The organism is Sinanaerobacter chloroacetimidivorans, from assembly GCF_018128545.1.
Taxonomy (GTDB): domain Bacteria; phylum Bacillota; class Clostridia; order Peptostreptococcales; family Anaerovoracaceae; genus Sinanaerobacter; species Sinanaerobacter chloroacetimidivorans.
In genome coordinates this window covers 57,672-99,435 of record NZ_JAGSND010000005.1, presented here as the reverse complement: position 1 = coordinate 99,435, position 41,764 = coordinate 57,672, and the positions used below count along the sequence as shown (strand labels likewise).

Below are 41,764 nucleotides of genomic sequence, written 5' to 3'. Positions count from 1 at the left end.
CCTCGTACGGCCCAACACTTTATATTGATTGTAATCTATCACATCAACGATATTGGTATGCCCGCCTGAAACTACAAGAGCAAGAAAAGGAGGCTCCAGCCCCTTATGCTCGATATAGTTTGCACTGATATGACCTTGTATGTGGTGGACTCCGACCAGCGGCTTTTTCAAGGCATAGGCTATGGCTTTGGCAGTTGCCAGCCCGATCAGCAGGGCGCCCACCAGCCCCGGTCCATGGGTAACGCCAATAAGGTCCACTTCCTTCAGTGTGACCTTGGCTTCTTCCAGTGCCTGTGAGAGCACCGTATTGACATTATCCAGATGGTGCCGGGAAGCAATTTCCGGAACTACCCCGCCGAAAACCTGATGTACTTTAATCTGAGAAGCGATAATGTTAGATCTGAGGTCTCTTCCCTCAGAAAGAATTGCTGCTGATGTTTCATCACAACTAGATTCTATTCCTAATGTGATAAATTTGCCATTTTTCATTTTAACTCCGTTACTGCTTTCATTTTATAACTTTTATTCTATATTAAAAATAAATTTATTCCATATTTGTAAATCTATTTTGCATTTTGGCTACGCATTGATTATCTGCTGTCAGGTGCCTGCAATTTTCACAGGACTGGTAGTCCATCATATTGAAAGCATTGACATCATGCCTTCTGGAAAATCTGCTGCAATGGGCTGCGACGGAAAGCATTTCATCATTCTGATCATTATAATTATCATCATAATAAGTGTTTCTCATTCTCATTTTAATTTCTCCTCTCAGTAATACGAAATGTGTTACATTTAGTATTGCTTTCAAGAAGTAAATTATTCAGTCCGCCACATTATTATAGCATCTTCTCCGTTATCCTCATAATAATTTTTTCTGTATCCGACATTTACAAAGCCAAGTTTTGTATAAAGAGAAATAGCCGCAAAATTGGAAGCCCTGACTTCAAGGGTATGGCTTCTGATTCCTTCCCTCTGTGTATGATCCAGCAGCACCGAAACTAGCGCTTCTCCGATTCCCTTCTGTCGAAAATCAGGATGAACCGCCACATTGGTAATATGACCTTCATCTATAATACGCCAAAGTCCGGCATATCCGACGATGCAATGATCAATCTCAGCTACGATGTAAAATGCCAGTTGATTTTCTTTAATTTCTTTTTCAAAGGAACTCTCACTCCATGGTGCGGAAAAACAAATTTTGTCTAACTCTGCGATGGTTTTCACATCACCGGCTTCCGCCTGCCTCACCATAAGATTCATCAGGACTTTTCCTCCAGCTTTCTTTCCGCTTCGGCCTTTCTCATATAAACAGGCTTCAGCTGAATATACGGTTTTATATCACCCAATTTATATTTTTCCAGAGCAAGTTTTGCAACTGAGGATGCTTTTTGCAGCTTCCTGTCATCCGGTGCAAATAAAATACGTATATTGTCTTTTAACGATGAATGCTGCCATTCCAGGATTTTTTCTTTGTAAGGGTCGATGCCGTCACCGAAAAAGGTGATCTCATGTCCCCAGCGATCACTTTCATTAAGCTCTTCCAGATAAAATTTCAGCTGCTCCAGGAGTGCACTCAAATCATATGCATCTCCGGCTGCCACTTCCACACAGTTCCCCTCTGTCCATCGAAAGGCTCCTCCGTATACCTGGCTTCGTCTTGCATCAAAGATGGGGCAGATAACCCCTTGATAATCGGGCACATGATAAGCAAAAGTCTGCAAGGTGGGGACACCTATAGTCCCAATCCCCAATGCCTGCGCAAGCGCTCTGGCAGTGGACACCCCGATTCGTATGCCGGTAAATGACCCAGGTCCTTCGGATACTGCAACAACCGACATATCGCCTATTGTCAATCGACATTTTTCCAGCAAAAGATCCAGCATAGGCATCAGATTTTGGAGGTGGCTCAGCTTCTGTGTCGAAGTTTCTTCCCTGACTTCTCCCTGTTCATTGATGATGGCTATGGAGGCCTCCGCCCCAGTGGTTTCGATTGCTAGAATGTACATTTCTTTTCCTTTCAACTATTATTTATTAGTTTGTGAAACTAAGTCACAATTTTTGTCTGATCAGCAAAAGGTCTAATTTTATATGTCAAACCTGCTCAAGGCTTTGCTTATATCCCATAAAGATTATGACCACTTCGGATAAGACCAAAGCAAAATCATTCTAACGTATTGTACCAGCCCATCTGCTAATCAGACAAATTATTTAACATAGTTCACAAACAATGGCACCCAGCCCGAACCAGCGGTTAGCAAATTTTTTTAGTTAGTGAAAATTTGCTTCTGAGTCGAACTCAATTCGTCAAAAAAGATTTGTAATATTAAACGATTAAACTGTCAGCTTTAGTTTTTGCAAGTTTTTTATCAAGCTGCAATGGCTGAGCTTTGGATTTAAGAAAATATCCGAACAGGTTTCGTCAATGATGTAGGATGAAGATGATGTTATTTTTAATGATGGCTTTCAAGTTTTGCCATAACCCAAAAACACCGATTAGGGAAACCGTTTGTTTTTGGGGTTAAAAATAACGAATCGAGACCATATCATTAGAAACCTGTGAGTATTTTCGTAATACAAAGTCAGACATTGGCTTTATGAAAACTGCGACCATTTTCGTTATGACGGTATAATGATTCAACTTAAGTATATAAATTGGATTTGACTAACTAATAAATACTAACTTAACACCTGGGTAAATTTTCAATATAATACACCCGTTCATCCTCCGAACTGCCATATTCGATACGAATGATGATGCTCTCTTTTGGAATCAGCTCCATGATCAAATCTGCCCACTCTATGACGCAGACGCCTTTGCCGTAAAAGTATTCCTCATAACCCAGTTCATACATTTCCTCCAGGTCGCAAATCCGATAAACGTCAAAATGATAGAGCGGCAGACGTCCGTCATGATATTCTTGTACGATGGTAAAGGTAGGACTTGTAATCATATCCTTGATTCCAAGTCCTTCCGCAATGGATTTTGTTAATGTGGTTTTTCCCGTTCCAAGGTTTCCGATAAGAGCTATTATGTCACCCGGTTTTAATTTGGAAGCCAATTCCCGGCCAAAATCCCATGTATCCGATTCCTTTTGGATAATTTTATTCATGTAGACTCCAGGTTATTTATGCAAAAATTTTGCAATGGATTTGTAGGTTATAAAGGTCACGATTGAGTTTACTCCTGCTTTTAGAAGATTAAAAGGCAGGATTACCGTAGCCAGAATCGCCATCACGGCTTCCCTTGGGACTCCCAAAAAGATAGGAGTGATCAGCAGATTCCATAACAGCATGGTTACCGTCATGATTATTGTACCACAAATCAATGCGATGACTGCATTTTTTCTTGTTTTATTTCTCTTATAAATGTTGCCGGCTACCAGTACAAAAGCTCCGGTTGCTACAAAATGCATGAAAAATCCGATTAGGCCATCTCCGCCCAAAATGAAGGCCTGAATAAAACTTACCACAGCGGTCAGGACCAGTCCTGCCAATGGCCCGAAGGCAAATGCGCCAATAAAAATGGGAATATCCGCCGGATCATAAACAAGGTAAGGTGCTGCAGGATATGGAATCCTGATTAATACAACAAGCACCAAAGAGATAGCGGCGAGCATCGCCATTTTTGTTAATTTTGTTGTTCTTTCTGATCGATTCATTTTCAAATTCCTCCTCATTTCTTGCAGGATTATAACGCAACCGCAGAAAATTTTTCGACTTTAGAAAAAGTTTCTTACCTGTGCGTTTCAACGAGGCAGGAAACATTTTCCGCCTAGTTATTAGTCTGCCTTGCAAGATAAAAAAATATTAGGAATCTGCCAGGTCATAAAAAAAACCTTGAAATTTCTTTCAAGGCTAATCACATCATAGAAAATAAATTCCAATCCGTGTTTCTTTCATCCGGACTATACCGTCGGTATCGGAATGTAACCGAACTCAGCCAAATTGGCTCGCGGACTCGTAGCAAATTGCTCTTTACCGCCGGTGAGGACTTGCACCTCGCCCTGAAACAGATTTTTACCTGAATATTATATAACCATATAATATATCTGTCAAACAATATCTTTTTAACTTTTCAAAATCAATTTTAGCGATACTCAATCGTTAACGATTCCGCTAAAGTTAACGGTTCTTTAATAGCTTAATATCTTTATAATGGAAATACAAGTCTACCGCTACAAGGGTTATGGCGGCAGCAGGTATCAAGAGGCATAGGACCTGTGTACCAAAAGTGTGGGCATTGTTTTTCAGATAATACCAAATAATAAAGGAAATAGAGATCACCCATATCCCCATAAAAATCCTAAGGCCATAAGCGACATACGGAAAAATCCGGTTTTTCTTCTTCATTGTTCATCCCCCCTGATTCCAATTCTAAAGAATTGTCCGAATTTAGTTTTCTTCGATTACTCGATCTGTCTCAACTTTTTTATATTGTCCCTCTGCCAGTTCAAAGATGGCGTCCGCAAATATTTTTGCGCATTTCACCAGGTTTTCAACAGAAATATATTCATTTTTCTGATGGGCAAGCTCCGGATCCCCCGGGAAGGAAGCCCCAAATGCCACCGTATTTTTAACAGCCCTGGCGTAAGTGCCTCCGCCAATAACCATGGGCTTGCAGTCAATATCTCCGGAATGCTTCCGATACACATCCATCAAGGAGCAGACCATCTTGTCATCTTCCGGCAGATAAATCGGCTCTTGATGCTTGAGCTTGATAATTCCGAGATTATATTCATTCACGATAGGCAGCATAGCCTCATAGACCTGTGCGTCATTCATTGTAACGGGATATCTGATATTGATCGTCAGTCTGGCGGCCTCGTCATCAACATTGATCATGCCCACATTCAGAATGAGTTTCCCGGAAGGTTCGTCCGAAAGTCCACATCCTAACAAATCTCCGCAAAGATCAAATCCGATGTGTTTATTATAGAAATCAATGAAATCCTGCATATCCTCATTTTCAATCTTGATTTGTGATAAAAATTTTATCAGCACGGATATGGCATTCAATCCGAATTCCGGCCTTGCTCCATGGGAGGAAACGCCCTGGGTGGTAATTTCCAGGCTCTTTCCAATTCCTTTGGCATTAATTTTATATCCTGTTTCCTGCTTAAACTCAGACAGTTTCGCTTTGATTTCCTCATAAGAATCTGATCGGATCACCGCCCTGGCATGATCAGCCACCATATTTGCAGCATTACCTCCGGTTATCGTTCTTATTACAACACCTTTGGCATTGGCCGGAGACTTGGCGAGTTTCTTTGCAAGCTCAAAAATCAGTATCCCCATTTCTCCATGAATCGCAGGAAATTCACCGTCAGGTGTAAAACCGAAGTCCGGCGACTTTACCTTCTTCAGGTAGTAGTCCATGCCCTTCCAGCCTGTCTCTTCATCCAGGCCCATGATCAGTCTTACCTTCTTCTCAGGAATCACCCCTGCGTCCTTCAACGCCTTCATCGCATAAAAGGCAGCAACGACGGGACCTTTGTCATCAATGGCGCCGCGCCCGTAAATCCGGCCTTCCTCCAGTTCTCCGCCGTAAGGATCACGATCCCAGTCCTTTCCTTCCGGCACCACATCCAGGTGCCCAAGAATACCCATGATTTCTTCGCTGGTTCCAATCATTTCTCCGTTTTCATCCAGCAAATATCCTCCAAAGTCAATATGCCCGCCGTAATTGTCAACGTTCTCTACTTCGAAGCCTTCCTCTTTCCCCTTTTTCAACATATATTCAAAGGCTTTCTGAACACCCATGCCGAAAGGCGCATCTCCTTCCGCCGGGCCTGCCACGCTTCGGATAGAAATCAGTTCCTGCAGCGTGTGAATCATTTCCTCTTTATATTGGTCGATTAAATCCAAATAGTTCATAACTTCACTCCTCAAGCATTCAGATTCTCCTTATTCTCCTGAATTAAGCACGATCATCAAATTCTTTGAATCATAAGGTTATGCCTATTATAACCCTTTTTTTAATTTCTTACAACAAATCCCATTTATACCCCACTTTAGATGCTGAAAAGGGCCGAGGGAAATTGTTGAAAGCTCCTTTTCAACATTTCCGCCAGCCCCTTTATGATGCGTTATTCATTTACCCTTATAAATTCATTTCCCAGCAGTGAGACCACATCCGCCAAAGCCTGCTTTGCCCTTGAAAGATGGCCGGAAGCTTTCAGGTCAGGATTCTCTTCCAGACTCTGATCCAAAGGAATTACAGCATAAACATCTTTCCCTCGGGACTTATACTTATCAACCCAGGTTGGTACAGCGCCCATCTGAACGGTCAAAATTTGTCCGGTACTTTTCATGTATTCCAGATCGACTTCGGCAATCATGCCCTGCTCCGTATAGCGATTATCCAGGGTCTCCGTTCTCTGGTTGGAGAGCAGATTTCCCATAGAATAAAAGACGGGAACTTTTTTCCCTGAGGTTTCATCCGTCAGCAATTCCAGCCCCTGAAGCACGTGGGGATGAGAGGCAAAGATGAGATCAGCTCCAAACTTGACGGACTGTCTGGCTATGTATAGCTGATAGTCATTCGGTGAACGCTGGTATTCCTCTCCCCAGTGATAATAGCAGATGATCAGCTCCGCACCTTGATCCCTTGCAGCCTGAATGGATGCCTGAATTTTTCCCAGATCCTCATCCAAAGTATTATAATTGAATGTATTGAATAGGTCTAAAGCGTCCTCCGGAACATAATTGCTGTTGATCGTGGTTCTGCCATTGGCGCTGGGCGTTTCATAAGTATAAGCAACGATACCGATTTTCACATTCTTTACATCCACAATGGTGTAATTCTTCTCCCCTTCCAGCTGGGTTCCCGCCGTTTGCAAGCCTGCGCTCCGGCATATTTCCAGTGTCCTTTTCATTCCCGACAGACCCATATCCATGATATGGTTGTTTGATGTTAGTGCCACATCAAAGCCTGCGTTTTTCAAGGCATTCGCCAGACTTTCCGGCGCGTTGAATACCGGATATCCTGAATAGGTACCGCCGGCAAAGGTGGTCTCCAGATTGCACAATGCTAAATCTGCGCTTTCAATATACTTTTTAATATATTGGAAATTATTATCAAAGGAATAAGAGTTGGTTTCGCTTTGGTATTGTGCCGGAATCTGAGGCTTGTGCACCATAACATCTCCAACAGCCGATATTTTTAAGGAGATCGGCTGCTCAACGACGATGGTATCGGGAGACTGGGGTTTTGTATTTACATTATTATCGCCATGTAAAAGAAGTGGGAATAAAAAATATAATCCCACTACAATTACGGCAAGCGCTCCCGCTGCTGCGGAAAGCTTTATGATCTTGTTCTTTCCATTCTGTTTCTGATCCATTTTTACCTTTATTCATGTACGCCGGGATATCCGGCAAAGCGCTCTGCAGCGTTTCTTACGTTAAACGGATTCTACTCCGGCAATATCCGGATACTGTTCTTTTAAGATTCTCTCGATAACGCCTTTCAGTGTCATCTGCGCTCCAGGGCATCCATGACAAGCACCCTGCAATCTTACCTTTACAATTTTGTCATCTGTGTATTCCACAAACTCAACATCTCCACCATCTCTCTGTAAAAAAGGTCTGATGTTGTCGATGGCTTCTTTTAAATTTTGTTCCATTATTAGTTCCTCCTTATTGCCATGTCGGCTCTACTGTATATGTGTGAACAAATTTACCATTTGTAATGGTTTTTATAACGACGGATTTAATCGGATCGCCGTTTTCATCGAAGGTGATTTTACCGGCAGCTCCGGGAAACTCTCTGGTGGACTTTAATTTTGTTTGGATCGCTTCCCCATCCTGAGAAGTACCCGCATTGGTAATGGCATTGATTGCAAGTAAATAGGCATCAAACCCCAAAGCCACGTTACTTTCCGGTGTCGCATCTTTACCGTATTTTTCCCGGTATGCCTTTAAAAATACGTCTGTAATTTCCGTAAGATTGGACTCGGAATCAAAGAACGTTGCAAATACCGCGCCCTCTACATTTTCACCGCCCTTTTCCAGGAACTTGTCCGTTTCCCAGTCATTGGTTCCCAGGAAAACAGCTGTAGTCCCGGCTTCCTTTGCCTGTTTCATAATCTCTATGGCATCGGTGGTTTTCCCGGCCATCAGAATGACTTCCGCACCGGAGGCTTTCACCTCATTCAATTGTTTGCTGAAGTCTTTTGTTTTGGTTTGATACTCAATAATCTTCGCAATGGAATTTTCATCTTGTGTCAGTGCAGCAAATTTATCGGAAAAGGTTTGAGAAACTGCTGCTGCATAATCATCATCCACATCCTTAAAGATCGCGGCTTTGCTGACTCCCATTTCCTCTACGGCATATTTGGCCAGCGCTATCCCCTGAAAGGATTCTACAAAGCAGGCACGGAAATAATATTCATTACTGCCGGTAACCAATGGATTGGTAGAAGTTACAGCGATAGCCGGAATTTTGGCCTTTGCAAAATATTCACCGCCCGCTAAAGAAAGGGTGCTTCCATAGCTTCCCAGAACCACAGAGACTTTTTTGTCCACGAGCTCCCGGGCAACAGTGGCTGCAACGTCAACGTCTGATTGATTATCCGCAAATACAAGCTCCACCTTTTTTCCTAAGACTTCGGGATAGAGTTCATGGGCCAATTCTATGCCTCTTTTTTCAAGTTCTCCATATTCTTTGTCTTTTCCCGACAGCGGCTCAAAGACACCGATTTTTACAACATCAGATTCTTCATCTTCCACCGTCAGGAATGTTTCTTTAAAATTTGTATATGTGGTGCATCCTGATAATGCTGCACTTATTGCAACGAGGAGTGCAACGACTAAAATACAATATCTGTTACGTTTCATTTTTATTCTCCAAGATATGCTTTTTTCACCCTGTCGTTAACCAGCAGGTCTTTGCCCGTCCCGGACAGTGTGACGACACCGGTTTCCATAACATATCCATAATCGGAAATCTCAAGAGCTGCTTTTGCGTTCTGCTCAATCAGAAGTACATTTACACCTGCTTGATTGATTTCTTTAATAATACCAAAAATATTTTTCACAATAAGGGGTGCCAGTCCAAGGGACGGTTCATCCATCATTAATAATTTCGGACGTCCCATTAAAGAACGTGCCACGGCAAGCATCTGCTGTTCTCCCCCGGACAGCGTACCCGCAGCCTGCCATTTTCTTTCTTCCAGCCGCGGAAACAATTCAAAGACCCATTTCCTGTCCTTGGCAATTCCATCCTTATCCTTTCGCACGTATGCACCCAGGGTAATATTTTCATCTACCGTAAGATCCGGGAATACTCGTCTTCCTTCCGGAGTGAGAATCAGGCCGTCTTTTACAATGTCCTTCGTTTTGCTTTCCGTAATATCCTTTTTATCATACAGAATGGTGCCTGAAGTTTTGGGCACCAACCCCATAATCGCTTTCAGGGTAGTGCTTTTGCCTGCTCCGTTGGCTCCGATGAGAGATATGATTTTTCCATCAGGCACTTCCAGACTGATGCCTCTTAGAGCATGAATTCCACCATAGTGGACTTGCAGATCTTTGATTTGTAACATTACTCATCCACCCCCAAATAAGCCTCTATTACCCTTGGATTATTCTGAATTTCATATGGGTTCCCTTCTGCAATGGTAATTCCGTAATCCAATACATAAATTCGTTCACAGATTCCCATAACAACCTGCATGTGATGTTCGATCATCAAAATTGACAGGTCGAATTCATCCCGGATTCTGGCTATAAAGTGCATCAAATCATCAGATTCCTGCGGATTCATACCGGCAGCCGGTTCATCCAGCAGCAGGATCCCAGGATCGGTAGCCAAAGCTCTTGCAATCTCAAGACGTCTTTGCTTTCCATAGGGCAGTGAATAGGACTTCTCATCCTTTAAGTCTGCCAGACCTACCTTTTCAAGGAGAGCCATGGATTTATCATACATGGACTTCTCTTTCCTGGAATAGTCCGGTGTTCTCACTACGGAAGAAATCCAGTTGGACTGCAGCCTTAAATGGTTTGCAATCACTACATTTTCTAATACGGACAGTTCCTTGAACAACCGTATGTTCTGAAACGTTCTTGCTACGCCAAGCTTGGTTATGGCACTTGGCTTCATGCCCGTGATATCTTTATCACCAAACAGTACTTTGCCGCTGGTTGGTTTATAAACTCCGGAAATCATATTAAAGGCTGTTGTTTTGCCGGCACCGTTGGGGCCGATAAGACCTATGATTTCATTCTTCTCAAGCCGGACGTTCAGATTTGACACCGCTACGACACCGCCGAATTTCATGGTTATATTTTCTGTTCTAAGCAGGGACATTATTGATCACACCCTTTCTTAGCCTTACTTTTTCGGATTGCTCTATCGGCATAGTAATTCTTCGTATTATTGGGCAAATCGATCAGCCATTGCCATGAAAACTCCCTGACACCCATAATTCCTCTTGGTTTAAAAATGATGATAAACATCAAAAGCAGGGAGAAAACTACCATACGGACACCCGGTATTCCAGGAATCTCCAAAGGTCCCAGATCGAAGCTGCTGTCCAGGAATCTCAGCATTTCCATAGCGGCTGTGATAACAATGGCTGCCAGCACGCCTCCGGTTAAGCTTCCAATTCCTCCGAATACCACGATCAGAACGATGTTGTAGGTCAGCAGGAACCTGAACATAAGCGGGTCAACGGTTCCCATAATATTTCCCAAAAAGGCTCCGCCGATTCCGGCAAAGAAGCTTGCAATTACAAAAGCCAGAAGCTTATGCTTAAATACATTAATTCCCATAGCTTCAGCCGCAATTTCATCTTCTCTGATGGCCAGGAAAGCCTTTCCATAGCTTCCTTTTACAAGTCTCACCATAAATAGGACGGTAATAACAGCAGCGATCCAAATACAGGCACTCATATTTAAAGCCAGGCCGGTAAAAGGAATTCCTATCTCTATTTTGGGCAGGCCCTTTAAGCCTAAGGATCCATTTGTCACACTCTGCAAGTTTGTGAATATGATTCGAATGATTTCAGCAAATCCCAAAGTAGCGATTGCCAGATAGTCATCCTTTAATCTTAATACAGGTGCCCCGATCAGCAGACCGGCTATTGCAGCAAAGACACCGCCAAGCAGGATGGCCGGCAGGAAAGACCACTCCGTATTTGCAAGCCATGGGACTATGGGCTCCAGATAATAGTTCAGCTGTTTTTCCATCGGAGGCAAGGTCAGCAATGCCACCGTATAGGCGCCGATGGCCATAAAGCCTGCATGACCCAGTGAGAACAAGCCAAGAAATCCATTGATCAAAATCATGGATAAGGATAATATGATATAAATACCGCAAAGATTCAAAATTCTAAGCTGGTAGTTGCTCATAAACTGATTTGCCAAATACAGCAAGATAAAAATTACGACAATGGTTATCAGGGTAAGGATGCTGTCGCGTATTCTTCTTTCTTTACTCTTCATTTGACTCACCTACACTTTCTCTACGGATGCTTTACCCATAATCCCTGCCGGTTTTACGAGTAAAACAAATATGAGCACTACGAAGGCAAAAGCATCACGATATCCGGAAAGTTCCGGGAAGAAGGCTACAATCATGATTTCGCCAAACCCAAGGATAAAGCCGCCGATTACCGCGCCTCTCACATCACCGATACCGCCGATAACAGCAGCAATGAAGCACTTCAATCCTGGCATAAGACCCATAAGCGGAATGAGCTGCGGGTATTTCATGCCCCACATGATCGCCCCTACTGCAGCCAGCCCGGATCCCATGGCAAAGGTTACGGTTATGATGGTATTTACATCGATCCCCATAAGTCTTGCTGCTTCATAGTCCTTCGAAACCGCACGCATAGCCATGCCTGTCTTCGTTTTGTTGATGATGTAAAACAATATTAAAAGAACCACCAATGTCACTACCGGAATCACCAGAGAAACACCGGAGACACTGACGCTTCCAATATTAAAAATCTGATTGAACAGATCAATATTCGGAAAAGCTTTGGGTCTGCCGCCAAAAATCATAACACCTAAATTCTCAATCAGGTACGAAGCGCCTATGGCAGAAATCATAATGGCAATTCTTGGTGAATTTCTAAGAGGCCGATATGCTCCTCTTTCCAGGAGGACACCTACTAATATGGTAAGTAAAATTGCAAGGGGAAAAGCCAGGAACCAGGGCATGGTAAATGCCGAAATTGCATAAAATGCAAAGTAAGCTCCCAACATAAAAATGTCTCCATGGGCGAAATTTATTAATCTAAGAATACCATAAACCAATGTATATCCTATGGCCAGCAATGCGTACAAACTTCCCAGCGATATTGAGTTTGCCACTTGCTGCATAAATGTCCCGAAGTCCATTGTTGTCATCAGGGATTACTCCTCTCTATATTAAATAAATCTTGAAAATGGTTAAGTTTGAAATCTCAATTCTCATGAAAAAAGTGGCTTGGCCACTTCCGTAGGGAGCCTAACCTAAGAACTGAAATTTCAAACCTAACAAGTCAATTGATGTGGTCTCCCCGTGGAGACCACATCAATAAAATCAAAACTTATTCAAAAATTGATCTGTTTTAAAATGGTTCTACGAATGATTTGTAAGTAAACTTTCCGTCTTTTATCGTCTTGATTACCGCAGGCTTAATAGCATCCCCGTTTTCATCAAGAGTAACGACACCGGTTGCTCCTTCAAAGCCATCTGTTGCGGCAAGTGTATCTCTTAAAGTAGGTCCATCGACTGTACCGGCTTTTTCAATTGTCTGGATTGCCAGTAAATAAGCATCGAAACCTAATGCAGTTACGCCTGCAGCCAGTTCATCCGCACCATACTTGGCGGCAAAAGCATCCAGGAAGGTGGCAGTCATGTCGGTGAGAGGAGCAGCAGGATCATAGAAGCTTGAATAAACAGCTCCTTCTGCGGCTGCACCCGCAATATCTATAACTTCAGGAGTTTCCCAAGTATCTCCGCCTAAGAATGGAAGATTGATTCCAAGTTCTCTGGCTTGCTTCATGATAAGAGCAGATTCGGTAAAGTTCCCTGGGAAGAAAATAGCCTGTGCATCGGAGTTTTTGATGGAAGTCAGCTGTGCACTGAAATCGTTGTCACCTGTGTTGTAATTTCCTACACTTGTGATGCATTTTTCATCTCCGGTAAGTTCTTTCATAGAGTTTGTAAATATCTGAGATAAAGCTACGGAATAGTCATTGGATACTTCCTGAATGATGGCAACCTTTTTGTATCCGCCTTCATTTACGGCATAGTTTGCCATTACCGCACCCTGGAATGGGTCGATGAAGCACACTCTGAAATAATATTCATTTCCGAGTGTAACAAGGGGATTGGTACAAGAGGTTCCGATAGCCGGAATCTGAGCTTCTTCGAATACAGGACCTGCAGCAATGGAATTAGAACTTCCCCAGCTACCAATGATGATGTGAGCTCCGAAATCGTCAACTAGATTTCTAGCAGCATTGGCTGACTCGATTTTGTCGGACTTATTGTCCACATACTTTAATTCCACAGGAATTTCTTTACCGTCGATGGTCACTGTAGGATATAGTTCGTGGGCAAGATCAATGCCTTGTTTTTCAAGTTCTCCGCCGGCAGCATTTGCTCCTGTTAACGGTTCAAAAACGCCGATCTTAATAACCTCGGGCAGTTCGCCTGTATCAGCTTTTTCGCCTCCGCCGCAACCTGCCATAAATGCCATCAGTAACATGGTAACTGTCAGCAATAGTGAGATTTTTTTCATTACCTGTCCTCCTTAAAATTGTTGCTGAATCCAGCAATTCAGATTAAATAATTAGACTAGCCTGAAAGATAAGGATAGTCCCTATATATTATATCAATTCTATAGAAAAAGTAAATAGGGCGGAAATTTTTCTATCAAACTATCCTTTTTCAGGAAAATTTTATGTTATAGATGGAAATGAATTTCTGCTGTTTATACTCCGGGTTCAGTGGTATAAATTGTAATAGATCAATTAATAACTAGCAAGGAGGAATTCGTATATGAGTAAATGGATATGTTCAGTATGTGGTTATACACACGAGGGTGATCAGGCTCCCAGCCAATGTCCCCAATGTAAGGTTCCGGCCGAAAAGTTCAAAGCCGCCGGTCAGGAGGAATTGGGATGGGCCGACCAGCACGTGGTAGGCGTGGCAAAAGGAGTGGACGCTGAAATCATCCAGGGACTGAAGGATAATTTTATGGGAGAATGCACAGAGGTCGGGATGTATCTTGCAATGGCTCGTGTAGCCGAAAGAGAAGGATATCCTGAGATCGGTGCTTTTTATAAATTAGCTGCTTTCGAAGAAGCGGAACACGCTGCAAAATTTGCAGAGCTATTGGGTGAAGTTGTCACTGATTCAACCAGGAAAAATCTTCAATTAAGAGTGGATGCGGAAAGAGGCGCTTGTGCCGGCAAAAAAGAGCTGGCAAAAAGAGCAAAAGAATTGAATCTTGATGCCATCCACGATACCGTTCATGAAATGGCAAAAGATGAAGCAAGACACGGATGTGGATTCGAAGGCCTTTTAAAAAGATATTTTGGTTAACAGGAAGGGGAAATGAAAATGTTGTGGAAATGTTCAGTATGTCGTTTTACCCATGAAGGAGATCAGGCTCCTGAAAAATGTCCTAAGTGCGGCGCTCCCGCCGAAAAATTCAATGCATTATCAGAAGAAGATGCGCAAAAAATATATGCATCGGACCGCACCAATGATATCCATATGGAAATCGCCAATCTTGCCATGAGAATCGCTGAGCTTGCCGAGGAAGGAATCAAGATTGATCTGGATCCGCCTTGTGTCGCAGTTTTTACCAATGCAAAAAAAGAAGCTTGGATCATCAAGCAAAGAAGCAAAGCGGAACTTTCCGGACATATGGAAAAAGGAAAATGGTAGCATAACCCTTTTTAAGAGCTTCGAATCAGGGTTTCCTGAATCATTCGAGATTCAGAAAGCCCGAATTATAGATTCGGAGCTCTTTTTTCATGCATAATATCACCTATTCCAATCAAACTAAAATCGGAGGTGATTTTCATGAAAATTCAATTAAGTAAAAAAGAGCGTATGTTATTGGAAGATGAGAAAACTCAGGAAGAACTTTGCATAGCAAAATACAACAGCTATGCGCAGCAGGCGCAGGATCCTCAATTAAAGCAATTGTTCACCAAGCTTGCTAATGAAGAGCGGAAGCATTACGATACAGTGAATCAACTTCTTCAAGGATTCATGCCTTCTTCCGGCCAAGGTCAGGGCGGAAGTCAAATGGCAAAACAGGCAATGCAGAGCGGACAAACCTCTCAGCAGGCCATGGAAGTTGGACAGATGGGCGGTCAGATGGGACAAAAGGGCATGCAGTCCGGTCAATCAGGACAATCAGCACAACCAGGTCAATCGGGAAGCCAAACAGGTCAGCAGCTTATGCAGTCCAAGGTTCAGCTGAATGCCAATGCAGGACAAGGCTCCCAGAGTCAGTCGAACAGTTCAAGCGGTAACAGCGCAGATAAAATACTCTGCATTGACATGCTGTCTACGGAAAAATATGTTTCAAGCAGCTATGATACCGCTATCTTTGAATCTGCAAGCACCCCGGTAAGACAAGCTCTGCAGCACATTCAAAAGGATGAGCAAAGTCACGGAGAACAAATTTTCCAATATATGAGCAGTAACGGCATGTATCAGGTACAGTAAATCTAATAAGGGGCTGCAAACCGCAGCCCTTTCTATCATATTTATTTGCATACGATCCTGACATTGGGGGAATTGGTTGCAAATACAATGGTTGCATAGCATAAATCAAATTCCACAACGTCTCCGACTTTTATGTCTCTCTCACATTCTTCAATGTCAATAATCAGGTGGTCGCTGCTGGCACCCAGCACCTCAACACCTTTTTCTCTGGGATAAATCATATCCGGGAACGCGACATCCACTTTCCCCAGACCCAACAATGCCCTTTTTCTAATACCGCGGTCAACATAGGTTCCGGTTCCTCCAAAGGCATCGAAGGTAATCTCACCTACCGGATAGCTGGGTTTATTCTTGACCTCAATGACTTCAGCTCTTAATGTAAAGGCATCCTGGTTCATAAAACTCATATCAAGACCCCACAGATCCCGAAGATCCTTGGCAAGAATAATTCCCTCCCCCATTCTCAGGTTATTGATTCGTTTCGGCATGGTTCCGTTTAAAACCAATGGGAAAGAAGTGGTGGCCCCTCCGGAGATAATATCCAATTTTCTGCCGATGGCCTTCTCTATCATTTCCGCATCCCTTATCAGTTCTTCCATTTTTTCCGGAGTAGCGGCAACAGATCCATAACAGCCGAGGTTTGTTCCAACCCCTGCCAGTTCCAGATGTGACAATTCATTTTCTACAAGCAGCGCTGCATCCAGGAGCTCTTTTTTATCCCAGAATCCTTCTCTCAGATCACCTAAATCGATCATCAGGATAACCCGATGTTTTTTCTGCTGACGAATGCACTCTTCATTCAAGGCTTTTAAAACCTCGGCTTCACTATTTAGGCTAATTTGCGTCAGGCGAATCACATCTTTGATTTCGCTGAGCATTGGAACACGAATCAGCATGAAAGGCGTCTTGATTCCAAATTTAATTGCTCCTTCAATCTGCTCCAGTCTGGAGGAAGCAATAAAGTCACATCCCGCCTCCGCAAACTGGTTCGCTCCTTCGGGGATTCCGGTAAAGCCCTTGATTACCCCTGCAATTCCAATTCCTTGTTTACCGCAGATCTGAACGACCTGATCGATATTATGTCTAAATTTCTTTAAATCCAATTCTACCATAGGGTATCTGATTTCCGAATTGCTCATCTCAGTTTTCTCCGTTTCTTCTCTCAAATTAATATTATATGAAATTCCAAAGAAATGATCGAGTTACTGGATCCCCTTATTGGCATCCACAAATCGTTTAATTTTCTTTCCGGTGGTTTTCTCAAATTCTTCTTTTCTCACATCAATCTTCTTGATTCTCTTAAAGAAGGGCAGATCTGTATTCAACTTATCAATTTCTTTCCAAATCAGCGCTTCCACCTGCTCATCGGTATAATTTTCTCCCAGAACTTCCTTTACTTCATCATAATCAGCCCTGATACTGGCAAAGATAAGAGTTTCTCCGGTTTCCTCACTATCCTTTCCCCAAATAAGGGATTCGCTGACATAGGGGATTCTGCCGATATAATTCTCAATTTCTTCAGGATATACATTTTTGCCGTTCTTTGTGATGATAACATTTTTGATCCTGCCGGTAATATGAACAAAATTGTCTTCATCCAGATATCCAAGATCGCCGGTATGAAACCATCCGTCCTTTAAGACCTCTGCGGAAGCCTCCGGGTTGTTATAGTATCCAAGCATCACGTTCCCGCCCCGAGCGCAAATCTCTCCGATTCCGGTTTCCGGATCCGGTTCGTGAATCTTGATGCCGAAGCCCGGCGGAATATAGCCTGCTGCATCATTTTTCGGATATTTGTCAGGATTCAACGCACAGATAGGGGCGCATTCCGTCAGACCGTAACCCTGTACTGCATTGACTCCGAAATCTCTGATTCCCTGAAGAATATTGGGGTCGATAGCAGCACCTCCGCAAATAATTACCTTCATTCTCCCTCCGAAAAGCGCAATGATTTGTTTAAAGAAAATGGGTGCCAGATCAAGGCCGATCTTCTTTGTTATTTTATTAATAGCAATGACTTTTTTCAACGTATCCGCTTTTCCGGACTTTTTCGCATTCTGCCAAATCTTCTTATGCAGGCTTTCTACGATAAGGGGTACACCCAAAAAGATGGTAGGCCTTGCTTCCGAAAGATTCTTCACGATATATTTGAGTCCCTCACAATAGGCTATGGAAGCGCCGCGGTACAGCGGCATCAAAAATCCGCAGGTACATTCGTAGGTATGATGAATGGGCAGTACGGAAAAGAAAACATCTTCAGGACGCACTTCCAGCAAGGTAGGCGAAGCCATCAGATCTTCTACGATATTCCCGTGGGATAGCATCACTCCCTTTGCGATTCCGGTGGTTCCCGACGTGAAAAGGATGATGCTCATGACGTCGCGCTCAATCTGGGCATCCAGAAATTCCCGATTCCCATTTTCCATAAGAACCTTTCCCGCTTCCGTGATTTCTCTTAATGACAGTCGAGTCTCATCGCTGACCTCGGCATCCATGTTAATGAGAAACTTTAAGTTTGTTTCTCCGCGGTTCTTCATGTCCTGAAAGATTTTCTCATATTTATTGGTATAAATGATACATTCTACGCCGGCTTCCTTGATCAACTGTTCGAGTTCGGAGGCATTCAGTTCTTTGTCAAGAGGCACAACGATGCCGGTACCGCAAACCACTGCCAGATAAGAAATAGCCCACTCGTAACGGTTATCACCGATAATGGATATGCATTTTCCTTTCAGTCCCAGGGAGTTTAATGCGGTGCCTAAAGCATCTACGTCTGCCTTGGCCTCCTTATAGGTAATGCCACGGTAAGGTCCTCCCACCTTATCCTTCACATGAAAGGCAATATTGTCACCGTAAAGTTCTACGCTGGATTCCATCATCTGCTTCAAATCGATAATTGGTCTGATATCCCGGTACATGACATATTTGTCTTTGCTGTTCTTGATGTCTTTAACCCTTTGGACCGCATACTCCATTTCCTTTTCTTTGATAGCCTTATATTGACTTGCATCCATTTTTACTTACCTCCTTATTTGTGGTTAGCAGCGTATCTTTTTATTTTTTTCGTAGTGGTTTTTTCAAATTCCTTTTCACGGATCTCAAATCTTTTTACCCTCTTGTAAAGAGGCATTTTTTCGTTTGCTTCGTCTATTTCCGCTTTTAATAATTTACGTAACGCTTCCTCTGAAAGCTTTCCCTTCTTTTCTTCGATGACAGGGAAATCCGGGAAAATCTCCGCACAGACGATGGTGTCTCCGGATTTTTCATCCTCCATTCCCCATACCAGTACCTCACTGATATAATCGCTTTTATTTAAATAGAATTCTACCTCTTCAGGAAAAATATTCTTACCATTCTTCGTAACGATGACATTCTTCTTTCTGCCGGAAATATAGAGAAAACCGTCTTTGTCAAAATAGCCGTAGTCTCCGGTATGAAGCCATCCGTCAACCAGCACTTTCGCTGTCTCCTCCGGGTTGTCATAATACCCCAGCATGACGGAATCTCCTTTGCAGATGATTTCTCCGACTCCGTTATCATCCTGATCGATTATCCGGATCTCCGTTCCGGGCATGGGCAGCCCTACGGAGGCCGGTTTATGATACCGATCCTTGTTGACTGCAATAATAGGCGAATTCTCCGTCATCCCGTAGCCCTGTATCATGGTAAAGCCCATGGCGTTAAAATCTTCAATGACCATCGGATCAATGGCTGCCGCACCGGAGATGAGAAGCTGCATATTCCCCCCCATGGCCTGATGTACTGATTTAAATAATTTTTTTGTAGATTTTATGTTAAACTTCCCAAGTTTTTTGGAAAGCTGTACTGCCGCACGCATTTTATCCGCTTTTCCTGTATCTTCTGCTTTTTTCCACACTTTTTTATGCATGGATTCAAAGATTAATGGCACGCCAAGCATGACGGTAGCCTGTGCTTCCGCCATGTTTTTTACAATATATTTCAATCCCTCACAAATAGCAACACAGCACCCCTGATACATGGAGGTGAAAACATGACAGGTCAGTTCATAAGTGTGATGCATGGGTAAAACAGATAAGCCTGTAAAGTTTTTCGATACGTCTACATACTTGGACATATTGTAAACGTTAGCAGTCAGATTTTTATGAGAAAGCATAACGCCTTTTGCCATTCCAGTTGTTCCGGAGGTAAACAAAAGGGAACACATAGCTTCCGGGTCGATAACCGCGTCCACGAAGAATCTTTTTTCTTCCATCAACAGTCTGTTTCCCGTTCGGACGAGCTTTTTCAAAGATAGCCTGTTATCCGTACTTTCCAATGTGTCCATGCTGATAATATATTCAATGCTGTCAATTTCCCGAATGGCTTCTTCTACCACAGAACCTACTTTGCTGGAGTAAACAACAGCGCTGACTCCTGCCCGCACCAAAAGGTTATGAATTTCCTGAGCCGGCAATTCCCGGTCAAGGGGAACAATAACGCCTGTTCCATTCACCACTGCGAGATAAGTAACCACCCATTCGTACCGGTTTTCCCCAATTACCGCAATTTTTTTGCCCGTAAGCCCCAGATCCATAAAGGCAGTGCCCAGTCCGTCAATATCGCTTTTAAACTCAGAAAACTTAATTGGGATATACTTCCCGCCTGGCGCATTTTTAACCAAAAATGCATTTTTATCTGCATAAAGTACGGCGCTGGTATCTATCATATCCTTTAAATCTCTGATGGGTCTATGAATATAGATTTCGTCCTTATACTTGGCACTATTCATTCCAGGATACCCCTTTCCATAGTGTGATAAATTATTTTACCATTTTATAGGGGTTTAATCAACATGAAATAGCCGCCCAGCCCGAAGTACAAGGACAGATCATCTAAAAATCTACACATAAATCAAGGGGTTTTTCTCCAATACCTTTTGGTCAGAAATCCGGGCTATTTCTTTATCAAAGTGTGTCAGTAATCTTTTCCGGATCAAATTTTAGTATTTATCAGCTCCGTTTAATGCAATCCTTGAAACGGGTTCCTGCCTGCGGTACTCCCTTTCCGCTCTTCCGGGTTCCTGACCACGGTCTTCTCCTTCCGTTCTCCCTGCACCTCCAAGGAGTTTTATTTCTCCGATGCTTCTGCTTTTTATTTTGAATCTGCTGACCATCTGCTTCAGGATATCAGCCTGTCCGGATAATTCTTCACTGGCTGCGGCGCTTTCCTCGGCCGTAGCCGCATTGTTTTGAACCACCTGGGAAACCTGCTCTATTCCTTTATTGATTTGAGCAATACCTGAGGCTTGTTCATTGGAAGCATTCGCAATACCTCCTACCAAATCCGCTGCTTTCTCAATACCGCCGACGATTTCATTTAAAGCGGATGCCGTATCATTCGCGATCCTGGTTCCGGCCTGCACTTTATTTATGGAGCCTTCGATGAGTTCGGTGGTTTCTCTGGCTGCCTCCGCACTTCGGGCCGCCAGGCTTCGTACTTCTTCTGCTACCACCGCAAACCCCTTACCATGCTGCCCTGCACGTGCCGCCTCCACGGCTGCGTTCAAAGCCAGAATGTTGGTCTGGAATGCAATATCATCAATCACTTTAATAATTTTAGAAATATTTGCAGATGATTCATTAATTTCAACCATAGACGCCAGCATCTCCTTCATCTGGCTATTTCCCTTCACCGCATTGTCTCTGGCCTCCACCGCCAGTTCATTGGCTTGGTTTGCGCTATTTGCATTCTGCTTGGTCTGAGTTGCAATTTCAACGATGGATGCCGACAGTTCTTCGATAGAGCTGGCCTGCTCCGTAGAGCCCTGAGACAGGGACTGACTGCCTTCCGATACCTGCGATGATCCGGAGGCCACTTGCTCTGCAGCGTCATTGATGTCTCCCATTACTTCATTTAAAGAATGAATAATATCATTCAGCGAGTTTTTAATGGCAATAAAGTCCCCTTTATAATCTGCCGTAATTTCCAGATTCAGATTTCCTTCCGTAATCGCCGAGAGCACGTTGGATATTTCACTGATATAATGGAGTAAATTGTCTATAGTTTCATTCAAGGCATATTTTAACTCCGCATGATCTCCCTGGTATTGCCCTTCCATTTTGACATGAAGATTGCCTTTTGCCATTTCCTTAAGAACGGCGGAGGCTTCTTCAATGGGAGCAATCACCGAATCCAGCGTTTCATTGATTCCTGTGATGACCTTTTGATACTCTCCCTGGAATCTGCCGGCATCCCCTCGCGTAGAGAGTCTGCCTTCTACTGCTGCCGAAGAGAGCAGTTCCGTTTCTTCCACCAGAGATTTTATCGTTTCAATCATCACAATAATGGAAGGCATCAGAGAATCGTTCTCACTCCTTCTTCCTATAGCCTTCAAAGCTTCTAGATCTCTGAGGTCTCCCTGAGAAATGTTCTGAATGATTTCAATGGTATGCCGTACTCTGTCAGCCACAAGGTTAACAGATTGACCGATCTCTGCATAGATACCGGAATGAATTCCTTCTATTTTTTTTGAATAGTCGTTTCTGCTCATGGCTTCAAGAATCGTTTTTCCTTCTGCCAGCCCGCCGAAGCCCCTGGTGGAAGCATTAATATTCTCCTTAATGTTATGAAAATCACCATAATAAACATCCGTAATTTCGTCAGGTATGATTCCCTTGCCCATTTTGTCCATATATTCAGACATGACATGAATGGGCTGTACAAAGGCTTCTATTAATCCGTTCATCCCTTGGATCAAGGTTCTCCAGTCGCCTTCAAAGGCTTCTTCAGCGCCTCTCTTATCCAAGTTGCCTTCTTGTACTGCAGTAATCAGAAGATTAGATTCTGTAAGCAAACCATTCATAACGTCGATGCAGTTATTTAAATTATTTATTATTTCGTTAAAATCCCCAAGATAGGTATCGATAATTTTAGGAGGCACATTTCCTTTGCTGATGCTTTCCACGTAGGCTGCCGTCAGGTTTATAGGATCAATAAAAGCATCTATTAAACCGTTGATTCCCTCAATTAATTTCTTCCAAACCCCTGAATAAGACTCTGCGTTTCCTCTTTCACCCAGCTTACCCTTTGTCACTGCATCAATCAGGCTATCGATTTCGCCATTGAGCTCATTGATGGTATCTACCGTTTTCTTCAGTGATGGAGATATTTCATCTTTATCGTCGGTGATCTCAATGGTTGTGCTGATCTCACCTTCCGAAATATTGCCGATGGTCCGAATCACATTTTTCTGAAGATTCTCGGCGAATGCATCCAGGGTCGTTGACATGTGACCAATTTCATCTTTCGTATTGAAGTTTAAACGTTCGTTTAAATGCCCCCTGCTCATTTCTTCAATCATAGACACCGCTCGTTTCAGCGGTTTTGTAATAGACCCTGAAAGGGTGATTCCTATCAGCATGGAAATCACAATAACGATAAAAGCAGCGATCAGAACGATGGTTACGGTTCCGGCTGCTGTTTCATTGTTCTCATTTGCTTTTGCTTCGGCATCACTGATCTTCATCGCAACTAAATTATCAATAGCCTCCTGCTCCGCCTTGGAAGCAATTCCGGTTTTTCCCTTTTCCCCAAGCATGGCAAGAGCTTCTGCATCTTTGTTTTCTTTTGCAAGTGTGATTACCTGATCGAGAGCTTCTACATAATTGCCGTTGATAACGACAAAGGAATCGTACTCCTCTCGCATACGGTCAGAGAGTATGGAAGCTTCAAAATCAGATAATAACTGATTTATCGTTTCTCTTCTATCTTGAATATTTTTAATTTTGGATTGGATTTCTTCCGGAGTCTGTGCAATAATCATATCTCTGGCATCTACTCTGTTTCTTTGAAATTCGTTGGAAATTTCAGAAACCAGTGATAACGGAACAGTCATATGCTCATACAGATCCCGATCAGATTTTTGAATTGTTATTAATTGATAACATGAAAATACGCCTAGAATACCGCAAATAAGAGATATGAACGCAAAGCCGATAATCAGCTTCTTTCTTATGCTCATATTGATAAACCATTTCATCCTACTATTTCCTCCATTAAACTTCGACTGTTGCGTAATCTGTCTTATGGCTGTTAAGTGATTGCTCCATTGAGCCCTCCTAAGCTTCGCCTGATAGCTCTGGTATTAGACCTTTTGTTAAAAGATATTTTTTGCTGCGTCTGCATACCAAGAATGAAGAAATATAGCTGTTCGATGATTTCTACATCCTGTACCGATCTGATTTTTGTTTTTAAGTTTTCTTTTTCACGTGACAACATATTCACCTCCTTGTGTTGCTTTGAAACAATAATATATTGCTTTGAGCAATATGTCAATGCTTGGGATGAGAATATCTGTCAAATTTTGAAATATTGTGTCGTTTCGCAAGATGTCACAAAATATTGCAAAAGGTTGGCTATGACTGATAATTTCAATTTTCAGAACAGTTATAAGGCCATACATACAATAAAAAATGTTGACATAGGCAACATTATTTTGTAATATAGTAATACTTTAAAGAAAGGAATTTTCCAGGATGTTACACGAAAGATTGGTGGTATTACTCAAAAAGTTGGGTTTATCTCAGCGGCAGTTTGCGAATCGAATAAATTTAGATCCGGGATACTTTTCACGTATTATTCAAGGGAAAACCATGCCATCAAAACGGATCCTTCTGCTTATCGAAAACATATATAACGTCAATATGAAATGGTTGGAGACAGGAGAAGGTGAAATATTTAAAAATAAGAACATGACTCATAAAAAAGCGGAAATCTTAAAGATCATCGATACGTTGGAGAAAGATCAAGTTAACGCAGTGTCATCCTTTTTAAAGTATCTTCAAGAAGAAAAGAATAAAAACGAATAAAAGCGAAAGAAATGGGCTGTCTGTTATGACAGCCCATTTGTTCGTTCTAATATGCGAAGCAGATCACTAAGGATCCCATATCCCGTCTGTTCAATTTCAGGATCATGCTCGACGATGGAGACGGTTCCCATCAAATCCGTAGTTATGGAAACCACCGACGAGGTTCCGGAAATACCGGCAAGAAGCTCACCCTTGCTGATTTCCACCGGTTCTACACTGCCTTTTACACAGTTCTCCAGGATTTGCCCCCGGCATAGAAGTTTGATTACCTTGCCTTTTCGGGAAGCCTCCTGGATTTGTTCCGCAGTAATATCCTCAATGCCTTTCCTGTCGATATCGGCAGGAGTGATGTCGGCATCCATTAAAACGTTCAACAATGCCGCCGTTTTAGCCGCTGCATCCCAGCCTTGAACATCCATGGAGGGATCTGCTTCCACAAAGCCTCTCTCTTTTCCTTCTCGAAGCACACTATCATAATCACGGCCCTTGGCCATTTCTTCCAGGATAAAGTTTGTGGTGGAATTAAGGATCCCCTTTATCTCAGTAACTTTGCAAAGCTGCAAGGTTTCCTTGACCAGATTAAAAACCGGGGTTCCGTCCATGACTGTGGTTTCATAAAGAAACAGGACTCCCTGCTGCTCTGCCAGCCGGCAAAGAGATTTATAGGACCAGGCAATAGGACCTTTATTGGCGGTAATCACATGTTTTTTCCGTTTCAAAGCTCCGGTAATGTGACTGATAGCGGGCTCTCCTGTAAAGATATTCAATGGGGTCAGCTCTGCAAGGACATCATAGTCTACGGAAGTGACGATATCCATAGCATCAAGTCTGGAAAGCCCCCGGGTTCCTTCATCAAATCGACCCAGTGTTTCCATATCCTTTCGGGCTTTAGAGAGATCGATGCCCTTTGAATCAACTAAAGTCCCCCTGCTTCCCGTTGCAATAGCCACAACCTTCACGCCGCAGCCGAAACGTGCGTTTATTTCTTCTTCTTTTTCCAGCAGCAGCTTGGCAAAGGCCTGACCTGCATTTCCAAAGCCCAGCAGGGCAAGTTTACATTCCTTCATTTAATACCTATCCTTTTTATCTTAGACTGCAAAATCCTTTCGCATTTCCTTTTATACCAGGCTGCAAAATTCTTTCGCATTTTCTTTTATTCCAGGCTGCAAAATTCTTTCACTGCCTGAATGGTTTTTTCGATTTCCTCCATAGTATTATATGGTGCCAGACCGATTCTTACAAGTCCTCCCTGATCGCCCAGCTTAAAAACTTCATTCACAATATGTATGGCGTAAAAGTCCCCATCCCAGACAAAGATCCCTTTTTCTCCAAGGAATTTAGCTACATCATGGGCATTGGACCCTTTCACGGTGAAGGAAACGGTGGAAGTCCTCGGAGTACCCTCAAGAGGCCCATATACTTTTACTCCGTCAATAGCGGCCAATTCGGACCGCAGCTTTTTCGCCATAGGTTCTTCATAGGCTTCTATAGCCAGAATACCTGCCACTACGAACCTTCTTCTGCCCGATAGACCTTTCAGCTCCTCTTCAAAATAAGGCTCATGCACCCTGCCAAGATCGGCGATAAAATCAACAGCAGCGGCGGCGCCGGAGGCAAGCTCCATTGCCAGGGTTCCTGTCTCAAATTTATCTGGGATCTCCAGATTGTCGTTGGCCATGACTCTGACGGGGTTCATTTTTTCTCCGACTTCTGCCTTGGCATAGAGCACGCCGATATGGGGGCCGAAGAACTTATAAGCGGAACAAACGAGAAAATCCGTATCGATGTCCTTTACATCGATACATTTATGGGGAGCATAATGGACGGCATCGACGATGGTAACCGCTCCGACCTCATGGGCCAGTTTTACAAAGGTCTTTACCTCCGATACGGTTCCGGTGGCATTGGAAGCCCAGTTTATGGCAACAATTTTCGTTTTCGGAGTCAGCTTTGTTTTGTAGTCTTCAAGGTCAAGAGTACAGGTCTCAGGATTCACCTTTACGCATTTCAGCACCATCCCGTGTTCTTCCAGGATTCTCCAGGGAGACCGGTTTCCTTCATGATCCAGTTCGGTAATGATGACCTCATCTCCGGGTTTCAGATCCCGCAGCAGCCCGTAAGCCAGTTTAAAATTGTTGGATGAGGAGTTTGCACCAAAAGCAATCTCTCTGGGTTCACAGTTCAAAAAGTCTGCGAATGCCTCCCTCGCCTCCCAAAAAAGCCTGTCGCTTTCCTGAGACGTTACAAAGCACCCATGGGCATTAGCGTTATGATAATACAGATAGTCATTTATTTTTTCCACAACGGATCTTGGCACCTGTGAGCCTCCGGGCCCATCTAAAAATGCGGCCGGATGCCCATTGACGGTCTTGCTGAGACAGGGAAACTGTTCCCTTACATAGTCAATATGAAATTTAAAATTCTTCATAACGATTTCCTCCTTACTTACCTGTAAAAGGCTTGCATTTCTATCTTTTTTTTAGTTTACCATTGGGAAATCAACCGTTCAATTGGACCAAATGAAAATATTGAACCCGTTTTTTGTAATTGCTCCAAAGGACAAGCTGACAGCTATAGAAATCTGAATCTTACTTTATAGAGATCTGATAGCTATAGACAAGTATATGCCCGTCTACTATAATGTATTTACCTTTTAATGAAAAGGCGAAGCCTGTTTGTCAAGGCTTTCGGAGCGGTGCTCCAGGAAGGGAGGTTCCTATGCTTACCGTCATTTCCCTGCTTTCCCATCCCCTATTTGAAAAATTTCAGCTGGTAGCCGGCCGCAGCGGCTTATATAACAAAGTCAGCGGCACGGGCATTTTCGAATGGGAATCATCCGTTGAGATCGACAAGAATTTTGAACCGGGCGAATTTGTGGTCACCACCCTGTCCCAGGCAAAGAACGACCCTGCCTTGGCCGAGCATTGCATCAAATTGCTGATACGGAAAAAAGTGAGCGCCATAGCGATTAAAACCGTTTATTATCAAGAGATTTCCGATGATGTAAAAGCATATTCCGATACTCACAGGGTACCGGTCTTCCTTTTCTCGGATACTTTTTTTGACGACATTATTTTTACCATAAAAAATATTCTGTTAACCCCGAAGCTGCAGCAGACAACCTATGATAAGGAAATTGAATTTCTGATGAATTCCGGTCACCGCCCGGATGAAATGGAGCAAGCGGCTAAGGCAATCAACCCTTTTTTCTTCAGGAATTTTATTTGTGCCTTTACGATCTCCAGACAGGAGGAAAGTGAAAAGGTCTGTACTGAGGGAATGAGGGAGGAGGAAATGAGAAGTTGGGGTAACCGGCCTTCCCGTTTGGATTCTGATGAGATTGACGCCAGCTCTTTCATTTATTCTGTTATTCCGTATCATAAGGGGCATTTGATTCTATTTACAGGAAAGAACTCCTCCAATGGGCTGGAGGATAAGCTTCTTGCACTTCTGGAAAGGTTAGGTCTTACGAAAGAACTCTTCTACATTGGACTCAGTACCGCAGGAACCGGTCTTGAGCATTTAGGCCGCGGCATTCAGGAAAGCCTGTCTGCCAGTGAGAGCTGCCGTATGGATCGGGAAGGACTGCGGAAATTTCCGGAGATTGGTTTGGATCAGCTGCTGATACCATTAAAAAGGAATTACTGGACAGAACGGTATTATCAAGAGCAAATAGAGAAAATACGATCCCACGATAGAGAACATAATGCCAAGCTGCTGGAAACCCTGGTCACCTTTGTGAAAAGCGACGGTGATATTCAGCTCACAGCCAGGAAGATGTTTCAGCACAGTAATACCATCCGTTACCGCATGGATAAAGCAAGAAAGCTGCTGGGGCTTGCAGACTCGCCGGATTCTTTTCTACAGATTCATCTCATCATCCGACTACATGAGATCTATTCATTAGAAATCTAATAAGGGCCTGACGCCACTTCAACCCAGGACCGCGTACTTATTCAAGAAAAAAAGGCTCTATGTTTGATACATAGAGCCTTACTTTTTTCTAAATCTGGACGTCGTCAGAAGCTTTGCCCCCGTACAGATATCCTCCAATAATGGAAATCAGGCAAATGGCTACGAAAATGATAAACTGTGGATTTGCCAAACCTCCGATCAGTACGAAGAGGGAGCCCAAAACAGCAAATAAGGGGTAGACAACACCGTACTTGACACTTTTGATGACACCCTTTCTCCAAAGCTTGAATACCTGATAATACAGGAATATATACAGCAGATAGCTTACAGCTATGGCGATCTCTGCGATATCTCCGTTAATCAACAGGTTGTACTTATTCTGAAGGTAATGAATCACCCACCAGACACCGCTGACTGCCATGGCAAAGACAGCTGAATTCACAGGCATATTGAGTTTCTTATTCAGAGTACGTACAGAGTTTGACCCGGGGATTGCATTCCTTAGAGCCAGGGAATAAGGCAAACGAATATAGCCCAGAATGATTCCATTTGCTGTTCCCATAACAGAAATTGTAACAAATACAAAAATAACACTTGCAAATGCCGGGCTGATTAGGTTCGCCGCTACTTCGGCAACAGCAGAGTCTCCCAGTGCCATAACCTGATCTGCTCCTAAATACCCGCAGATTCCGAGAAAATACATGAGGTACGCGGCCAGAACAAACAGCGGCGCGGCAACCAGTGCTCTCGGCATATTGTGCTTTGCATCCTTTACTTCATGAGCAACGGCGGTGGATATCACCCAGCCGTCAAAGGAGAAAGCGATCGGTCCGATTGCAGCTGCCCAGCCAAGTGTTTTCGTTGCTTCGATTGCTTCAGGCGACGGATTTTGTATGGCGGCAATTGGATCTCCGAAAATCAGTCCTGCCAATGCAATGGCGAACAATGGAATTAACTTGATAACAACGGTAGCTTCCTGAAAAATCCCGCCGATCTTTGCAGAAAAAATATTGTACAGAAAACATAAAAAGAACCAAATCAGTCCAATTCCTACCATACCTGCAAAGCTGAGATCCCAGCCCATGGTAAGTCCTACGTAAATACCTACCACCCAGCACAGCAAGACGGTTAGTGTCGGATAGTATACGAATACCTGGAACCAGCCAAAAAGGCAAGCCCACCTTTTTCCCATGAATTCATTGGCATAGGTGATAACGCCTCCCGGCTTATCTGTTAATGCGGCAAGCTGGCTGAAAGTCAGACAGCCAAAGACGATGGTAAATGCAGCGATGCAGAAAACCAGTACAGCCAGTCCTACATTTCCACCGGTGTAACCAAGCATGTCATCTGATTTGAAAAAGATACCAGAGCCGATTACGATGCCGACAATCATTGCAATAGCTGTGAATAATCCATATTCACGCTTCTGCTGTTCCATAAAAACACACTCCTTTAAATTAAATAAATAAATCTGAAGATAAGTACCGTTCTCCGGAATCAGGCAGCAGAATCACAATATTTCTCCCTGCATTTTCTGGGCGTTTTGCCAGGAGAGTTCCTGCGAACAGCGCCGCACCCGAAGACACTCCCACAAGAAGTCCCTCTGTCTGAGACAGAATTCTCGCGGTTTGAAAGGCATCCTCAGCCTTTACCTTGATAATTTCGTCCAGAATATTGACATTCAGCACAGCAGGTACAAACCCTGCACCAATACCCTGAAGCTTGTGAGGACCTGCTTCTCCTCCGGAAAGGACCGGAGAATCAAAAGGCTCTACTGCAACGATTTTGATATATTTACTCTTATTTTTCAAACCTTCTCCTACTCCGGTAATGGTCCCGCCTGTACCCACACCGGCAACAAAGATATCTACTTGACCATCCGTATCCTTCCAGATTTCTTCCGCAGTGATTTCCCTATGAACTCTCGGATTCGCGGGATTTGTAAACTGTCCTGGAATAAAGGAATGAGGAGTTTCCTCAGCCAGCCTCTCTGCCTCTGCAATGGCACCTTTCATGCCATCCCTTCCAGGCGTGAGGACAAGCTCGGCGCCAAGTGCCATCAGCAGATTTCTTCTTTCAAGACTCATGCTGTCAGGCATGGTTAAAATAATGCGGTATCCTCTTGCCGCAGCAACAAAAGCAAGCCCTATACCAGTATTCCCACTGGTAGGCTCGATAATTACACTATTTGGTTGAAGCTGCCCGTTCTTCTCTGCCTCCAGAATCATGGCAAGAGCAGGCCGATCCTTTACACTGCCCAGAGGATTGAAATATTCCAGCTTTGCAATCAGATTCGCCTGCTCTGCACCTACTTTTTTACTGTAAGCATGAAGATACATAAGTGGGGTATTCCCAATTAACTCTGTCAGGTCATTCATTATTTTCATAACAATTACCTCCTATTTTTCATATTTACACTTTCATATTTACAATTAAATATTCGCAATTATATCCGTAATTTATATTTATAGTCCAATAATGACCCATTCTATATGAGATTAAGATATGCATTCCGGCTTTTTTTTATCCGGCAATTGAGAAATGACGATAGCACTGAACATGAGAATACAACCCACAATTTCTCTGGATGTCATCAACTCGTTCAGGATCAGGAACCCAAAGACGGCTCCAAACACGGCTTCCATACTCAAAAGCAAGGAAGCAACCGTTGGGCTGGTGTGCTTCTGGCCAACTATCTGGAGAGTAAAGCCAACACCGCCGGACAATGCGCCTGCATAAAAAATAGGAATTGCCGCATCGATGATTTCGGACAGATAAATATCTTCGAACAGAAATGCACCGATCATGCTGAGCAGTGCACACACAGAGAACTGAATAAAAGACAATTGAACCGGATCCTTTATCTTCTTCAGGAAATGGTCAATTACCAACAAATGCGCGGTCCAGAATCCAGCACCGATCAATACGATTAGATCTCCCGGAGCAATGGTGAAAGACTCTGTTATGCAAAGCAGATACAGGCCTACCGCACCAAAGGCAACGCCCACCCAGCATTTTAATGACGGTTTATGACGTAAAACCATGCTGAAAATAGGAACCAGAACTATGTATAGGGCCGTAATAAAACCGGCCTTTCCGGCAGTGGTGAACACTAGTCCGAACTGCTGCAGCGTGGAGCCGCAGAACAAAATGGCACCGCATATCAATCCGGCAGTCAGCAGTGTTTTTCTTTCCTGTTTCTTTTCTTCCCGGCTCAGATCCTCATCAGGCCATTTTTGAGCCGACACCTTTTTCTCATTGCTTCTCTTCATGAAGTGCATTACCGGAATCAGCACCAGTGCCGCTAATATAAAACGTACGAATCCAAAGGTCAAAGGACCTACATAATCCATACCGACTCTTTGTGCAACAAAAGCAGAACCCCAAATAATTGAGGTTAGTAAAAGAAGTAAATTAGCTATTATTTTTTCCTTATTCAAAATTTCACGCTCCAGTCTTTCTCTCTATCACCCATAGTATAGTTGAAATTTCTGCCAAAAGCAAGAAAATAGCGTAAAATAACAGTCGGCGGTCCGGCTTCCTTTCTCCCTGGGAATGGAGTTCCGGCTGGAATCGAACCAGCGACCAGCAATTGTAGTTGATGCCTTAAATGGGGGATAGAATTGTCATTTAATATCGATAAAAACCCATTGTAAATGATTTGTAATGACCCGGGGCAGAATAGATAAAAATTGTACTTACCATCCTTCGGAATTTCAAACTCAATTTGCTTTTCATCGTATCAGTATCACGATATTCAGAAAATCTTAAGATTTTAATAAGTAAAAAGTGATAAATTAGCTTATTACTTTGCGGTATAATAATTAATGTTTGCTGAATAAATTGCATTTGCGATTTAAGAATAATTCCCTCAAACCAGATTGAGGACAAGCAGCTGAAATGCCGCATTTGCACCCTAATTATGGGGATATATCGAGAACGTAGTTAGCGCTTAAATTTCACTGCTCCAGGCGCGTTGTACTTTGTCAAAAGGAGGCTAAAGAGAGGATGACACTTTTGGCTGCAAATATTTTAATCGTTGATGATGAACAGGCGATTGCCGATTTGGTCGAAGTTTATCTGAAAAATGAGAACTATAATATCTTTAAATTTTATAACGGCAGGGATGCCCTTAACTGTATTGAAAATCAAAAACTGGACCTCGCCATTTTGGATGTCATGCTCCCCGATGTAGACGGTTTTTCGATCTGTCGGCAAATCCGGGAAAAGCATAACTTTCCGGTTATCATGCTGACAGCCAAAGAAGAAGAAATCGACAAGATTACCGGGCTGACATTAGGTGCGGACGACTATATCACCAAGCCGTTCCGCCCTTTGGAACTGATTGCCCGTGTGAAGGCGCAGCTCCGGAGATTTACCAAATATAATTCTTCAGAGCCAAACCAGGAAGAACACTTGATTGCCTTTTCCGGCTTGGTATTGGACATGGATACCCATGAATGTACCTTGAATGAAAAAAAACTATCTCTTACTCCCACCGAATTTTCCATTCTTTGGACCCTTTGTTCCAATCGCGGACGAGTGGTCAGTTCGGAAGAATTGTTCCATGAGGTATGGGGGGACAAGTATTTCACCAACAGCAATAATACGGTCATGGTTCATATCAGGCATTTAAGGGAAAAAATGCATGACAACGCGGAACATCCCAAATATATTAAAACAGTATGGGGGGTTGGCTATAAAATTGAAAAGTAAGAGAAAAGATAATTATTCGAAATTAAAAAGGAAAGTATTTCTTCAAATGCTCCTTATTGTTTTTGCCGCGGCTGCAATTGTTATCTTCCTGCGTTTTACAATTCAAGAACGCTTTAGTTTTGGAGATAGCATTGTCCATTTTTTTATGAATACGTTTCATATGCGTGACAGGGATGCTCTGATGATTTATCATCTTCTATTTCTTAATAATATAGAAGTTATTACACTGATTGTGATTCTCATATGCTTAGTTATTTTGCTTAAATTTTCAGCTTCTTGGTTTACGAAATATTTTGATGAAGTCAGTGCTGGAATGGATAAACTTGCTGAGGAATCCGATGATGAAATTACATTATCACCGGAATTGGATTTTATGGAAAATAAGCTGAATCAAATAAAAAACAACTTGGAAAAACAAAAAAAAGCTGCACTTGATGCTGAGCAGCGCAAAAATGATTTGGTAGTTTACTTGGCTCATGATATAAAGACACCACTGACCTCCGTTATAGGATACTTAAGTCTTCTGGATGAAGCTCCAGATATGCCTCCTGAACAGAAGGCAAAATATGTCGGTATTACCTTAGAAAAAGCATATCGATTGGAGCAGCTTATCGATGAGTTTTTTGAGATCACAAGATTTAATCTTCAAACGATTATTTTGAATAGAGAAAAAATAAATTTACATTTTATGCTCCAGCAGATGGCAGATGAATTCTATCCAATGCTGACTCCACAGGAAAAGCAGGTGTCCATCGATGTGCTTGACGGCCTCACTATATGGGGTGATGCAGACAAACTGGCCCGGGTGTTCAATAACATTCTGAAAAATGCGATAGCCTATAGCTATGAAAACAGCGTTATTGATATCTCCGCTCTGCAGCAAGATAAAAATATTATTATAACCTTTACGAATCATGGCAATCCTATCCCACGAGAAAAGTTGGAAACGATATTTGAGAAATTTTTTCGATTGGATACATCCCGTTCTACCAATACAGGCGGTACCGGGCTTGGACTGGCTATTGCAAAAGAAATCGTAAACGCGCATGGAGGCAATATTCTCGTGCAAAGTAATACAGAAAAGACAGTCTTTACTGTCGTGCTTCCACAAAAGGAAGAAAAGGACAAGTTATCTAATTAAGTCAGATAGCTTGTCCTTTTGTATTAAATTGTATTAAATAATTACATACCCAAATAGAGATCTTAAAAATGGTATAAACAAAGATCTTAAAAATGGGTAAAACACAAAGAACATACCGGCGAATGCGATGGCCATATAAAAACATGCCTCTTCACGAAGGAGCAAGGGAATTTTTTCGATATTGATACTTTGGACAGAAACTTTGTCCTGTAATTTTGACAAATGTTCTTTCAGCAGCCTAAAAATTACCCATCCGATTAACACTCCAAGAGTATTCATCAGTAAATCATCAATATCCGTTACTCTTCTATTGAACAATTGACTCAATTCTATTATAAGAGAGAATGTAATACCGGGTAATGCTGTTTTCCATAGCATTTCATACTTTTTCCAAACACATGGAAGCAGAAATCCAAAAGGGATAAAAAGTATGATGTTTTCTATATAGGGGCGAACACCTTCTGTAATCCAATAAAATGGAATCATATTGATCTCATCCGGTGGAAAATTCAACCCCTTTGGGGTTATTATTCCAAAGCTGTTATGAACAATATCACTTATGGAAGGAATACCAGTAAAACTTAGCACAGCAGTAAGGTAATAGACAAAGATAGATACGATCACAATATGTTCAATTGACAGTTTAAAGTCAATCTTTTTGCTTTGAGAGGACAGTAGTATATGGTATGGAATCAAGAATGGCAAAGTACTAATAACCCATGTAATCGACACTATAATTAGCATTAAAATCGTAATAATCACTAAATTCACCTCCTTTGTAATTAACTAACTTGTATATACTAGCATATTTAAAAAAGAAATGTCTTAATCAAACCTTAAGATATGGTGATTTCCTCCTTAATAAGTTTTATTCCTGTTTTTACAACTATTACGATGCATTCGTGTTGCAAGAACATGTATGTCACTGTGAAACTCCAAATTTCAGATGTTGAAATAAGAAAATCTTAAGAAGTTTATAAGATGGAATTCCAACATAGCTCCTTGTTCTGTGGTTGAATAATATCAGCACAGAACAAGGAGTTGTTTCATTATGGTACGAAAAGCAAAAAAGGAAAAGTTAAGAATAAGAATACGAAGATTTGTGACATTTTTGTTGATGGTTGTCATCGCCGTTTTTGTTTGCAAATCCATCATTACTCCAGGAAACCACCAAATATTTGAGAGAGAATATGATGATAAAACCTCGTTAAATTCTTCTTTAAAGATAACACCCAATTCTTCTGATGATAGAGCAGCGCGGGTTCCTCCGTCAAAGACAGAGCCCTACCCCTCTATTTCTATATCTTCGGACAAGCTAAACAGTCCTCATGCGATTTTGATCCGCTTAACAGATGCTACCGTCCTGATGCAAAAAAACAGCGAAGAAAAAATCTATCCTGCTTCTTTGACTAAAATGATGACAGCCATTGTTGCGATAGAGAATTTACCTGATCTGAAGGGAGAAATTAAGCTTACCAATTCCATGTTTCAGGGACTGTACGAAGCAAATGCATCGATGGCAGGTTTCCAGCCGGGTGAGCAGGTCAGGGCAATCGATCTGTTATACGGGGTAATGCTGCCGAGCGGTGCAGAGTGCTGTGTTGCACTTGCTGGTCAGATTGCAGGATCAGAGCAGAACTTTGTGAAAATAATGAATCAAAAGGCGGCAGATCTTGGTATGGGACATACCCATTTTGAAAACACCACCGGACTTCACAATGAAAACCACTACACAACAGCCAAAGATCTGGCTGTTCTTCTAAGCTATGCTTTGCAAAATGATACTTTCCGGGAGATTTTTACTTCATCCCGCTATTCCACACAACCCACGAATAAGCACCCCGGAGGAATAACCTTTTACAGTACCATGTTTGAAGTTCTCAACAATCAGAACATGATTGTTGATGAAATTCTAGGGGGAAAAACTGGATATACCGAGGAGGCCGGTCTATGTCTTGCGAGTCTCGCCAAAGTAGGTAAACGGGAATATATTCTAATTTCAGCTGGTGCCAAAGGGGATCATCATTCGGAACAGTATCATATTACTGATGCAGTAGCTGTATACAACAGCATAGGGAAATAATAAGTTCTTTCTGTGGCATAAAAATATACTCCCTTCAAAGTCTACAGATTATTTTTTATTTCATCTGTCTACCCTTAAGGGGAGCATATCAAAATTGCTACAGCCCCTAAATTATGCTATGAAAAAGCGATTGATGGATACGATAACCACGACCCAGATATATATCCATCCCAACTAAAAGACTTTACAAAAAAGCATTGTCTCCTCTTAGGGAAATAACCTACGACTAATTTATCTGTTCCTAAATATTTCTGCAAATAATAATATGACTCTTCGAATGGTGGATGATAATCTTTTGGGACCGAAAGCCTTATTATTACCTCTTTTACATAACTCGCTACCGAAGGTTGTTCTACAAAAGAAAAGCCTTTTAAAAAGGTAGAATCTAAACAATTCCTTTCTTGTAATTAAATACCCCTGTATAATTAGAATTATAGGCGTTATAGACTTATATCAACTTTTTTAATTGTAACTTCTTATCAAAATAGATATAATAATCTTATTAGTTTATTGACTAATTACTAATGGAGGGTTCATTGTGCAAGATTCATTAAATAATACATTGAACATTGACGCATATAATTTAATATTGAAAAAACTGCTTTCCGGTGAACTTTCCACTGGTCAGAATGTTTCTGAAGATGCTATAGCAAACGAACTCGGCACAAGCAGAACCCCGGTTCGAGAAGCGATTCTCTGGCTCCAAAAAGAAGGATATTTAGAAATATATCCACGGAAAGGAACCTTTGTTTCAAAGTTTTCATTAAAAGAGATTTTAGATATTTACAACTTGAGATTATTATTGGAACCTCAGGTTATTAGTAGCAGCTTTAGAAATCCTACTCAAGCGGTTAATGAAAAACTAACGGAATATAAAAATTATAATCTACAGTATATTGAAGATGAAAATATTGTATCGAATGGAGATGCCTTTTTTAGTCAGGACTTGGAGTTTCATTTATTTTTGTTTGATCTGATCAATAACGCTTATATTAAGAGGATTTGTAGAGACGCGTTGTATAAATGCATTATTTCAAAGCTTGTGTTTCTTGATCAGCTCAATATCAAAAGGAGTCGGATCGCCACACAGCATGTCGTGTTTATTGATGCCGCTTTGAATGGCAAAACCGATGAAATCTTTGAGATTTATAAAACACATATCATTTCAGAACGCGACAGTATCATGCATATCAACATTCAATAATGAGACCTCAATAGAGGCCTCATTATTTTTATGAAAATGGAAGAGAGAAATTATATTTTCTTGAACGTATTCTCCGAAGAACGGATTCCTTCATTTAGCAGAAGTACGTCTGATTTCCAGGCAAAATAGGTTGCCCCCAAGTCGGCATATTTTTTAATTGCCTCCTCAGTTCCCACATAGATTCCAACCTTTTTATTATTTTTTATGGCCACCCGGAACACATTTTCTATCAGCGCAACGACTTCCGGATCATCCGTTTTCCCGGGTTTGCCCATGGACTGGCTTAAGTCTGCCGGACCTACGAATACGACATCCAACTGCGGTATACTGCAGACCTCATCAATCTTTTCTGCAATTTCTCTGTTTTCAATATGTACCGCTATGACTGTGTTTTGATTGGATTTTTCTATATATTCGTTACCGCCCTGAAACCCGTATCCCGCAGCTCTCTGCGCAAAGGACAAACCCCGGCTTCCCTCCGGATAGTATTTTGCGTTCTCTATAATTTTATAAATCTGCGATACGCTTGATATGTCCGGAACCTGTATTCCGCTGGCGCCTGAGTCCAAGGCATGCAGGATATGCTCGGCGGCGTTTCCTGGGGTCCTGATAATCACCGGCAATCCCCAGACGTCGGCAGCCATGATCATTTTTTCAACATCCGTATCTGAAAAAACAGAATGTTCCCTGTCTATGATAGCAAAGTCAAAACCTTTTTGCCCCAGCATTTCAATAACTGCAGTGCTGTTTATTTTTACAAAGGTGCCGAATGCCCTATCCCCGTTATTCAGTTTTGTCATTAATTTATCGTTTATCATTTTCTTGATGATTCCTTTCAACAGCAGTCCTATAGTATTTCCTGTCTCGCTGGTACGAATATATCAAGGCTGATGCATGGCTCTTCACTTGTGACAGTTAAATAATGCTCTACATTGGAAGGTATCACCATCCAGCTTCCCCTTTTCACAGGGTAGTCATTTCCGTTGATAGAGAAAATTCCTTCTCCAGAAACGATGATTCCGATCTGTTCATGAATATGATGATGAGGCATCACTTCGTGTCCTTTTTCTCCGGAATTATAACCAATCGTTGCACCCTCACCAGTAAATGCTTTTCTCTTTACTCCTTTTCTTAGTTCTTTCCATTCCATCTCATTCAAATTACCAATTTGAAACATTTTTATTTCCTCCCAGTTCATATTATTATTCTAAACCCAGTAGTTTTGCCGGATTCGTTCTCGTAGCTGTATAAATTTGTTCTTCAGTTATACCGTTTTCCGCTTGCAGTTTTATTATAAAGTCATATAACCCCTGCGCCGGACGGCTGTTGTTCTTTTGCCCCAGATCTGATGAAATAACGATCTTTTCAAGGGGTACGCGATCAAAAATATCCTTTGCCACCTGCATTGGTGTCGGATGTGTGCCAAAGAGGAAAACGCAGGCGTTGATTTCTATTGTCGCCCCCAAAGACGCCCATCTGCAGATTGTGTCAATATCTGCATTTATCATGTAGAAGGGATGGTTTGCATACATTTTAGCGATTCCAAGTTCAGCACCTTTGGTCAGCAATGCTTCTATTTCTTGCTGTGTCCCATGTCCTGTTGCAAGAATCAAGTCTGGTCTTTCCGCAATATATTGAAGCACTTCTACGACGGGATCCTTTAATTCCCCGTTCTGTTTGATATAGAGCATTTCATTCTCAACTACACCTTCCTTGGAACTTGCGCCAGGAAAATGCTGCCCTTTATGGGATGCAATATGATGTTTCGCTGAAACGGTGGGCATATACACAAACTTTGCACCCATTCCATATGCGGCATCCACTGCCTTTACATTGATTCCTCCGACGGAATTGTTCAGGGCAATTCCGCCAAATACCTTTACCTTTCCCTGTCCGAGGTGCTTCTCACATAGAGAAGCACTCATAACTGTTGGGAAGTAATGATCTTTTACAACATATGCACGATACCCATATTGTAAGGCGTCTTCCATCATTTCGGCAGCATCCACTTTTCTGTCTGCCAAAGAGGGTCCAGCATGAATATGCAAGTCAATAATGTCCTTTAAAGCTGCAGCTATATCTGTCATTTTAATCACTCCTGTCTTTACTTACCATACAGCAGATTTGGCAGGAAGGTGGTAATCTGCGGCACATAGGCTAATATAATCGTTACGACCATTCCTGCTGCAACAAATGGCCATATGCTTTTATTCAGTTTATTTAAATGAATCCCGGATACCTTTGATGTAGTAAACAACAGCATACCTACAGGAGGAGTTGCCAGTGCAATGGTCAGCATAATAATGATAATCATACCGAAATGAATGGGATCATATCCCATTGCCTCTCCCAGTGGATAGAGCACAGGTACAAGAATAATCATTGCCGCGAAGGCTTCCATTACCATTCCTATGAGGAAAAGCATACCAAGAACAAGTGCCATAACCAGCGAAGGATTGGTTGTCGTAGAAGTGATTGCCTGGACTAATTTTTCCGGTACCTTATCAAAGGCAAGCGTCCAACCAATGACATTACCAAAGGAGATGATCAGCATGATGCCTGCTGTAATCAAAGCTGCACTTGCAAATATCCCAGGTAAATCCTTTATTTTTAGGTTTCTATATGCAAATCCCAATATTGTTGCAACAACACAGGCTACTGCTCCGGATTCAGTGGGAGTAAAAACACCCGCTAAAACTCCGCCTACTATAATTACCGGTACGCATAAGGCCGGCAGAGAAGTGAACAGTGTTTTAAAGGCCGGACCAGGTTCAAAATGCTCTTTATATTTCGGATATTTCTTTTTCTTCGTTGTAATGGCAATTACAGCCATAAAGCCAAATCCAAGACAAATTCCAGGTAAAATACCTCCAACGAAAAGTTTTTGCACAGAAACTCCGGCAAGCACTGCATAAATTACAAAGTCTACAGACGGAGGAATGATGCATCCCAGTATTCCAGAGCTTGCTACCAGTGATCCGGCAAATTCCTCATCGTATCCGGAAGATACCATTGCAGGAATCATAATTGTGCAGAGAATTACTGAAACAGCATTCGCTGAGCCTAAAATCGCCGCCAGCACCATTCCAACAAGGACAACTGTATATGCGAGTCCGCCTCGCTTGAATCCAACAAACTCCTGTGATACATCAACAATTTTTTGTGTGATACCACCCTTGTTCATTATTTGACCTGCCGCTATGAAAAATGGGATACACATATAACTGAACACGTTGATTCCATAAAACATTCGCTGCGGTACGATATTTGCGATATCCGGATAATTAATAACGACAAGATGCGCTATACCAGTCATCCCTAAGACAAAGGCGATTGGGATTCCAACCACAAGCGATAATATAAAAGCTAAAATTACTAATACCATTATCTCTCACCCCCTTCTGTTATAAGATTTTTGATTTTCAATCTGTTAATTATTTTCGGTATATTTTCAATTCCAAACAGAAACATCAATCCAAAACCAAGGGGAAGAGCCAGAAACGGATACATCATCGAAATTCCAAGTCCGGTACTGTTTTTGAACAGCACAGCAGGTGATAAAGTATAATTTAAACTGATGTAAAAAATGTATCCAATGAATACCATAGTAACAAAATGAACAATAATTGCTAAAAAAGACGCAAATTTCTTTGGCAGCAAGCCGATAAATAAATCAAGAAGCACCAAGTCAAAATGCCTGAAACCAACTGCAGCGCCTAGAAATGTTGACCAGATGAGCAGATATCGTACAAGTTCGTCCGACCAGATGAAAGTTGTTCCAAAACAGTATCTTTTCACAACACATACCGTAACAATTACTGTCATCAGGAACATGGCGGCAGCAGCCAGTATTTTTACAAGCCATTCGATTTTATCAAATGCTGCTGTTATTGCACGCATTCTATTTCCCTCCATTATGTTCTGCGAAGCACCTGAACAGGTGCTTCACAGAAAATTAACTAAATTATTTAATAATACTATTTGTTTACAGTCCCTGGGCCATCTTAATGAATGCAGCCATATTTTCACTTTTTGCTGCATATTCATCATACATTGGCTGAACAGCAGTCTTGAATTCGGCCTTGGCTTCCTCGGAAATCTCGTTCAACTGTAGTCCCGCATTTGAAATAACCTGAAGGGAATCTTCTTCCTTTTGCTCCGTTTGAGCTATGGAATAATTGAAAGCTTC

42 protein-coding genes and 1 riboswitch (1 of these 43 running past the window's edge) are annotated in these 41,764 nt (G+C 42.2%); of the genes, 9 read left to right on the top strand and 33 right to left on the bottom strand.

Going from position 1 to position 41,764, the window contains the following annotated elements; genetic code table 11:
• The 16 genes from KCX82_RS09300 to KCX82_RS09225 all read right to left on the bottom strand — a co-directional run.
• The coding region (locus tag KCX82_RS09300; RefSeq protein WP_405127683.1) for a tRNA (adenosine(37)-N6)-threonylcarbamoyltransferase complex transferase subunit TsaD at positions 1 to 489 on the bottom strand (489 nt) is incomplete at its 3' end.
• A 55-nt stretch (positions 490 to 544) separates the two neighbouring features.
• Positions 545 to 757, bottom strand: coding sequence for a hypothetical protein (locus KCX82_RS09295; protein WP_227018189.1), 213 nt, complete (start codon positions 755 to 757; stop codon positions 545 to 547).
• 62 nt (positions 758 to 819) lie between these two features.
• Positions 820 to 1,263, bottom strand: a complete 444-nt coding sequence (gene rimI, locus KCX82_RS09290; protein ID WP_227018188.1) for a ribosomal protein S18-alanine N-acetyltransferase — start codon at positions 1,261 to 1,263, stop codon at positions 820 to 822.
• Entirely contained in the window at positions 1,263 to 2,024 is a 762-nt protein-coding gene (gene tsaB, locus KCX82_RS09285) for a tRNA (adenosine(37)-N6)-threonylcarbamoyltransferase complex dimerization subunit type 1 TsaB (protein WP_227018187.1), read from the bottom strand. Before tsaB ends, rimI begins: the two co-directional genes overlap by 1 nt.
• Positions 2,025 to 2,684: 660 nt before the next feature.
• Complete coding sequence (gene tsaE / locus KCX82_RS09280; protein ID WP_227018186.1) at positions 2,685 to 3,113, bottom strand: tRNA (adenosine(37)-N6)-threonylcarbamoyltransferase complex ATPase subunit type 1 TsaE; 429 nt, start codon at positions 3,111 to 3,113, stop codon at positions 2,685 to 2,687.
• Positions 3,114 to 3,125: 12 nt separating this feature from the next.
• On the bottom strand, positions 3,126 to 3,662 hold the full coding sequence (locus KCX82_RS09275; protein WP_227018185.1) for an ECF transporter S component: 537 nt from the start codon (positions 3,660 to 3,662) through the stop codon (positions 3,126 to 3,128).
• A 225-nt stretch (positions 3,663 to 3,887) separates the two neighbouring features.
• Positions 3,888 to 4,019: riboswitch (FMN riboswitch) on the bottom strand.
• Positions 4,020 to 4,125: 106 nt separating this feature from the next.
• Positions 4,126 to 4,353 carry a hypothetical protein gene (locus KCX82_RS09270; protein WP_227018184.1) on the bottom strand — a complete coding sequence of 76 codons (228 nt, stop codon included), beginning with the start codon at positions 4,351 to 4,353 and terminating at the stop codon, positions 4,126 to 4,128.
• A 42-nt stretch (positions 4,354 to 4,395) separates the two neighbouring features.
• Positions 4,396 to 5,877: a dipeptidase PepV gene (pepV, locus tag KCX82_RS09265; RefSeq protein ID WP_227018183.1), complete on the bottom strand. Its 1,482-nt coding sequence runs from the start codon at positions 5,875 to 5,877 to the stop codon at positions 4,396 to 4,398.
• 212 nt (positions 5,878 to 6,089) lie between these two features.
• The gene (locus KCX82_RS09260; RefSeq protein WP_227018182.1) at positions 6,090 to 7,346 is read right to left on the bottom strand and encodes a CapA family protein; all 1,257 of its coding nucleotides are present in this window, start codon (positions 7,344 to 7,346) and stop codon (positions 6,090 to 6,092) included.
• 60 nt (positions 7,347 to 7,406) lie between these two features.
• A complete protein-coding gene (locus tag KCX82_RS09255; RefSeq protein ID WP_227018181.1) occupies positions 7,407 to 7,628 on the bottom strand; it encodes a NifU family protein in 222 nt (73 codons plus the stop codon).
• Between the two features lie 13 nt (positions 7,629 to 7,641).
• Positions 7,642 to 8,841, bottom strand: a complete 1,200-nt coding sequence (locus tag KCX82_RS09250) for an ABC transporter substrate-binding protein (RefSeq protein ID WP_227018180.1) — start codon at positions 8,839 to 8,841, stop codon at positions 7,642 to 7,644.
• A 2-nt stretch (positions 8,842 to 8,843) separates the two neighbouring features.
• A complete protein-coding gene (locus tag KCX82_RS09245; RefSeq protein WP_227018179.1) occupies positions 8,844 to 9,548 on the bottom strand; it encodes an ABC transporter ATP-binding protein in 705 nt (234 codons plus the stop codon).
• The gene (locus KCX82_RS09240) at positions 9,548 to 10,312 is read right to left on the bottom strand and encodes an ABC transporter ATP-binding protein (protein WP_227018178.1); all 765 of its coding nucleotides are present in this window, start codon (positions 10,310 to 10,312) and stop codon (positions 9,548 to 9,550) included. The genes KCX82_RS09245 and KCX82_RS09240 overlap by 1 nt, the downstream gene beginning before the upstream one ends.
• Positions 10,312 to 11,448: a branched-chain amino acid ABC transporter permease gene (locus KCX82_RS09235; RefSeq protein ID WP_227018177.1), complete on the bottom strand. Its 1,137-nt coding sequence runs from the start codon at positions 11,446 to 11,448 to the stop codon at positions 10,312 to 10,314. The genes KCX82_RS09240 and KCX82_RS09235 overlap by 1 nt, the downstream gene beginning before the upstream one ends.
• Before the next feature lie 9 nt (positions 11,449 to 11,457).
• The gene (locus KCX82_RS09230) at positions 11,458 to 12,360 is read right to left on the bottom strand and encodes a branched-chain amino acid ABC transporter permease (RefSeq protein ID WP_227018176.1); all 903 of its coding nucleotides are present in this window, start codon (positions 12,358 to 12,360) and stop codon (positions 11,458 to 11,460) included.
• A 203-nt stretch (positions 12,361 to 12,563) separates the two neighbouring features.
• Positions 12,564 to 13,742 carry an ABC transporter substrate-binding protein gene (locus KCX82_RS09225; RefSeq protein WP_227018175.1) on the bottom strand — a complete coding sequence of 393 codons (1,179 nt, stop codon included), beginning with the start codon at positions 13,740 to 13,742 and terminating at the stop codon, positions 12,564 to 12,566.
• A gap of 260 nt (positions 13,743 to 14,002) precedes the next feature.
• Between KCX82_RS09225 and KCX82_RS09220 the strand changes: the two genes are divergently transcribed.
• The 3 genes from KCX82_RS09220 (at position 14,003) to KCX82_RS09210 (ending at position 15,688) form a co-directional block, all read left to right on the top strand.
• Positions 14,003 to 14,548, top strand: coding sequence for an NADH peroxidase (locus KCX82_RS09220; protein WP_227018174.1), 546 nt, complete (start codon positions 14,003 to 14,005; stop codon positions 14,546 to 14,548).
• A gap of 12 nt (positions 14,549 to 14,560) precedes the next feature.
• Positions 14,561 to 14,896 carry a rubredoxin-like domain-containing protein gene (locus KCX82_RS09215; RefSeq protein WP_227018173.1) on the top strand — a complete coding sequence of 112 codons (336 nt, stop codon included), beginning with the start codon at positions 14,561 to 14,563 and terminating at the stop codon, positions 14,894 to 14,896.
• A 138-nt stretch (positions 14,897 to 15,034) separates the two neighbouring features.
• Positions 15,035 to 15,688, top strand: a complete 654-nt coding sequence (locus KCX82_RS09210; protein ID WP_227018172.1) for a spore coat protein — start codon at positions 15,035 to 15,037, stop codon at positions 15,686 to 15,688.
• A 41-nt stretch (positions 15,689 to 15,729) separates the two neighbouring features.
• Here the strand turns inward: KCX82_RS09210 and KCX82_RS09205 are convergent, their stop codons facing one another.
• The 5 genes from KCX82_RS09205 to KCX82_RS09185 form a co-directional block, all read right to left on the bottom strand.
• Positions 15,730 to 16,827, bottom strand: coding sequence for an alanine racemase (locus KCX82_RS09205; RefSeq protein WP_227018171.1), 1,098 nt, complete (start codon positions 16,825 to 16,827; stop codon positions 15,730 to 15,732).
• A gap of 63 nt (positions 16,828 to 16,890) precedes the next feature.
• Positions 16,891 to 18,702, bottom strand: a complete 1,812-nt coding sequence (locus tag KCX82_RS09200) for an AMP-dependent synthetase/ligase (RefSeq protein ID WP_227018170.1) — start codon at positions 18,700 to 18,702, stop codon at positions 16,891 to 16,893.
• Positions 18,703 to 18,716: 14 nt separating this feature from the next.
• Positions 18,717 to 20,438, bottom strand: coding sequence for an AMP-dependent synthetase/ligase (locus KCX82_RS09195; protein WP_227018169.1), 1,722 nt, complete (start codon positions 20,436 to 20,438; stop codon positions 18,717 to 18,719).
• Between the two features lie 210 nt (positions 20,439 to 20,648).
• The gene (locus tag KCX82_RS09190; protein WP_227018168.1) at positions 20,649 to 23,687 is read right to left on the bottom strand and encodes a methyl-accepting chemotaxis protein; all 3,039 of its coding nucleotides are present in this window, start codon (positions 23,685 to 23,687) and stop codon (positions 20,649 to 20,651) included.
• 53 nt (positions 23,688 to 23,740) lie between these two features.
• Complete coding sequence (locus tag KCX82_RS09185; protein ID WP_227018167.1) at positions 23,741 to 23,926, bottom strand: RNA-binding protein; 186 nt, start codon at positions 23,924 to 23,926, stop codon at positions 23,741 to 23,743.
• Positions 23,927 to 24,183: 257 nt separating this feature from the next.
• On the opposite strand from KCX82_RS09185, the gene KCX82_RS09180 reads away from it, so the two are divergent.
• Positions 24,184 to 24,516, top strand: coding sequence for a helix-turn-helix domain-containing protein (locus tag KCX82_RS09180; protein ID WP_227018166.1), 333 nt, complete (start codon positions 24,184 to 24,186; stop codon positions 24,514 to 24,516).
• A 23-nt stretch (positions 24,517 to 24,539) separates the two neighbouring features.
• On the opposite strand, the gene KCX82_RS09175 is transcribed toward KCX82_RS09180, so the two are convergent.
• Together KCX82_RS09175 and KCX82_RS09170 are read right to left on the bottom strand one after the other, a co-directional pair.
• The gene (locus KCX82_RS09175; protein ID WP_227018165.1) at positions 24,540 to 25,583 is read right to left on the bottom strand and encodes a homoserine dehydrogenase; all 1,044 of its coding nucleotides are present in this window, start codon (positions 25,581 to 25,583) and stop codon (positions 24,540 to 24,542) included.
• A gap of 86 nt (positions 25,584 to 25,669) precedes the next feature.
• Positions 25,670 to 26,944: a cysteine desulfurase-like protein gene (locus KCX82_RS09170; RefSeq protein WP_227018164.1), complete on the bottom strand. Its 1,275-nt coding sequence runs from the start codon at positions 26,942 to 26,944 to the stop codon at positions 25,670 to 25,672.
• A 290-nt stretch (positions 26,945 to 27,234) separates the two neighbouring features.
• Here KCX82_RS09170 and KCX82_RS09165 point away from each other — a divergent pair, with 290 nt between their 5' ends.
• Positions 27,235 to 28,431, top strand: coding sequence for a PucR family transcriptional regulator (locus KCX82_RS09165; RefSeq protein ID WP_227018163.1), 1,197 nt, complete (start codon positions 27,235 to 27,237; stop codon positions 28,429 to 28,431).
• An 88-nt stretch (positions 28,432 to 28,519) separates the two neighbouring features.
• Here KCX82_RS09165 and KCX82_RS09160 read toward each other — a convergent pair whose 3' ends face one another.
• The 3 genes from KCX82_RS09160 to KCX82_RS09150 all read right to left on the bottom strand — a co-directional run bounded on the left by KCX82_RS09160 (position 28,520) and on the right by KCX82_RS09150 (position 31,871).
• Complete coding sequence (locus KCX82_RS09160) at positions 28,520 to 29,869, bottom strand: APC family permease (protein WP_227018162.1); 1,350 nt, start codon at positions 29,867 to 29,869, stop codon at positions 28,520 to 28,522.
• A 19-nt stretch (positions 29,870 to 29,888) separates the two neighbouring features.
• A complete protein-coding gene (cysK, locus tag KCX82_RS09155) occupies positions 29,889 to 30,818 on the bottom strand; it encodes a cysteine synthase A (RefSeq protein WP_227018161.1) in 930 nt (309 codons plus the stop codon).
• Between the two features lie 111 nt (positions 30,819 to 30,929).
• Positions 30,930 to 31,871, bottom strand: a complete 942-nt coding sequence (locus tag KCX82_RS09150; protein WP_227018160.1) for a DMT family transporter — start codon at positions 31,869 to 31,871, stop codon at positions 30,930 to 30,932.
• 568 nt (positions 31,872 to 32,439) lie between these two features.
• Here KCX82_RS09150 and vanR point away from each other — a divergent pair.
• On the top strand, positions 32,440 to 33,147 hold the full coding sequence (vanR, locus tag KCX82_RS09145; protein ID WP_405127682.1) for a VanR-ABDEGLN family response regulator transcription factor: 708 nt from the start codon (positions 32,440 to 32,442) through the stop codon (positions 33,145 to 33,147).
• Positions 33,125 to 34,288, top strand: a complete 1,164-nt coding sequence (gene vanS / locus KCX82_RS09140) for a vancomycin resistance histidine kinase VanS (RefSeq protein ID WP_227018159.1) — start codon at positions 33,125 to 33,127, stop codon at positions 34,286 to 34,288. The genes vanR and vanS overlap by 23 nt, the downstream gene beginning before the upstream one ends.
• A gap of 33 nt (positions 34,289 to 34,321) precedes the next feature.
• Here vanS and KCX82_RS09135 read toward each other — a convergent pair whose 3' ends face one another.
• Positions 34,322 to 35,050 (bottom strand): VanZ family protein, encoded by a 729-nt coding sequence (locus tag KCX82_RS09135; protein WP_227018158.1) that lies wholly within the window; start codon positions 35,048 to 35,050, stop codon positions 34,322 to 34,324.
• Positions 35,051 to 35,339: 289 nt separating this feature from the next.
• Here KCX82_RS09135 and KCX82_RS09130 point away from each other — a divergent pair, with 289 nt between their 5' ends.
• Together KCX82_RS09130 and KCX82_RS09125 are read left to right on the top strand one after the other, a co-directional pair.
• Positions 35,340 to 36,371, top strand: coding sequence for a D-alanyl-D-alanine carboxypeptidase family protein (locus KCX82_RS09130; protein ID WP_227018157.1), 1,032 nt, complete (start codon positions 35,340 to 35,342; stop codon positions 36,369 to 36,371).
• A 538-nt stretch (positions 36,372 to 36,909) separates the two neighbouring features.
• On the top strand, positions 36,910 to 37,575 hold the full coding sequence (locus KCX82_RS09125; protein ID WP_227018156.1) for a GntR family transcriptional regulator: 666 nt from the start codon (positions 36,910 to 36,912) through the stop codon (positions 37,573 to 37,575).
• Positions 37,576 to 37,625: 50 nt separating this feature from the next.
• Here the strand turns inward: KCX82_RS09125 and KCX82_RS09120 are convergent, their stop codons facing one another.
• The 6 genes from KCX82_RS09120 to KCX82_RS09095 all read right to left on the bottom strand — a co-directional run.
• The gene (locus KCX82_RS09120) at positions 37,626 to 38,393 is read right to left on the bottom strand and encodes an HpcH/HpaI aldolase family protein (protein WP_227018155.1); all 768 of its coding nucleotides are present in this window, start codon (positions 38,391 to 38,393) and stop codon (positions 37,626 to 37,628) included.
• 29 nt (positions 38,394 to 38,422) lie between these two features.
• On the bottom strand, positions 38,423 to 38,752 hold the full coding sequence (locus KCX82_RS09115) for a cupin domain-containing protein (RefSeq protein WP_227018154.1): 330 nt from the start codon (positions 38,750 to 38,752) through the stop codon (positions 38,423 to 38,425).
• Positions 38,753 to 38,777: 25 nt separating this feature from the next.
• A complete protein-coding gene (locus tag KCX82_RS09110; protein WP_227018153.1) occupies positions 38,778 to 39,662 on the bottom strand; it encodes a DUF6282 family protein in 885 nt (294 codons plus the stop codon).
• A gap of 17 nt (positions 39,663 to 39,679) precedes the next feature.
• The gene (locus KCX82_RS09105; RefSeq protein ID WP_227018152.1) at positions 39,680 to 40,960 is read right to left on the bottom strand and encodes a TRAP transporter large permease; all 1,281 of its coding nucleotides are present in this window, start codon (positions 40,958 to 40,960) and stop codon (positions 39,680 to 39,682) included.
• Positions 40,960 to 41,475 carry a TRAP transporter small permease gene (locus tag KCX82_RS09100; RefSeq protein WP_227018151.1) on the bottom strand — a complete coding sequence of 172 codons (516 nt, stop codon included), beginning with the start codon at positions 41,473 to 41,475 and terminating at the stop codon, positions 40,960 to 40,962. The genes KCX82_RS09105 and KCX82_RS09100 overlap by 1 nt, the downstream gene beginning before the upstream one ends.
• An 85-nt stretch (positions 41,476 to 41,560) precedes the next feature.
• Positions 41,561 to 41,764, bottom strand: the final stretch of a protein-coding gene (locus KCX82_RS09095) for a TRAP transporter substrate-binding protein (RefSeq protein ID WP_227018150.1). It continues 825 nt past the right edge of the window; 204 of the gene's 1,029 nt are visible here — the last part of the coding sequence; the start codon falls outside the window, past its right edge; the stop codon is at positions 41,561 to 41,563.

What these genes read in the sequence shown, in the direction of transcription:
- KCX82_RS09295 (WP_227018189.1), bottom strand. Translation starts at nt 757, where the DNA reads ATGAGAATGAGAAACACTTATTATGATGATAATTATAATGATCAGAAT.
- rimI (WP_227018188.1), bottom strand. Translation starts at nt 1,263, where the DNA reads ATGAATCTTATGGTGAGGCAGGCGGAAGCCGGTGATGTGAAAACCATC.
- tsaE (WP_227018186.1), bottom strand. Translation starts at nt 3,113, where the DNA reads ATGAATAAAATTATCCAAAAGGAATCGGATACATGGGATTTTGGCCGG.
- KCX82_RS09275 (WP_227018185.1), bottom strand. Translation starts at nt 3,662, where the DNA reads ATGAATCGATCAGAAAGAACAACAAAATTAACAAAAATGGCGATGCTC.
- KCX82_RS09270 (WP_227018184.1), bottom strand. Translation starts at nt 4,353, where the DNA reads ATGAAGAAGAAAAACCGGATTTTTCCGTATGTCGCTTATGGCCTTAGG.
- pepV (WP_227018183.1), bottom strand. Translation starts at nt 5,877, where the DNA reads ATGAACTATTTGGATTTAATCGACCAATATAAAGAGGAAATGATTCAC.
- KCX82_RS09260 (WP_227018182.1), bottom strand. Translation starts at nt 7,346, where the DNA reads ATGGATCAGAAACAGAATGGAAAGAACAAGATCATAAAGCTTTCCGCA.
- KCX82_RS09255 (WP_227018181.1), bottom strand. Translation starts at nt 7,628, where the DNA reads ATGGAACAAAATTTAAAAGAAGCCATCGACAACATCAGACCTTTTTTA.
- KCX82_RS09250 (WP_227018180.1), bottom strand. Translation starts at nt 8,841, where the DNA reads ATGAAACGTAACAGATATTGTATTTTAGTCGTTGCACTCCTCGTTGCA.
- KCX82_RS09245 (WP_227018179.1), bottom strand. Translation starts at nt 9,548, where the DNA reads ATGTTACAAATCAAAGATCTGCAAGTCCACTATGGTGGAATTCATGCT.
- KCX82_RS09240 (WP_227018178.1), bottom strand. Translation starts at nt 10,312, where the DNA reads ATGTCCCTGCTTAGAACAGAAAATATAACCATGAAATTCGGCGGTGTC.
- KCX82_RS09235 (WP_227018177.1), bottom strand. Translation starts at nt 11,448, where the DNA reads ATGAAGAGTAAAGAAAGAAGAATACGCGACAGCATCCTTACCCTGATA.
- KCX82_RS09230 (WP_227018176.1), bottom strand. Translation starts at nt 12,360, where the DNA reads ATGACAACAATGGACTTCGGGACATTTATGCAGCAAGTGGCAAACTCA.
- KCX82_RS09225 (WP_227018175.1), bottom strand. Translation starts at nt 13,742, where the DNA reads ATGAAAAAAATCTCACTATTGCTGACAGTTACCATGTTACTGATGGCA.
- KCX82_RS09220 (WP_227018174.1), top strand. Translation starts at nt 14,003, where the DNA reads ATGAGTAAATGGATATGTTCAGTATGTGGTTATACACACGAGGGTGAT.
- KCX82_RS09215 (WP_227018173.1), top strand. Translation starts at nt 14,561, where the DNA reads ATGAAAATGTTGTGGAAATGTTCAGTATGTCGTTTTACCCATGAAGGA.
- KCX82_RS09210 (WP_227018172.1), top strand. Translation starts at nt 15,035, where the DNA reads ATGAAAATTCAATTAAGTAAAAAAGAGCGTATGTTATTGGAAGATGAG.
- KCX82_RS09205 (WP_227018171.1), bottom strand. Translation starts at nt 16,827, where the DNA reads ATGAGCAATTCGGAAATCAGATACCCTATGGTAGAATTGGATTTAAAG.
- KCX82_RS09200 (WP_227018170.1), bottom strand. Translation starts at nt 18,702, where the DNA reads ATGGATGCAAGTCAATATAAGGCTATCAAAGAAAAGGAAATGGAGTAT.
- KCX82_RS09195 (WP_227018169.1), bottom strand. Translation starts at nt 20,438, where the DNA reads ATGAATAGTGCCAAGTATAAGGACGAAATCTATATTCATAGACCCATC.
- KCX82_RS09190 (WP_227018168.1), bottom strand. Translation starts at nt 23,687, where the DNA reads ATGAAATGGTTTATCAATATGAGCATAAGAAAGAAGCTGATTATCGGC.
- KCX82_RS09185 (WP_227018167.1), bottom strand. Translation starts at nt 23,926, where the DNA reads ATGTTGTCACGTGAAAAAGAAAACTTAAAAACAAAAATCAGATCGGTA.
- KCX82_RS09180 (WP_227018166.1), top strand. Translation starts at nt 24,184, where the DNA reads ATGTTACACGAAAGATTGGTGGTATTACTCAAAAAGTTGGGTTTATCT.
- KCX82_RS09175 (WP_227018165.1), bottom strand. Translation starts at nt 25,583, where the DNA reads ATGAAGGAATGTAAACTTGCCCTGCTGGGCTTTGGAAATGCAGGTCAG.
- KCX82_RS09170 (WP_227018164.1), bottom strand. Translation starts at nt 26,944, where the DNA reads ATGAAGAATTTTAAATTTCATATTGACTATGTAAGGGAACAGTTTCCC.
- KCX82_RS09165 (WP_227018163.1), top strand. Translation starts at nt 27,235, where the DNA reads ATGCTTACCGTCATTTCCCTGCTTTCCCATCCCCTATTTGAAAAATTT.
- KCX82_RS09160 (WP_227018162.1), bottom strand. Translation starts at nt 29,869, where the DNA reads ATGGAACAGCAGAAGCGTGAATATGGATTATTCACAGCTATTGCAATG.
- cysK (WP_227018161.1), bottom strand. Translation starts at nt 30,818, where the DNA reads ATGAAAATAATGAATGACCTGACAGAGTTAATTGGGAATACCCCACTT.
- vanR (WP_405127682.1), top strand. Translation starts at nt 32,440, where the DNA reads ATGACACTTTTGGCTGCAAATATTTTAATCGTTGATGATGAACAGGCG.
- KCX82_RS09130 (WP_227018157.1), top strand. Translation starts at nt 35,340, where the DNA reads ATGGTACGAAAAGCAAAAAAGGAAAAGTTAAGAATAAGAATACGAAGA.
- KCX82_RS09120 (WP_227018155.1), bottom strand. Translation starts at nt 38,393, where the DNA reads ATGATAAACGATAAATTAATGACAAAACTGAATAACGGGGATAGGGCA.
- KCX82_RS09115 (WP_227018154.1), bottom strand. Translation starts at nt 38,752, where the DNA reads ATGTTTCAAATTGGTAATTTGAATGAGATGGAATGGAAAGAACTAAGA.
- KCX82_RS09110 (WP_227018153.1), bottom strand. Translation starts at nt 39,662, where the DNA reads ATGACAGATATAGCTGCAGCTTTAAAGGACATTATTGACTTGCATATT.
- KCX82_RS09105 (WP_227018152.1), bottom strand. Translation starts at nt 40,960, where the DNA reads ATGGTATTAGTAATTTTAGCTTTTATATTATCGCTTGTGGTTGGAATC.
- KCX82_RS09100 (WP_227018151.1), bottom strand. Translation starts at nt 41,475, where the DNA reads ATGCGTGCAATAACAGCAGCATTTGATAAAATCGAATGGCTTGTAAAA.